The sequence below is a fragment of the Nonomuraea sp. 10N515B genome, from assembly GCF_052245915.1.
In the GTDB taxonomy this organism is placed as follows: Bacteria; Actinomycetota; Actinomycetes; order Streptosporangiales; family Streptosporangiaceae; genus Nonomuraea.
The window spans coordinates 55,767-113,437 of record NZ_JBQQBQ010000005.1; the positions used below are offsets into that span (position 1 = coordinate 55,767).

47 protein-coding genes (2 of these 47 cut by a window edge) are annotated in these 57,671 nt (G+C 68.8%); 27 read left to right on the plus strand and 20 right to left on the minus strand.

What is annotated here, in order from left to right:
- The 6 genes from ACTWQA_RS08715 to ACTWQA_RS08740 all read left to right on the plus strand — a co-directional run.
- Window positions 1-2,210: the 3' portion of a TIM-barrel domain-containing protein gene (locus ACTWQA_RS08715; protein ID WP_443158763.1), read on the plus strand. 76 nt of this gene lie to the left of the window's left edge; the window shows 2,210 of its 2,286 coding nt (coding positions 77-2,286); the start codon falls outside the window, past its left edge; it ends in the stop codon at window positions 2,208-2,210.
- A gap of 18 nt (window positions 2,211-2,228) precedes the next feature.
- Window positions 2,229-3,536, plus strand: coding sequence for an ABC transporter substrate-binding protein (locus ACTWQA_RS08720; protein ID WP_443158764.1), 1,308 nt, complete (start codon window positions 2,229-2,231; stop codon window positions 3,534-3,536).
- Window positions 3,537-4,400: a carbohydrate ABC transporter permease gene (locus ACTWQA_RS08725; protein ID WP_443158765.1), complete on the plus strand. Its 864-nt coding sequence runs from the start codon at window positions 3,537-3,539 to the stop codon at window positions 4,398-4,400. It abuts the gene before it with no gap.
- A complete protein-coding gene (locus tag ACTWQA_RS08730) occupies window positions 4,397-5,218 on the plus strand; it encodes a carbohydrate ABC transporter permease (RefSeq protein WP_305920202.1) in 822 nt (273 codons plus the stop codon). The genes ACTWQA_RS08725 and ACTWQA_RS08730 overlap by 4 nt, the downstream gene beginning before the upstream one ends.
- Before the next feature lie 12 nt (window positions 5,219-5,230).
- Window positions 5,231-8,113 (plus strand): glycoside hydrolase family 3 C-terminal domain-containing protein, encoded by a 2,883-nt coding sequence (locus tag ACTWQA_RS08735; RefSeq protein WP_443158766.1) that lies wholly within the window; start codon window positions 5,231-5,233, stop codon window positions 8,111-8,113.
- Window positions 8,114-8,226: 113 nt separating this feature from the next.
- Window positions 8,227-8,715 (plus strand): DoxX family protein, encoded by a 489-nt coding sequence (locus tag ACTWQA_RS08740; RefSeq protein ID WP_443158767.1) that lies wholly within the window; start codon window positions 8,227-8,229, stop codon window positions 8,713-8,715.
- Here the strand turns inward: ACTWQA_RS08740 and ACTWQA_RS08745 are convergent.
- Together ACTWQA_RS08745 and ACTWQA_RS08750 are read right to left on the minus strand one after the other, a co-directional pair.
- Complete coding sequence (locus tag ACTWQA_RS08745) at window positions 8,649-9,398, minus strand: glycoside hydrolase family 16 protein (protein WP_443158768.1); 750 nt, start codon at window positions 9,396-9,398, stop codon at window positions 8,649-8,651. The genes ACTWQA_RS08740 and ACTWQA_RS08745 overlap by 67 nt on opposite strands.
- Window positions 9,395-10,159 (minus strand): SDR family NAD(P)-dependent oxidoreductase, encoded by a 765-nt coding sequence (locus ACTWQA_RS08750; protein WP_443158769.1) that lies wholly within the window; start codon window positions 10,157-10,159, stop codon window positions 9,395-9,397. The genes ACTWQA_RS08745 and ACTWQA_RS08750 overlap by 4 nt, the downstream gene beginning before the upstream one ends.
- A gap of 188 nt (window positions 10,160-10,347) precedes the next feature.
- On the opposite strand from ACTWQA_RS08750, the gene ACTWQA_RS08755 reads away from it, so the two are divergent.
- The gene (locus ACTWQA_RS08755; RefSeq protein WP_443158770.1) at window positions 10,348-13,041 is read left to right on the plus strand and encodes a cellulose binding domain-containing protein; all 2,694 of its coding nucleotides are present in this window, start codon (window positions 10,348-10,350) and stop codon (window positions 13,039-13,041) included.
- 79 nt (window positions 13,042-13,120) lie between these two features.
- Here the strand turns inward: ACTWQA_RS08755 and ACTWQA_RS08760 are convergent, their stop codons facing one another.
- Both ACTWQA_RS08760 and ACTWQA_RS08765 read right to left on the minus strand, forming a co-directional pair.
- Window positions 13,121-14,473 (minus strand): MFS transporter, encoded by a 1,353-nt coding sequence (locus ACTWQA_RS08760; protein WP_443158771.1) that lies wholly within the window; start codon window positions 14,471-14,473, stop codon window positions 13,121-13,123.
- Window positions 14,474-14,511: 38 nt separating this feature from the next.
- On the minus strand, window positions 14,512-15,498 hold the full coding sequence (locus ACTWQA_RS08765; RefSeq protein ID WP_443158772.1) for an aldo/keto reductase: 987 nt from the start codon (window positions 15,496-15,498) through the stop codon (window positions 14,512-14,514).
- A gap of 425 nt (window positions 15,499-15,923) precedes the next feature.
- Here ACTWQA_RS08765 and ACTWQA_RS08770 point away from each other — a divergent pair, with 425 nt between their 5' ends.
- Together ACTWQA_RS08770 and ACTWQA_RS08775 are read left to right on the plus strand one after the other, a co-directional pair.
- Window positions 15,924-16,883: a GlxA family transcriptional regulator gene (locus ACTWQA_RS08770; protein ID WP_443158773.1), complete on the plus strand. Its 960-nt coding sequence runs from the start codon at window positions 15,924-15,926 to the stop codon at window positions 16,881-16,883.
- Window positions 16,852-17,454 carry a DJ-1/PfpI family protein gene (locus tag ACTWQA_RS08775; protein WP_443158774.1) on the plus strand — a complete coding sequence of 201 codons (603 nt, stop codon included), beginning with the start codon at window positions 16,852-16,854 and terminating at the stop codon, window positions 17,452-17,454. The genes ACTWQA_RS08770 and ACTWQA_RS08775 overlap by 32 nt, the downstream gene beginning before the upstream one ends.
- Here ACTWQA_RS08775 and ACTWQA_RS08780 read toward each other — a convergent pair.
- Complete coding sequence (locus tag ACTWQA_RS08780; protein WP_443158775.1) at window positions 17,451-18,560, minus strand: acetamidase/formamidase family protein; 1,110 nt, start codon at window positions 18,558-18,560, stop codon at window positions 17,451-17,453. The two genes, ACTWQA_RS08775 and ACTWQA_RS08780, sit on opposite strands and share 4 nt — an antisense overlap.
- 223 nt (window positions 18,561-18,783) lie before the next feature.
- Between ACTWQA_RS08780 and ACTWQA_RS08785 the strand changes: the two genes are divergently transcribed.
- Both ACTWQA_RS08785 and ACTWQA_RS08790 read left to right on the plus strand, forming a co-directional pair.
- Entirely contained in the window at window positions 18,784-19,911 is a 1,128-nt protein-coding gene (locus tag ACTWQA_RS08785; RefSeq protein ID WP_443158776.1) for a serine hydrolase domain-containing protein, read from the plus strand.
- 258 nt (window positions 19,912-20,169) lie between these two features.
- Window positions 20,170-21,324: a Fic family protein gene (locus tag ACTWQA_RS08790; RefSeq protein ID WP_443158777.1), complete on the plus strand. Its 1,155-nt coding sequence runs from the start codon at window positions 20,170-20,172 to the stop codon at window positions 21,322-21,324.
- Here ACTWQA_RS08790 and ACTWQA_RS08795 read toward each other — a convergent pair.
- Window positions 21,321-21,554 carry a hypothetical protein gene (locus tag ACTWQA_RS08795; RefSeq protein WP_443158778.1) on the minus strand — a complete coding sequence of 78 codons (234 nt, stop codon included), beginning with the start codon at window positions 21,552-21,554 and terminating at the stop codon, window positions 21,321-21,323. The two genes, ACTWQA_RS08790 and ACTWQA_RS08795, sit on opposite strands and share 4 nt — an antisense overlap.
- Window positions 21,551-21,970, minus strand: coding sequence for a hypothetical protein (locus ACTWQA_RS08800; RefSeq protein ID WP_443158779.1), 420 nt, complete (start codon window positions 21,968-21,970; stop codon window positions 21,551-21,553). Before ACTWQA_RS08800 ends, ACTWQA_RS08795 begins: the two co-directional genes overlap by 4 nt.
- 230 nt (window positions 21,971-22,200) lie before the next feature.
- Here ACTWQA_RS08800 and ACTWQA_RS08805 point away from each other — a divergent pair, with 230 nt between their 5' ends.
- The 6 genes from ACTWQA_RS08805 to ACTWQA_RS08830 all read left to right on the plus strand — a co-directional run bounded on the left by ACTWQA_RS08805 (window position 22,201) and on the right by ACTWQA_RS08830 (window position 26,020).
- The gene (locus tag ACTWQA_RS08805; RefSeq protein ID WP_443158780.1) at window positions 22,201-23,028 is read left to right on the plus strand and encodes a helix-turn-helix domain-containing protein; all 828 of its coding nucleotides are present in this window, start codon (window positions 22,201-22,203) and stop codon (window positions 23,026-23,028) included.
- Window positions 23,021-23,239 (plus strand): DUF397 domain-containing protein, encoded by a 219-nt coding sequence (locus ACTWQA_RS08810; protein WP_443158781.1) that lies wholly within the window; start codon window positions 23,021-23,023, stop codon window positions 23,237-23,239. The genes ACTWQA_RS08805 and ACTWQA_RS08810 overlap by 8 nt, the downstream gene beginning before the upstream one ends.
- A gap of 153 nt (window positions 23,240-23,392) precedes the next feature.
- Entirely contained in the window at window positions 23,393-23,638 is a 246-nt protein-coding gene (gene tgmA / locus ACTWQA_RS08815; protein ID WP_443158782.1) for a putative ATP-grasp-modified RiPP, read from the plus strand.
- A 22-nt stretch (window positions 23,639-23,660) separates the two neighbouring features.
- Window positions 23,661-24,629 carry an ATP-grasp ribosomal peptide maturase gene (tgmB, locus tag ACTWQA_RS08820; RefSeq protein ID WP_443158783.1) on the plus strand — a complete coding sequence of 323 codons (969 nt, stop codon included), beginning with the start codon at window positions 23,661-23,663 and terminating at the stop codon, window positions 24,627-24,629.
- A complete protein-coding gene (gene tgmC / locus ACTWQA_RS08825) occupies window positions 24,626-25,756 on the plus strand; it encodes an ATP-grasp peptide maturase system methyltransferase (protein WP_443158784.1) in 1,131 nt (376 codons plus the stop codon). The genes tgmB and tgmC overlap by 4 nt, the downstream gene beginning before the upstream one ends.
- 21 nt (window positions 25,757-25,777) lie before the next feature.
- A complete protein-coding gene (locus tag ACTWQA_RS08830) occupies window positions 25,778-26,020 on the plus strand; it encodes a helix-turn-helix domain-containing protein (RefSeq protein ID WP_443158785.1) in 243 nt (80 codons plus the stop codon).
- A gap of 273 nt (window positions 26,021-26,293) precedes the next feature.
- Here ACTWQA_RS08830 and ACTWQA_RS08835 read toward each other — a convergent pair whose 3' ends face one another.
- From ACTWQA_RS08835 to ACTWQA_RS08845, 3 genes are read right to left on the minus strand one after another with little or no spacing between them, the layout of a single operon-like run.
- Window positions 26,294-27,205 (minus strand): carbohydrate ABC transporter permease, encoded by a 912-nt coding sequence (locus tag ACTWQA_RS08835; protein WP_443158786.1) that lies wholly within the window; start codon window positions 27,203-27,205, stop codon window positions 26,294-26,296.
- Complete coding sequence (locus ACTWQA_RS08840; RefSeq protein ID WP_443158787.1) at window positions 27,202-28,176, minus strand: ABC transporter permease; 975 nt, start codon at window positions 28,174-28,176, stop codon at window positions 27,202-27,204. The genes ACTWQA_RS08835 and ACTWQA_RS08840 overlap by 4 nt, the downstream gene beginning before the upstream one ends.
- Before the next feature lie 10 nt (window positions 28,177-28,186).
- A complete protein-coding gene (locus tag ACTWQA_RS08845; RefSeq protein WP_443158788.1) occupies window positions 28,187-29,827 on the minus strand; it encodes an extracellular solute-binding protein in 1,641 nt (546 codons plus the stop codon).
- Window positions 29,828-30,002: 175 nt separating this feature from the next.
- Between ACTWQA_RS08845 and ACTWQA_RS08850 the strand changes: the two genes are divergently transcribed.
- The 3 genes from ACTWQA_RS08850 to ACTWQA_RS08860 all read left to right on the plus strand — a co-directional run bounded on the left by ACTWQA_RS08850 (window position 30,003) and on the right by ACTWQA_RS08860 (window position 35,085).
- Entirely contained in the window at window positions 30,003-31,214 is a 1,212-nt protein-coding gene (locus ACTWQA_RS08850; protein WP_443158789.1) for an ROK family protein, read from the plus strand.
- Between the two features lie 98 nt (window positions 31,215-31,312).
- Window positions 31,313-34,084, plus strand: coding sequence for a glycoside hydrolase family 3 C-terminal domain-containing protein (locus ACTWQA_RS08855; RefSeq protein ID WP_443158790.1), 2,772 nt, complete (start codon window positions 31,313-31,315; stop codon window positions 34,082-34,084).
- Entirely contained in the window at window positions 34,081-35,085 is a 1,005-nt protein-coding gene (locus tag ACTWQA_RS08860) for a LacI family DNA-binding transcriptional regulator (RefSeq protein ID WP_443158791.1), read from the plus strand. The genes ACTWQA_RS08855 and ACTWQA_RS08860 overlap by 4 nt, the downstream gene beginning before the upstream one ends.
- 5 nt (window positions 35,086-35,090) lie before the next feature.
- Here ACTWQA_RS08860 and ACTWQA_RS08865 read toward each other — a convergent pair whose 3' ends face one another.
- A complete protein-coding gene (locus ACTWQA_RS08865) occupies window positions 35,091-35,660 on the minus strand; it encodes a putative glycolipid-binding domain-containing protein (RefSeq protein WP_443158792.1) in 570 nt (189 codons plus the stop codon).
- A 30-nt stretch (window positions 35,661-35,690) separates the two neighbouring features.
- Window positions 35,691-36,293, minus strand: a complete 603-nt coding sequence (locus tag ACTWQA_RS08870) for a CGNR zinc finger domain-containing protein (protein WP_443158793.1) — start codon at window positions 36,291-36,293, stop codon at window positions 35,691-35,693.
- 32 nt (window positions 36,294-36,325) lie between these two features.
- Between ACTWQA_RS08870 and ACTWQA_RS08875 the strand changes: the two genes are divergently transcribed.
- Window positions 36,326-37,192: an SCO6745 family protein gene (locus ACTWQA_RS08875; RefSeq protein ID WP_443158794.1), complete on the plus strand. Its 867-nt coding sequence runs from the start codon at window positions 36,326-36,328 to the stop codon at window positions 37,190-37,192.
- Entirely contained in the window at window positions 37,189-37,704 is a 516-nt protein-coding gene (locus ACTWQA_RS08880; RefSeq protein WP_443158795.1) for a GNAT family N-acetyltransferase, read from the plus strand. The genes ACTWQA_RS08875 and ACTWQA_RS08880 overlap by 4 nt, the downstream gene beginning before the upstream one ends.
- On the opposite strand, the gene ACTWQA_RS08885 is transcribed toward ACTWQA_RS08880, so the two are convergent.
- Window positions 37,705-38,235, minus strand: coding sequence for a GNAT family N-acetyltransferase (locus tag ACTWQA_RS08885; RefSeq protein WP_443158796.1), 531 nt, complete (start codon window positions 38,233-38,235; stop codon window positions 37,705-37,707).
- Between the two features lie 71 nt (window positions 38,236-38,306).
- On the opposite strand from ACTWQA_RS08885, the gene ACTWQA_RS08890 reads away from it, so the two are divergent.
- A complete protein-coding gene (locus ACTWQA_RS08890) occupies window positions 38,307-38,699 on the plus strand; it encodes a hypothetical protein (RefSeq protein WP_443158797.1) in 393 nt (130 codons plus the stop codon).
- 64 nt (window positions 38,700-38,763) lie between these two features.
- On the opposite strand, the gene ACTWQA_RS08895 is transcribed toward ACTWQA_RS08890, so the two are convergent.
- The 3 genes from ACTWQA_RS08895 to ACTWQA_RS08905 form a co-directional block, all read right to left on the minus strand.
- On the minus strand, window positions 38,764-40,131 hold the full coding sequence (locus tag ACTWQA_RS08895; protein ID WP_443158798.1) for a hypothetical protein: 1,368 nt from the start codon (window positions 40,129-40,131) through the stop codon (window positions 38,764-38,766).
- 170 nt (window positions 40,132-40,301) lie between these two features.
- Window positions 40,302-42,050 (minus strand): acetyl/propionyl/methylcrotonyl-CoA carboxylase subunit alpha, encoded by a 1,749-nt coding sequence (locus ACTWQA_RS08900; protein WP_443158799.1) that lies wholly within the window; start codon window positions 42,048-42,050, stop codon window positions 40,302-40,304.
- Window positions 42,051-42,074: 24 nt separating this feature from the next.
- A complete protein-coding gene (locus tag ACTWQA_RS08905) occupies window positions 42,075-42,794 on the minus strand; it encodes an SDR family NAD(P)-dependent oxidoreductase (protein WP_443158800.1) in 720 nt (239 codons plus the stop codon).
- Window positions 42,795-42,920: 126 nt separating this feature from the next.
- On the opposite strand from ACTWQA_RS08905, the gene ACTWQA_RS08910 reads away from it, so the two are divergent.
- The 3 genes from ACTWQA_RS08910 to ACTWQA_RS08920 all read left to right on the plus strand — a co-directional run bounded on the left by ACTWQA_RS08910 (window position 42,921) and on the right by ACTWQA_RS08920 (window position 46,817).
- Window positions 42,921-43,193 carry a WXG100 family type VII secretion target gene (locus ACTWQA_RS08910; RefSeq protein WP_305920234.1) on the plus strand — a complete coding sequence of 91 codons (273 nt, stop codon included), beginning with the start codon at window positions 42,921-42,923 and terminating at the stop codon, window positions 43,191-43,193.
- Window positions 43,194-43,285: 92 nt separating this feature from the next.
- Window positions 43,286-44,425 (plus strand): S8 family serine peptidase, encoded by a 1,140-nt coding sequence (locus tag ACTWQA_RS08915; protein WP_443158801.1) that lies wholly within the window; start codon window positions 43,286-43,288, stop codon window positions 44,423-44,425.
- A 127-nt stretch (window positions 44,426-44,552) separates the two neighbouring features.
- The gene (locus ACTWQA_RS08920; protein WP_443158802.1) at window positions 44,553-46,817 is read left to right on the plus strand and encodes a protein kinase domain-containing protein; all 2,265 of its coding nucleotides are present in this window, start codon (window positions 44,553-44,555) and stop codon (window positions 46,815-46,817) included.
- A gap of 38 nt (window positions 46,818-46,855) precedes the next feature.
- Here the strand turns inward: ACTWQA_RS08920 and ACTWQA_RS08925 are convergent, their stop codons facing one another.
- The 3 genes from ACTWQA_RS08925 to eccCa are packed head-to-tail and all read right to left on the minus strand — an operon-like array spanning window position 46,856 to window position 52,258.
- Window positions 46,856-47,950 carry a WXG100 family type VII secretion target gene (locus tag ACTWQA_RS08925; protein ID WP_443158803.1) on the minus strand — a complete coding sequence of 365 codons (1,095 nt, stop codon included), beginning with the start codon at window positions 47,948-47,950 and terminating at the stop codon, window positions 46,856-46,858.
- The gene (locus ACTWQA_RS08930; protein WP_327585505.1) at window positions 47,947-48,279 is read right to left on the minus strand and encodes a hypothetical protein; all 333 of its coding nucleotides are present in this window, start codon (window positions 48,277-48,279) and stop codon (window positions 47,947-47,949) included. The genes ACTWQA_RS08925 and ACTWQA_RS08930 overlap by 4 nt, the downstream gene beginning before the upstream one ends.
- A complete protein-coding gene (gene eccCa / locus ACTWQA_RS08935; RefSeq protein WP_443158804.1) occupies window positions 48,266-52,258 on the minus strand; it encodes a type VII secretion protein EccCa in 3,993 nt (1,330 codons plus the stop codon). Before eccCa ends, ACTWQA_RS08930 begins: the two co-directional genes overlap by 14 nt.
- Before the next feature lie 126 nt (window positions 52,259-52,384).
- On the opposite strand from eccCa, the gene eccD reads away from it, so the two are divergent.
- A complete protein-coding gene (gene eccD, locus ACTWQA_RS08940; RefSeq protein ID WP_443158805.1) occupies window positions 52,385-53,848 on the plus strand; it encodes a type VII secretion integral membrane protein EccD in 1,464 nt (487 codons plus the stop codon).
- Window positions 53,849-53,860: 12 nt separating this feature from the next.
- Here the strand turns inward: eccD and ACTWQA_RS08945 are convergent, their stop codons facing one another.
- On the minus strand, window positions 53,861-57,671 hold the 3' portion of the coding sequence (locus tag ACTWQA_RS08945) for a WXG100-like domain-containing protein (RefSeq protein ID WP_443158806.1). Its footprint extends 2,402 nt past the window's final position; only the last 3,811 of its 6,213 coding nucleotides appear in the window; the start codon falls outside the window, past its right edge; its stop codon occupies window positions 53,861-53,863.

Here is a 57,671-nt window from a genome sequence, read left to right on the forward strand (position 1 = left end):
GCGAGGGTGGCCTGTCGGCGGTGGCCGCGGCCGAGCTGGTCGCGGCCGATGGCGCCGAGGTGATGCTGAAGGCGGTCACGACGGCGGAGGAGACGCTGGTCGTGCAGGTTGGTGTGGCCGGCGAGGGTGTGATCCGGGTGCGGTTGTCGGAGGACGCGGCCGCCAGGCCGAGGTCGGAAGGCGCCATCTCACTGGTGACCCCCGGCACGTACTCAGGGGCCCGTGCCGGGGTCACTCCAGGTGAGCCGATCGTGATCGATGCGGGATCCCTGAGAGCCGAGATCAGCCTCGCGCCGTGGCATCTGCGCTTCACCGACGCCTCCGGGGCCACGCTGCTGGAGCAGGACCGCGGGCACACCGACATCAGCGGACGGCTGCGTACGCTCCCGTTCGGCCGATCGAGCGCCGGCGGGGCGTCCGTGGCGTTCCACGAGAGCTTCGCCGCCGCGCCCGACGAGGCGTTCGCCGGGTTCGGGGAGTCGTTCACGCGGCTGGACAAGCGCGGCCAGCGGCCGCTCATGTGGAACTTCGACGCGTTCGGCGCCGAGTCGCAGCGGGCCTACAAGAACGTCCCCCTGTACGTGTCGAGCCGCGGCTACGGCGTGCTGGTCGACAGCGGCGCGCCCACCGAGTTCGACGTGTGCCAGTCCACCCACAGCGTCGTGCAGATCCTGGTGCCCGACGACGTCATGGACTATTACGTGATCGCGGGGCCCACCCCGTCCGACGTTCTGGACCGTTACGACCGGCTGACGTGCCGCCCGTCGCTGCCGCCGAAGTGGGCGTTCGGGACGTGGATCTCGTCCGGGTTCTGCGTCGACAGCCAGGAGCGGGTGCTGGCCAGGGCGCGCACGATCAGGGAGCGCGGCATCCCGTGCGATGTGCTGCACCTGGACACCTACTGGCAGAGCGACGGGCACTGGTCGGACCTGCAGTGGGATCCCGTCAACTTCCCGCAGCCGGAGCAGATGCTGGACGAGCTTCATGAGATGGGGTTCAAGGTCTGTCTGTGGATGAATCCCTATATTTCCCATCTCAGCCCGGCCTTCGAGGAGGCGGCTCGCGCCGGATATTTCCTGAAGAAGGACGATGGGGAGGTGTACGTCGCCGACTGCTGGCACGGTTCCTTCCCCGCCTGCGGGATCGTCGACTTCACCAATCCGGCGGCGGCCGGCTGGTTCAAGGGGCTGTTGAGAGATCTGCTGCGGCAGGGCGTGGACGCGTTCAAGACGGACTTCGCCGAGGGCGTGCCCGCGGACGCCGTCGCGTACAACGGGATGAGCGGGACGGACCTGCACAACGTCTACACGCTGCTCTTCAACGACGTGGTCGCCGACGTCACCCGCGAGGTCAACGGGCACGGGCTGGTGTGGGCGCGCTCGTCGTACCTGGGCGGGCAGCGGCACAGCGCCCAGTGGAACGGCGACACCTACACCAGCTACGCCGCCATGGGCAGCACGATCAGAGGCGGGCTCGCGCACGGCCTGTCCGGGGTGCCGTTCTGGAGCCACGACGCGGGCGGGTTCACCGGCCGGCCGTCGGACGATCTGTACGTCCGCTGGACCCAGTTCGGTGCCCTGTCGCCGCTGGTGCGGCTGCACGGCACGACCACTCGCGAGCCGTGGGAGTTCCCGGCCGTCGAGGACCTGGCCGTGCAGGCGCTGAAGCTGCGTTACCGGCTGATGCCGTACATCTATTCGGCGGCCGTCGAGGCCGCGCGCACCGGCGCGCCCATGATGCGGGCGCTCTGCGTGGACTACCCGGACGACCCCGTGGCCTGGCAGGCCGACCTGGAGTACCTGTTCGGCCGCGACCTGCTGGTCGCGCCCATGGTAGCGCCCGAAGGCGTCAGGCAGGTGTACCTGCCGCACGGCCTGTGGGTCGACTACTGGACGGGTGAGGTGCTGGAAGGCACCCGTTACGTCCAGGTCAGCAAGCCGCTCGACCAGATCCCCCTGTTCGTCCGCCATGGCGCGTTGATACCGGTCTCCGAGCAAGGAGACACGATCGACGTGCCGCAAGAGATCACCCTCGTCGCCTTCGGGGGCGGCGACAGCACCACCGAGATCCACGACGAAGACGGCGTGACGGTCGCCGTCGCCACCAGGGACGGCGATGAACTGCGTGTCGCCGTCACCGGCCCGAAGCGTGTCACCGCGGTGGAGATCGCCCCGGTGGCCGGAGCTCCCGCGCGGGCCGTCCTTTCGTAACACCCCCCTGGAGGGATCATGCGCAAACTCAGAGGCGCGGCGGCGCTGGCCGCTGCGGTCCTGGTCCTGACGGCCTGCGGCTCCGGCGGCACCGAGAGTCCCCCGACGGCGCAGGGCACCGAGCCCCGCGTGCTGAAGCTCTGGCACTACGAGTCGAAAGACAGCGCCATGGCCAAGGCGTGGGCGGAGGCCATCAAGAAGTTCGAGGCGTCGCACCCGAACGTGACCGTCAAGTTCGAGGAGAAGGGCTTCGAGCAGATCCAGAAGACGGCGAGCATGGTGCTCAACTCCGATGAGGCGCCCGACATCATGGAGTACAACAAGGGCAACGCCACCGCCGGCCTGCTGTCCAAGCAGGGCCTGCTCACCGACCTGACCGAGGAGGCCACCAAGCGCGGCTGGGACAAGCTGCTGCCCGGCGGCCTGCAGACCACCGCCAAATACGACGACCGCGGCGTCATGGGCGCCGGCAACTGGTTCGGCGTGCCGAACTATGGCGAGTTCGTGATGGTCTATTACAACAAGGACCTGTTCGACAAGCACAAGGTCAAGGTCCCCACCACGTTCGAGGAGTTCACCGCCGGGCTGGACACGTTCGTCAAGGCCGGCGTGACGCCCATCTCGAACGCCGGCGCCGAATACCCGGCGCAGCAGATCCTCTACCAGCTCGCGCTCACCAAGGCGCAGAAGCCGTGGCTCGATGCGTTCCAGTCCTACAAGGGCAAGGTCGACTTCCACGGTCCCGAGTTCACCTACGGCGCGGACACGTTCGCCGACTGGGTGAAGAAGGGTTACATCGCCAAGAACTCGGCCGGGCTCAAGGCCGAGGACATGGGCGTGGCGTTCATGAACGGCAAGTTCCCCATCATGATCAGCGGCAGTTGGTGGTACGGCCGCGTGGCCTCCACGATCAAGGATTTCGAGTGGGGTCACTTCCTGTTCCCCGGCGCCACCATGTCGCCGGGTTCGAGCGGAAACCTGTGGGTGGTCCCCGAGAAGTCGAAGAACAAGGACCTGGCCTACGACTTCATCGACATCACGATGAGCAAGGAGATCCAGAACCTGCTGGGTAACTCGGGCGGCGTCCCCGTGGCCGCCGACCCGGCCGCGATCACCGACGCCAAGAGCAAGGAGCTCATCGAGTCCTTCAACAAGCTGACGACCGCCGACGGCCTGGCCTTCTACCCCGACTGGCCGGCGCCCGGCTACTACGACGTGCTGGTGGCCGGGGTCCAGGAGCTCATCAACGGCAGCAAGGCCCCCTCCGCGGTGCTGGACGAGATCGCCAAGCCGTACGAGGACAACCTCGCCGACATTGGTAACTAGATGAGAGTACGTACGAGGGGGTACTGGCTCTACCTCGCCCCCAGCCTGCTGCTCTTCCTGGGCGTGATCGTCGTCCCGTTCCTCATGAACGTGGGCGCGAGCTTCACCCGCTGGTCCGGGGTGGGGACGCCCAGGTGGATCGGGTTCGACAACTACACCAGGCTGCTGCAGGACGAGCGGTTCTGGCAGTCGTTCCAGCACAACGTGGCGCTGATCGTGGCCATGGCCATCGTGCCGACCGCGATCGGCCTCGTGCTGGCGGCCGCGTTGTTCGACTACATCGGCAAGCGGTTCGGGGCGCGTACGGCCTCGTCGCTGCGTGCGATGTACTACCTGCCGCAGGTCCTGCCGGTGGCGGTGGCCGGCGTGGTGTGGGGCTGGATGCTGCACCCGTCGTACGGTGCGGTCAACCAGATCTTCGGGCTGGAGCTCGATTGGCTCGGCGATCCCGACCTGGCCCTCGCCACGGTCATGGCGGTCATGGTCTGGTTCCAGCTCGGCTACCCGGTCGTGATCTTCATGGCCGGGCTGCAGCGGGTGGACCCGGCCTACTACGAGGCGGCCGAGATCGACGGGGCCTCGTGGTGGCGCAAGTTCTGGCACATCACGATCCCGCAGATCCGGCCGGAGATCTTCGTGGTGCTGCTGACGTGCACGATCGCCGCGCTGAAGGTGTTCGGGCCGATCTTCGTGCTGACGCGGGGCGGGCCGGGGAACGCCACCATGGTCCCCTCGTACTTCTCGTACCTGAATTTCTTCCAGAAGAGCAACGTCGGGTACGGCTCCGCGATCGCCACGGTGCTGGCGTTGATCATCATCGTGGTGACGTTCCTGTTCCTGCGAGTCCAGGAGCGTGAGCAATGAGGGGCCCAGGACGGTGGGCGGTGCTGTTCGCGCTGGTCGTGCTGGCGGTCGTGATGGTGTTCCCGTTCGCGATCGTGGCGATGAACGCGGTCAAGTCGCCGGCCGAGTACAGCACACAAGGGCCGCTCAGCCTGCCTGACGGGCTCTATCTCCAGGGCATCATCGACTTCTGGAACCGGGTCGACTTCGGCACGAAGCTCTGGAACAGCTTCATCATCAGCGCCTCCGTGGCGGTGCTGGCCGTCGTGCTGTCGGTGCTCAACGCGTACGCGCTGGGCATCGGCAGGGTGAAGGGCCGGTTGTCCATCCTCGTACTGTTCCTGGTGGCCAACACGCTGCCGCAGGAGGCGCTGGCCTACCCGCTCTACTACCTGTCCAAGGCGGTCGGGCTCTACGACACGCAATTGGCCGTGATCATCGTCATGACCGTGATCCAGGCGGCGTTCGGCACGTACCTGCTGAGCGCGGTCCTGGGGCAGTTCCCGAAGGAGATCCTCGAGGCCGCGGCGATCGACGGCGCGGGGCGGCTGCGATCGCTGCTGCGGATCGTGGTGCCGATCAGCAGGCCCACCATCAACGTCCTGCTGATCTTCTTCTTCATCTGGACCTGGAACGAGTTCTTCCTCCCGCTGATCTTCCTGATCTCGAACGACACCCAGACAGTGCCCGTCGCGCTCGCCGTCCTACAGGGCGAGAAGTTCATGGACGCCACCATGTCCAGCGCTTCGGCCCTGCTCGGCGTCGTGCCGGCGATCGCCTTCTTCCTGATCTTCCAGCGCACGCTGACCCGAGGTGTGACGGTCGGCGCCATCAAATGATGGAGACCCTTTATGCGTTCAAGAATCCCGTTGTTAGCGACCCTCACCCTGGCGGCCTCGTTGCTCGCCGTGCCGCCCGCCCAGGCGGTGGACTACCCCTTCCAGAACCCGAGCCTGCCGCTGGAGCAGCGGGTGAACGACCTGCTCGGCCGGCTCACGCTGGATGAGAAGCTGAGCCTGCTGCACCAGTCGCAGGCGGCGATCCCCCGGCTGGGCATCGCCTACCACAAGAACGGCACCGAGGCGCTGCACGGCGTCGCCTGGTCGAACCACCTCAACGACGGCTGGCGGCAGAAGTTCGCCAACGGCACGGTGTTCCCGCAGGCTGTGGGCCTGGCCAGCACCTGGGACCCGAAGCTGATGAAAAAGGTCGGCTCCGCGGTCGGCGACGAGGTGCGCGGCTTCAACGACGTCGACCCCATCCTGTGGGGTCTCCAGGTATGGGCGCCCGTGGTGGACCCGCTGCGTGACCCGCGGGCGGGCCGCAACGAGGAAGGATATTCGGAGGACCCGCTCCTGACCGGAGCCATGGCGACGGCCTACGGCAAGGGCCTGCAGGGCGACGATCCCTTCTACCTGAAGGCCGCGCCCGTGCTGAAGCACTACATGGGCTACAACAACGAGGCCAACCGCAGCCTCACCTCCTCCAACCTGACGCCGAAGCTCAAGCGCGAGTACTACGAGCAGGGCTTCAAGGCGCCGATCTCGGCGGACGCCGCCACCGGCGTCATGGCCTCGTACAACCTGGTCAACGGGCGGCCCGCGCACGTCAACCCCGACCTGAACACCGTGGTCAGGTCGTGGACGGACAAGACGCTCTACAACGTCAGCGACGCGTGGGGCCCGCATGCGCTCACCGACCTGCAGAGGTACTTCGACAACAAGCCCGAGGCGTTCGCGGGCGTGCTGAAGAGCGGGCAGGACAGCTTCACCATCGACGACAGCAACAGCGGGCCGCTGGTCACGAACCTCAAGGCCGCCCTCGACCAGGGCCGGATCGCCGAGGCCGACGTGGACAACGCGGTGCGCCACGTCCTGTCGATCCGGACCCGGCTGGGGCACTTCGACCCGGACGGCGGGCCGTACAAGAAGATCACCAAGGACGTGATCAACAGCCAGGAGCACCAGAAGCTCAACCGCGAGACCGCGGCCAAGGCCGCGGTGCTGCTCAAGAACTCCGGCGTGCTGCCGCTGGCCAAGCCCAAGTCCGCGGCCGTGGTCGGCCCGCTGTCGGCCAGGCTCTACCGCGACTGGTACTCCGGTCAGATGCCCTATCAGGTGACCCCGCTCGACGGGATCAAGGAGCGGGTGAGCGACGTCAGCACCGGCGAGGGCCTGGAGCGGATCGCGCTCAAGCACCTGGCCACCGGCAAGTACATCACCGCCACCGGCACGGGCGCCGACGACAACGCGGCGCTCATCGACACCGCGCCCACGGCGGCCTCCCAGTGGGACCTGACCGACTGGACCAGCGGCGTGTCCACGCTGCGCAACGCGGGCAACGGCAAACTGCTCGGCGGCGACTGGCGCTCGCTCGACACCGACGACGCCGAGCCCGACGGCTGGTTCGTGCAGCAGCAGTTCGCGATGGAGCGCCAGCCCGACGGCAGCTACCTGATCAGGTACGCCGGCTACGAGAACGTCGAGGGCTGGTACGGCCTGCCCGACCCGTACGTGACGGTGACCGCCGACGGCGCGCTCGCCCTCGCCCCGAAGGCCGAGGCGGCGAAGTTCGGCAAGGAGGTCGTCGCCGACGGCATCGCCGAGGCCGCCGCGCAGGCCGCCAAGGCCGAGGTCGCGGTCGTGGTGGTGGGCAGCCACCCGTTCGTGGCCGGGCGCGAGTTCCACGACCGCGACAACCTGCAGCTCGGCGACGGGCAGAAGCGGCTCATCGAGGCCGTGCGCAAGGCCAACCCGAAGACCGTCGTGGTCCTGGAGACCAGCTACCCGGTGATCGTGGATGCGCCGACCCTGCTGTGGACCACGCACGCGGGCGCCGAGACCGGCCGCGCGGTCGCGGACGTGATCTTCGGCGACGTCAACCCGGCCGGCCGGCTCACCCAGACCTGGCCCGCGTCGGACAACCTGCCGGACAAGCTGGACTACGACCTGACCAAGACCGGCATGACCTACCTGTACGGGAAGAGCAAGCCGCTCTACTCCTTCGGCCACGGGCTGAGCTACACCACGTTCGGCTACCAGGGCCTGGAGGTCCGGGGTGACAAGGTGAGCGTGAAGGTCACCAACACCGGCAAGGTCAAGGGCGACGAGGTCGTCCAGCTCTACACCCACCAGCGCGAGTCCCGCTTCAAGCAGCCGGTCAAGCAGCTGCGCGGCTTCGAGCGGATCACGCTGAACCCGGGCGAGACCCGTACCGTCTCCTTCACCCTGAAGAAGCAGGACCTGGCCGTCTGGGACCACACCAGGAACAAGTGGGTCGTCGAGAACGCCACCCACGACGTCCTCGTCGGCTCCGCCTCCGACCGGATCCGCCAGACGACCACCCTGCGCGTGTCCGGCGAGCGCGTCCCGGTCCGCGACCTGGCCAAGACGACCAGGGCGATGGACTTCGACGACTACTCGGGGATCTTCTTCGCCGACGAGACCAAGGTGAGCGGCGAGGTCGTCGAGGGCTCGGCGGGTGACTGGATCTCCTTCACCGGCGCTTCCTGGGGCACCCGCCTCACGGCCTCGGTGGCCTCGGTGAGCGGCGGCTCGGTCGAGGTGCGCAGCGGCTCGCCGACAGGCACGCTGCTGGGCACCCTCCAGGCGCCCGCCACCGGCGGGATCTACCAGTACGGCACGGCGAGCGCGACCGTGAAGGCGGGCACCGGGAGCCTCTACCTGGTGTTCAAGGGCGACCTGCGGATCAAGGACTTCGCTCTCGCCCGATGACGTTTCGTGGCGGCCATGAGCATGGTCGTGGCCGCCACGAAACCCCTTGCTTCTCTTGGATAGTGGTGTTATCTATTGTCTCAGATAGTTCCGCTATCCAAGGGGGGTTCGTGATGACTGTCGTCGTGCTGCTGGTTGCCACCCTGGTGTTCCGGCTGCTGGGGGTGCTGGGCGTGGGCCGCTTCACCACCTGGCGGATCAGCGCCGCCCACGGTCTTGCCGTCATGCTGTTCATGACGGCAAGCGCCCACTTCGTCCCGGCTGGTGTGACCTTCATGCCCAACCATGCCGACGTGGTCGCCATGATGCCACCGGTCGTGCCGTTCCCGGCTTTCATGGTCTACCTGGCCGGCGTGCTGGAGCTGGCCGGGGCCGTGGGCCTCGTGCTCGAAGGGACCCGCAAGGCCGCCGGGATCTGCCTGGCGCTGCTATTCGTCGCCATGTTGCCGGCGAACGTCTACGCCGCGGTGGCGGATGTGCCGTTCGCCGGTGAGGCGGCGTCGCCGCTGTGGCAGCGCGTCCCGGAGCAGGTGCTCTACATCGGGATCGCGTTGTGGGCCGCCCGGACGCGTACCCAGTCGACCGTGAACTCCTTCGGGTAGGAGCCGCCCGGCTGGAACTCGTAGATGTTGAGCATGAGCTGCATCGGATACGCCGGCGACTGGTTCACCGTCCTTACGTGGCGCCCGTCCACGGAGAAGGAGACGTGGCCGGGCGTCCAGTCGGCGGCGTACACGTGGAACTCGCGGGCGTCGATGGGCAGCGTCTCCACCGTGAAGTCGTCGGTGATCGCCGGATCGCCGAAGGGGTGCACGCCCATGCCGATCCGCGCACCGTTCGGCGTGACGTCGCGGCCGAAGATCTCCGCGACGCAGATCTCGGCGGAGCGCTCGGGCACGTCCTCGAAGCCGATCAACCAGAGTGCCACCATGCAGTTCGGGTCGTCGATCGCCTTCGCACGCATCTCGATCCGGCCGTACTTGGGGGTGTAGAGCCTGACCTCGGGGTGTTCCTCGCGGACCACCGCGCCGCGGCCGTGCTGTCCGACCCTGCTGCCGACGGGACCTGAGAAGAGACCTGTCTGGAGAGAGGACACCCGTAGGTCGCCCTCCCGTTCGGGGGACCACGGCGGCTGGTCCTCCTCGATCAGCAGGGTCAGATGGCCGTCCCCGAGCCGGTAGCGGGCCGCCGCGGCGGCGCGGGTGGTCCACTGCGGCAGGTAGTAGGGGATCCACTTCGTCTCGTCGAGGCGGTCCCCCTCGAAGGTGTCCTCGAAGTCGCTCACCGAACCGTCCACCCTCCGTCCACGACCAGCGTGTGCCCCGTCACGAGGGACGCGGCGGGGGAGACCAGGTAGAGCACGGCCCCGGCCACGTCCATGGGCTCGCCGATGCGGTGCAGCGCCGCGATCCGCTCGATCACGTCCGCCTCGAACGCCGGGTCGGACAGCGCCTCGGCGGTGCCCGGCGTACGGATGAACGTCGGCGCGACGTTGTTGACCGTGATCCCGTGCGGCCCCCACTCGACCGCGAGACAGCGCGTGAGGTGGGCGATCGCCGCCTTCGTCATGCAATAGATGGATTCGCCGGGCAGGGCGACCTCGCCGGCCTGGGAACCGACGTTGACGATCCTGCCGTGCCGCTGCCGGATCATGACCCGGCCCGCCGCCTGGGTGGCCAGGAAGGTGCCCTTGAGGTTGACCGCGAGCGTGCGGTCGAAGTCCTCCTCGGTGACGTCCTCCGCCGGGTTGCCGGGGGCGATGCCGGCGTTGTTGACCAGGATGTCGATCCTGCCGAACCGGTCCACGACGTCCTGCACCGCCTGGGCGATCTGCTCCGGGGTGGTCATGTCCATCTGGAGAGGCAGCGTGTCGCGCCCCATGCCGCTGATCTCGCCGGCCAGCCCGCCGTCGTCGCCGGCGTCCCGCAGACCGATGGCGACGTCTGCCCCGGCATGGGCCAGCGCCAACGAGATGGCCCGCCCGAGGCCCCGTGCCGCACCTGTGACCAGGGCGACCTTTCCGTCGACCCGAAACTCGGGAAACACTTGCCTTCACCCCTTAATTCGTTGTCTATCCAAACTATTGACCTCTGCCTCACCCGTGTGTGAGCCTTTTTGATGAGCTCATGCGCGAAGGCGCGGTGACGGTCAGGGTCCTGCAATCTGATCGTGCATGGCGGTCATCTGACGCCTTTGGAGCGCCTGTTGGCGTGCCTGGAAAGGGAGAGCCGCGCATGCGAAGAAGATTATTCGTCATGCTGACGACCGCCGCCGTCCTGCTGGTGGTGGCTGTCGTGAGGATGTCGCCGGTCTCGGCCGTCACCTCGGATCCGTACGCGTACAAGAACGTCAGGATCGACGGTGGCGGTTTCGTACCGGGGATCATCTTCAACCAGACGGAGCGGAACCTCATCTACGCCCGCACCGACATCGGCGGGGCCTACCGCTGGAACCAGTCCACCAAGTCCTGGACCCCCTTGCTCGACTGGGTCGGCTGGGACAAGTGGGGCTACAACGGCGTGATCAGCCTCGCCACCGACCCCGTACAGACCAACCGCGTGTACGCCGCCGTCGGCATGTACACCAACAGCTGGGACCCGAACAACGGCGCGATCCTGCGCTCCACCGACAAGGGCGACACCTGGCAGGCCACGGTGCTGCCGTTCAAGCTCGGCGGCAACATGCCGGGCCGCGGCATGGGCGAGGCGCTGTCCGTCGACCCGAACGACAACCGGGTGCTCTACTTCGGCGCCCCCAACGGCAATGGCCTGTGGCGCAGCACCGACTACGGCGCGACCTGGGCCAAGGTGGCGAGCTTCCCCAACCCCGGCAACTACGCCCAGGACCCGAACGACTCCAACGGCTACCTGAGCCACAAGCCGGGCGTGGTCTGGGTGACCTACGACCCGCGCTCGTCCACTCAGGGCTCACCCACCAAGACCATCTACGTCGGCGTCGCCGACAAGGAGAACACCGTCTACCGCACCACGGACGGGGGCGCCACCTGGTCGCGGCTGGCCGGGCAGCCCACCGGCTACCTGGCGCACAAGGGCGTGCTCGACACTGAGAACGGCTACCTCTACATCGCCACGAGCGACACCGGCGGCCCGTACGACGGCGCCAAGGGCGACGTCTGGCGCTACGCCACCGCGACCGGCACCTGGACCCAGATCAGCCCCGTCCCGTCCTCCAGCAGCGACGACTACTTCGGCTACAGCGGCCTGACCATCGACAGGCAGAACCCGGGCACGATCATGGTGGCCACGCAGATCTCGTGGTGGCCTGACGTGATCTTCTTCCGCTCCACCGACTCCGGCGCCACGTGGACCCGCGTGTGGGACTGGACGTCGTACCCGAACCGCAGCTTCCGCTACAAGATGGACATCACGGAGAACCCGTGGCTGACGTTCGGCACGAACCCGCAGCCGCCCGAGGTCACGCCGAAGCTCGGCTGGATGACCGAGTCGCTGGAGATCGACCCGTTCGACTCCAACAGGATGATGTACGGCACCGGCGCCACGATCTACGGCACCGAGAACCTCACGCAATGGGACGTGTCAGGCGGCCAGTTCACCATCAAGCCCATGGCGAAGGGCCTGGAGGAGACGGCCGTCCTCGACCTGATCAGCCCGCCCAGCGGCGCACCACTGATCAGCGGCCTCGGTGACATCGGCGGCTTCCGCCACACCAACCTGGACGCCGTACCGCCGATGCTGTTCACCCAGCCGAACTTCACCTCCACCACCAGCCTCGACTACGCCGAGAAGTCGCCGTCCATCATGGTGCGGGCCGGCAACTTCACCGACGCCGACCGCCCGAACGACAGCCACGTGGCCTTCTCCACCGACGGCGGCGCGAACTGGTTCCAAGGCTCGGAGCCGGGCGGCGTCAACGAGGGCGGCACGGTGGCCGCCGCCGCCGACGGCTCCCGCTTCGTGTGGGCGCCTCGCGGGGTGACCCCCGTCTACTCGGTCGGCTACGGCAACTCCTGGCAGCAGGCCTCCGGCCTGCCCACCGACGCGGTCGTGGAGTCGGACCGGGTCAACCCGATGAAGTTCTACGGCCTCAGCGGCGGCCGCCTGTACGTCAGCACCAACGGCGGCGCCACCTTCACCGCCACCGCAGCCACCGGCCTGCCCACCAGCGGCAAGTTCAAGGCTGTCCCCGGCATCGAGGGTGACCTCTGGCTGGCCGGCGACGGCGGCCTGTGGCACTCCACCAACAGCGGCGCCGCCTTCACGAAGGTGTCCGGGATCACCAAGTCCGTGAACGTCGGCTTCGGCAAGGCCGCGCCCGGCGGGAACTACATGGCGATCTTCACGGTGGCCACGATCGACGGCGTCACCGGCCTGTACCGCTCGGACGACGCCGGCGGGAGCTGGGTGCGCATCAACGACGACAAGCACCAGTGGGGCAACATGGGCGAGGCGCTCACCGGCGATCCGCGCGTGTACGGCCGCGTCTACCTGGGCACCAACGGCCGCGGCATCATCTACGGCGACCGCACCGGCCCGCCGGTCACGGTCACCCCGACCGTCACCCCGACGGTGACCCCAACAGTCACGGTGACTCCTACGGTGACCCCGACCGTGACCCCGACCGTGACCCCGACCGTGACCCCGACGACGGGCACGGGCTGCACCGCCACCTACAAGCCCGGCAACCAGTGGCAGGGCGGTTTCCAGGCGGAGGTGTCGGTCCAGAACACCGGCTCCTCGGCGATCATCGGCTGGAAGGTCACCTGGACGTGGCCGGGTGACCAGAAGATCACCCAGCTCTGGAACGGCACCCCGACCCAGACGGGCGCCAGCGTGAGCGTGACGAACGCCAGTTACAACGGCAACCTCGGGGCGAACGCGTCCACGTCGTTCGGCTTCACCGCCAGCGGCGCCGCCACCTCGCCCACCGTCGCCTGCACACCGGCGTAACGACCGGGAGAGGCGCCCCCGCACGCGCGCGGGGGCGCCTCAGCAGCCTCGGCGATCGCCCGGCACGGCGTTCTGCCGCCTACGCGCTTTGCCGAGTCGAGCGGGCAAGCCTGGCCGCCGCCTCAACCTTCGCCGCGTCGCGTTCGGGGTCGACCAGAAAGGCGAACAGCGCTCCTCCCACGATGGCGACACCACCGGCCAGCATGAACACGGTGGCGTAGCCCTCGGCGAGCGTGCCCGCCGCTCGCGCCGTGTCGAGGATGTGACCCGTGATCAATGGCCCGGTGGCGGCCAGGAGACCGGCCACGGCCAATCCGGCCGACAGCACGCTCCGTTGCTGCCCCGGTGGCACTATCAGCACGAGAGCCGGATTGAGCACGGCATTGACGCTGATGGCCAGTCCATAGCCCAGCATCAGCAGGGCGAACGGCACCACCGGCCCGGAGACGAGCGGCAGGGCGGCGAGAAAGGCGCCGCCCAGCGCGAGTAGCACACCGCCCCACAGCCCGCGGGCGCGGCGGGCCGACATCCCCCTCCTGAGCATTCGGTCGCTCCATGCGCCGTACGCGTACAGGAACACCATGGCGGTGATACTCGGCACGCCGAACAGCGAGCCCGCGGCCACCGCAGAGAAGCCCAGGCTCACCTGGAAGTAGGACGGCAGCCAGGTGAGGACGACGATCGCGAGCATCGCCACCGCGGTGTACGCGGCCACGAAACCGGCGAACGTGCCCGTCAGCAGGATGGAGCGAAGCGGCGCACGCGATCCGGTTTCCGCGACGGTCTCGGCGGCCGCCGCCTGGCGATGTGGCCCCTCTCGCCCGATCAACAGCCAGCCCACGCCCCAGGCGAAGCCCAGGAGGGCGACGGCGAGGAATCCGGCCTCCCAGCTGAAGGCGGCGATGACGAAGGCCAGAGGTGGGGCGAAGAGGAGTTTGCCGAAGGAAGCTCCAGTCGTGAGCAATGCCGTGGGCAAGCCGCGCCGCTCGTTCGGCCACCAGGTGTAGGCGGTGGCGTACGCCGCCGGTGCCGCAGGGCCCTCGGCCGCGCCGAGCATGAACCGCGTCGCCAGGAGCAGCGTGCCGGAGGCGGCGAAGACGATCGGCAACTGGAGCAGTGACCAGATGACGACGACCGTGAAGAGGGTGACTTTGACGGGCAGCCGGTCGGCTACCAGGGCGTACAGGAGTGCCGAGAGCGGACCGAGCAGGCCCGCGGCGCTGCTGATGGCGCCGAACTCGGCTGCCGAGAGCCCGAGATCGGTCATGGCCGGCTGGGCGACGAGCCCGAGGATGGCCTTGTCCAGATAAGAGATCAGCATGACGCCGAGCAGCATCACCGTCATGCTCCAGGCCGGCACCGGCCGAGGATTGGTCGCTGTGATCGGCACGGTGATCGGCTCGCGCTGCGGCAGGACATGCTCGCTCACCATGAAGGGCTCCTCTCAGGGCTCCGAGCGCCGCGGCCGGCTCAGCCGTTGACGAAGGTGAGGCTGGTCGCGTCGTAGCGGGTGCCCGCGACCTGCTCGGGCGGGGCGGCGGCCTCGATGGCGGCGAGGTCTTCGGTGGACAGCTCAACGTCCAGGGCCGCGAGGTTCTCCTCCAGGTACCGCTGCCGCCGGGTGCCGGGGATCGGCACCACGTCGTCGCCCCGGTGCTGGACCCAGGCCAGGGCGAGCTGGCCCGCGGTGACGCCCTTCGCCGCGGCCAGCTCGTTCAGCTTCGCGACGATCGCCAGGTTCCGTTCGAGGTTGCCGTCGGCGAAACGCGGCTGGCTGCGCCGCATGTCGGTCTCCGCCAGCCCTTCGACCGAGCTGTACCGGCCGGTCAGGAAGCCGCGCCCGAGCGGGGAGAACGGGACCAGGCCGATGCCAAGATCGCGACAGACCGGGGCGATCTCCGCCTCCAGGTCGCGGGTCCACAGCGACCACTCGCTCTGCAGCGCGGCGATCGGGTGCACCGCGTGCGCCCGCCGGATGGTTCGCGCGCCGGCCTCGGACAGCCCGAGGTGGCGGACCTTCCCGGCCCGCACCAGCTCGGCCATGGCGCCGACGGTCTCCTCGATCGGCACCTGCGGATCGACCCGGTGCTGGTAGTAGAGGTCGATGTGGTCGACCCCGAGCCGGCGCAGCGACGCCTCGCATGCCTGCTGCACGTAGGCGGCGTCGCCGCGGATCCGGGTGGGCTCACCCAGGCGGTTGGCGAACCCGAACTTCGTGGCCAGCACCACCTCGTCGCGGCGCCCAGCGATGGCCCGTCCGATCAGTTGCTCGTTGTGCCCGGCGCCGTAGAAGTCGGAGGTGTCCAGAAAGGTCACGCCGAGGTCGAGGGCGTGGCGCAGCGTGGCGATCGACTGCACGTCGTCGGCGGCGCCGTAGGCGTGGCTCATGCCCATGCACCCCAGGCCCTGCGCGGAGACCGCCAGTTCGCCTAGGTGCCGGGTGGGGACGTCGGTCATGCTGCTGCCTCCTGGTCTCGGAACCGTCCGCCCAGACGCTAGGGGTTGGAGCGCGCTCCAAGTCAACCGGGCGCGAACGTCATCACCGGCCGCTTTGTGGCGCAGGCGCGTTGTCCGGGCAGGCTCGGCGTCACGCTCGATCGTCCTGTTGGCGGGGCGGATCAGCAGCGCATCTGTGAAGAGGCTCACCTCGACCGCGCGACCCACATATTCGAGAGGAACGGCTGATGTCGGCACACAACAGGTGGAAGTCGATTAGGGCAGCTCGGCTGTGCGAAGACGTACGGTACGTGGCCATGCCTCAGCCGCCGCCGTGTCCTCCCAGAGAGTGACCCACGCCGGCCTGCACTCCCGCGCTTCCGATGGCACGATCCGTGGGCTAGTGGTCGTTGACGCCATTGCTCGGGCGGCCAGAGGGTGGAGGTGTGCAACAGCGCCGCATCGTCTTCGTGATCTTCGACGGGTTCCAGTCCCTCGACCTAGTGGGCCCGCTCGAGGTGTTCCAGCACGCGGGCGGCTACCTCTGCCAGATCGTGGCCCCCCGCCCGGGCCCGGTGCGGGCCTGGAGCGGCCTCCCGGTGCACGCAGAACATGGCGTCACGGATCTCGACCCCACGGGCGTCGACACCCTCGTGGTGGCCGGTGGGACCGGAGTCGACCAAGCCCGGCACGATCCCATGCTGATCGCCTGGATCAGGGCGGCCGCCGCCGGGGCCCGCCGCGTCACCTCGGTGTGCAGTGGCGTGTTCCTGCTGGCCGCCGCGGGCCTGGTCGGCGGGCGGCGGGTCACGACCCACTGGGCTCGCGCGCGCCAGCTCGCCGAGGAGCATCCTGGCGTGCGGGTCGACACCGACCCGATCTTCATCAGGGACGGGAACGTGTGGTCGTCGGCCGGGGTGACCGCCGGCATGGATCTGGCACTCGCCCTGGTGGAGGACGACCTGGGCCAGGACGTCGCGCTGCGGGTGGCCCGCTACATGGTGTTGTTCCTCCGCAGGCCCGGGGACCAGTCCCAGTTCAGCGTGGCGTTGTGGTCGGCGCAGCCGTCCAGCGACCCCATCCGCGCGGCGGTGGCCGCCGTCCACGCCGATCCAGGCGGCCGGCACGGCATCGCCGACCTGGCGGCGCAGGCCGGGCTGAGCCCGCGTCACCTGCAGCGCCGCTTCACCGCCGAACTGGGCGTGCCGCCCGGCGCCTACGTCGAGCGCGTACGGATGGAGGCGGCGCAGCGCCCGCCGGTGCGGCTTCGGCACCGCCGAGACGCTGCGCAAGACCTTCCACCGGCACTTGGGGGTCGCGCCATCCGACTATCGCGACCGTTTCCGTTCCACCATCAGAAAGTGAGAATTACCCGTGACCACCTATGGACTGTTGATCTTCGATGAGGCAGAGGAACTGGACTTCGTGGGTCCCTGGGAGGTGTTCACCTGCTCGTCGCAGGTGCGGGGCGGCGCCGACACGGCGGTCCTCGTTGCCGAACGGCCCGATCCGGTGCGCTGCGCCAAGGGCATGCGGGTCCTGCCCGATCACACCCTTGACGACCACCCGCCGCTGGACGTGCTGCTGGTGCCGGGCGGCCGGGGCGCACGCGAGGTCCAGGTGCACAACGAGGTGGTGAAGGGCTGGATCGCCAAGACCGCCGCGCATGCCACGTGGGTCAGCAGCGTGTGCACCGGCGCGCTGCTCGTGCACGCCGCCGGGCCGGGGCGCGGGCACCGCATGGCCACGCACTGGGCCTTCGAGGGCGCGCTGGAGGCGCGGGGCGAGGTCACGGTCGTCCGCGACGCGCGCTACGTCGTGGACGGGAACCTCGTCAGCAGCCAGGGCGTGTCGGCCGGGATCGACAGCGCGTTGTGGCTGATCGGACGGCTGCACGGGCGCGAACACGCCCGCGCGGTGCGCCGCCACCTCCAGTACGACCCCGCGCCCCCGTACCTGGCGGACGAGCCGAGCTAGTCGGCGAAGATGTCCTCGGGCAGGAACGCCGACACCAGGAAACTCGGCACGTCGACCAGCTGGCTGACCTTGAGGTCGACGGCGACGCTGCAGAGCGCGTACGCCTGCTGCGCGCTCCACCCCCGCTCCCCGAGATGGTCGATCATCTCGAGCAGCGCGTTACGTGCCGCCAGCGTCGCGTCCTCGGCCGCCACCTGCCCGTCCCGGCTCACCGACATCCCTGTGGTGGCGTAGAACCTGCGGGGCGCCGCGTACTCGGCGCTCACCCAGTAGTCGGTACGGGAGAACCGCGGCCCCCTGATCCCCTTCTCGGCCGCCTCCCCGGCGTGCACCGCGAAGCGAACCCGCAGCGTGGCGTTCATCTCGATGGCGGTCCCACAGGCCTCGCAGTCGCCCTGCGCGAAGTGCGCGTCCCCCGCCGAGAACAGCGCCCCCGGCGTGTCCACCGGCACGTACAGCCGGGTGCCCGCCCCGAGCTGCTTGATGTCCACGTTCCCAGCCTGCTCCCGCGGCGGGATCGTCCGCAGCCCCGCGGCACCGGCCTCTGCGGGCACCGCGCCGCCGGGCGACGGCGGCAGCACGAACCCGCCCCGCTCCAGCGCCGCCTGCTCACGAGCCGTGATCCTCGCCAGTGACGCGTGCCCGGGCGACAGGCCGATCGTGCCCATGAACGGCGCCGCCGGGATGCGTACGCCGGGCAGGTCGTCAGACGCCGCCCACCCGTCACCGAGCCGCCATCGCACCATGAACGGCTCGGGGAACACGTCCCGCAGGAACCCGAAGCCGGGGACCTGCACGGTGTATCCATAGGAGTCGGGGACGATCTCGAGGATCTCGATCTCCAGCAGGTCACCCGGCTGGGCACCCTCGACGTAGACCGGGCCGGTGAGCGGGTGGACGACGTCGAGGTCCGGCGCCTCGACTGTCTTCAGCGTCGCGTCCGGCCCCATCTGGCCGTCGAACGCGTCCCGCGTCTCCAAAATCACCTCATCGCCCGGCTCGCACCGCACGACGGGCGGGATGTCCGGATGCCAGCGGTTGTGCCCGGTCCCGGGCTCGTCGCGGAGGGGGAGGGCGGGATTGATGCGGATCTCATGTACGGCCATGGCGACCCCTTGCGTGACATGTGTGAGCGTCACGCTCTGCCCGTCGATCCCGCCTGTCAAGCCCGGGACCGGGTCCGCAAGCCGTCGGGAACTGGGCCCACAGAACTCAGGTCCTTTAGCAACTTGAGTTGACTAAGTTGAAATTAGTCAACTATGGTTGCTTACGGCTCGGGCGCGCGCCGTCGCCATGAATTCCGTACGCCACCCGAAAGGATTCGTTCTCATGCGGGCCATCACCACCCGTGTAGCCCTCGGCCTGCTCATCGCCGCGGGAACGCTTACCGCGAGCCCCGCGGCCGCCACCCCCACCGACCCACAGACCCGACGTGTGCTGGACCAGGCCGTCACGGCAGGAGGCATCCCAGGCATCCTCGCCGAGATACGCCAGGGCGGGCGTCGCTGGTTCCACACCGCCGGCGTGGCCGACACCGAGACCGGGCGAAAGCGCCAGGCTGGGCACCGGTTCCGGATCGGCAGCGCCACCAAGGCATTCGTGGCCACCGTGATGCTCCAACTCGTGGCCGAAGGCAAGATGGACCTCGCCGACCCCGTCGACAAGTGGCTGCCCGGCCTGGTCCGCGGCAACGGCCACGACGGAGCCGCGATCAGCATCCGGCAACTGCTCAACCACACCAGCGGCATCTTCGATTACCTGCAGGACCAGGAAGCGGTCAACCGTCACCCCGCACCCACCCCGCGGCAACTGGTCGAGGTCGCGATGGCCCACCCGCCCGCCTTCCAGCCTGGCCAGGGCTGGCAGTACTCACAGACCAACTACGCCCTGATCGGCATGATCATCGAGCGGGCGACCGGCGGCACTCTGACGGACGAGATCTCCAAGCGGATCACCCGTCCCCTCGAGCTGACCGGCACCTACCTCCCGCGCGGCGCCGACACCAAGATCCGGGGACCGCACTCACGGCACTACTCCAAGCTCCACCTGCCCGACCCCAACGCCAAGATCTACGACCTGACCGAGCTCAACCCGTCACCGTTCTGGGCCGCCGGCGGCATGATCTCCACAGTCGGAGACCTCAACCGCTTCTTCGGCGCCCTCCTGAGCGGCCGCCTCCTCCCGCCCAAGGTCCAGCGGGAGATGTTCATCACGGTCCCGACCAAGGACTGGGTCCCCAATGCGGCCTACGGCCTGGGGGTCTCCTCGGTGAAACTTTCGTGCCGGAGGACGGTCTGGGGGATGGGCGGCGCCATCTTCGGCTCGTGGTCGTACGCCTACGGCAGCCGTGACGGCAGGCACCTGGTGGCGATCAACGTCAACGCCGACTGGGCCGGCGGCCCGTGGAAGGACCCCATCGGGATCTTCACAGACGCCTTGGAAGCGGAGTACTGCTGATGGCAGTCGGGCCGCCGCGGGGCCGTTTCCTTTCATGAAGACCCCGGCAATGAAAGGATACGGATTATCCTTTCATTCAGACGGCCTAAGTGAAAGGATAATCCGGTGGCCGGATACGTTGAGGCGACGTGGCCCGCGGCGTGGGATGCTCCGAGCAAGAGGGATAGGCGTGGCGGCAGATACCACGCCTACCTGCCAGATCCTCTCGCCGGTGGCAGTCACGTCATCGCCCCTGACGTAGCCAGGGAAGCGTCCCGGGTGGAAGGCCTCGTCAGGCGGCTTACGGCGCATCCGGCTGGTGACGGTGTCGACGGGCTGGCTCGCTTTCTACTCAGGTCCGAGGCCATAGCTTCCTCGCGCATCGAGGGCCTGCAGGCTTCGCCTCAGCAAGTCGCCCTTGCCGAGCTCGCCGCCCACGAGATCGGGGTGACGAGGGGGTTCACGGCGACGGCCGCGCTGGTCGCCAACAATGTGACGGCGCTTCGGCGGGCCGTCACCGAACTCGTCTCAGCTGCGGTGCTCTCCACGGAGGACGTCGTCGCACTGCACACGGTGCTGCTTCCCGACGAGAAGCACCTCGGGCTGCGTGAGGTGCAGAACTGGGTGGGAGGCAGCGACTGGCATCCGCTGGACGCAGAGTTCGTCCCGCCCCCGCCCGAGCATGTCCGCCCGCTGATGGACGATCTCGTGTCGTACGCGAACAGCGCTGTACATGCACCGCTCATCCAGGCCGCTCTGGTGCATGCGCAGTTCGAAACCATTCACCCTTTCACGGATGGCAACGGCAGGGTCGGCCGAGCGTTGATCCACACGGTGCTAGGACGGCGAGGGCTGACGCCCAGCGCGATACTCCCCATCAGCTTGGTGCTGCTGACGCGCTCCGATGAGTACGTGGCCGGCCTCACGGCGTACCGGCACATCGGAGAAGGGGGATCGCCGGAGGCGCAGGAGGGTGTCAACGAGTGGCTGCGTGTCTTTCTCGAGGCGAGCGCAACGGCTGCTGAGCAGGCGGAGAGGTTTGCCGACGAGTTGCATGAGTTGCACGATGAATGGTTGCAACGGCATCGCGACTACCGGGAGGCACAAGGATTGCGACCGATGCCCCGAGCCGATTCGGCGGTAGCGCGCCTCCTCAATCTCCTGCCTGCCGCGCCGCTCGTCACCGCCCGAACCGTGCAGTGCCTGCTGTCCGTTACGCATCCTGCCGCGCGGCAGGCACTGGAGGAACTCGCGGGAGCCGGAATTCTTCATGCCAAGCAGATGGAGAGAAATACCAAGGGATACCTCGCATGGGACATCTTCGATCTCCTGACACTGACGGAACGTCGGCTGGCCAGTACGAGATGGAATACGCGCGAAAGTTCCACCCAAACGAGTGGTTTCGGCTCGTCCTCAACGGTGACGCCTGTTTAGCCCGGGTTGATCGGCTTCCGGCTTTCGGATAGCGAGGCTTGCAACGCTTCCTCGGCGGCGATCCTTTCCGCCAGCTCGACAAGGGTCCGCGCAAGGAGGCCGTAGGACAAGCCTTGGTCGTACTGGTCTTGGGTGTACTTCGCGCGCCGCGTGGCAGCGCAGCCACCACACCACGTCTCGATCACCCACGTGTGGCCGTACTCGGCGCTCAGCTCGTCGACGGTGGTCATGGCATAGCCGGAAGGAAGCCGGGAATCAAGGCGGCGGCTTTCGCCGGATGGCCTGAGGGGATTATGTAACGCTTGTCTGGCTTCACCTCGTTTTCCTCGCCGACTTGTGCGATGTCAACGATGTACGCCTTCGACCGTACGGAAATGCCGATCGTGGCGACTCGCCGGCCTTGAGGGCCGAACACTAGAAGCTCTGGGGCGTACCGGTCCAACGTCCAGTCCGAGGGGCGGTGATAGCCGCCGGATTGCAGCGTGATCTTGAGCCATCCGACTGCGCGCGCGTGCATGCCGCGATCAACCAGCAGAGCCCGAAGCCTGGCCAGGATCTTGTCATGCTCGGCTGCCGTCTTGTCGGAGATGCGCTCATGGGCACCTGTCGTTTCGGCCATCCGCTCCAGCAGTTCATAAGTTTGCATGTCACCAGCCCTGATCGCTCTGGACAGCGGCCCGCGTCGCAACAGGGTCAGAGTTGCCCTGTTCTGCACTACTGGACTGCCGTCGTTTGTGTCCCGAGAGGTATTCCAAGAATGCTCTTGACTGGCTACCTTCGGGGGCAGGAGAGCAGCAACTCATCCGAACAATGCTGTTGTGAGGTCTGTTGCTACTGCTCGCAACTCCTGCTACCCCGCCCAAAAGGAGAGCCGAAATGCCAGCCAAGTCGGATCTGCCCCCCGCCCTATCCCCAGAGGTTGCCTTTGGCCGCGAGCTGCGTAGATTGCGCAACGCTCAGGGCTGGTCGCTGGACGCTTTCGGGGCCAGGGTCGGCTATTCGGGGACGATGGTTGGCTACTTCGAGCGGGCGAAGCGGCCGGTGCCAGAAGCGTTCGTCACCAGCGCTGAGGAGGTTCTAGGGCTCAACGGCGAGTTGGTGGCTCTCTGGAAGGAGATCAACCCGAAGATCGCACCGAAGTGGTTCCGCCAGTGGCCGAAGATTGAGGCGGCGGCGATCATGATCCGTAGCTGGGAACCGCTCATCGTGCCGGGTCTGCTCCAGACTGCCGGCTACGCTCGCGCCGTGTTGCGCGGTGTGCCAGGCGCGACCGATGAGGAGGTAGATCAGGCGCTTGAGGCGCGGCTTCAGCGGCAAACCATCTTCAACGGGCCGTCGTCTCCGATCTTCGCGGCCGTGATGGACGAGGGCGTTTTGCATCGTCCTATTGGCGGCAAGAAGATCATGCGCGAACAGCTTGAACACCTCGCAACCTTGATGGATCACCCCAAGATCACTCTTCAGGTGGTGCCGCTTGAGGCAGGCGCAACTACTGGGCTGCTGGGCGGGTTCGCCATCGCTCAGCTTCCCGAAGCGCGGGACTGGGCTTACCTGGAGTCCGCTAGCAACGGCCGAGTAACCGATCGTTTGGACGAGATTCAGGGCATTAGCCTGAGATACGACACGATCCGCGCATGGGCGCACCCCCTACATGTGACCAAGGACGTGATTCGCGAGATGCAAGCGAGGTATGAGGATGAGTGAGGGCCTGTCCGACGAACTGGCCCGCGCCGAGTGGCGCAAGGCCAAGGCGTCGGGTGCGAACAACGGCAACTGCCTGGAGGTTGCCTCCCTGTCTGACGGACGTGTGGGCATCCGCGACACGGAGGCACCTGGCCAGGCCCCGTTCGTCGTCAGAGGCTCCGTGTGGGCAGCCTTCATAGACGGCGCAAAAAAGGGCGAATTCGACTTCTAGAATGTCGCAAAGCCCTCGATGTTGCATTACATCAGGGGCTTTACTGCTTCTGCGTTCCTGTTTGTTTCGCCACAAACAACGGCCACATGTGGCCTTCATTGTCGGGTGAATCTAGCGTCAGGTTGAGACGAGTTCCCTACGTGGAGGCTTCAAATGACCTTGACGCAAGATCATCCCGCGCGGCCATGGGGTTTGGGTCGAATGACCCAGCCATCCCCAGCGTGCCCGACAGCGTACGCGACCATCGAGTTCGACCCCGAGACGCAGCTCACGCAGTTCTATGACGCCGGCGGCGCGATCGTGGACATGCAGCGCGGAACGGTAACCGTGTCGGATGAAAACAGCGGCTCGGACGGCTCCGGTAGCGGCCAGCAGGTCGCGGACGATTCCAACGACTGACATGCCGCCAACGCCACAAACCGTGTTGGTTGTCACGTCATTGATTGACGAGACAGCCAACATGGTTATTAGAGCCTTGCGCGAGCGCCAGGTACAGGTAGCCCGAGTTGATCCTGCCGACATCGGTACAGCGTTGACATTCAGCGCCCATATCGGCAACGGTCGTGACTCATGGGGCGGCCGGCTTCGCACGCCGAGCCGTGACGTCGCCATAGAGGAGATCGGCGCGGCGTACTATCGTCGCCCCAGCCCTTGGCGCAGCAACGCCGCTGGCGAACAGGCCCGAAGGTTCGCAATCACCGAGGCACGTCATGGGCTCAGGGGGCTGCTGAGGACCCTGCCGAACTGCCGTTACGTCAACCATCCCGCCGCGACCGAAAGGGCAGACTTCAAGGTCGCGCAGTTGGAGGTGGCTGCCCGAGTAGGGATGAAGATTCCGAAGACGCTGGTCACCAACGATCTCGAAGCAGCCCGGAAATTCGCCCTTGAGCACGAACAAGTCATCTACAAGTCCTTCCGGGGAGTCCCGGCCGCCACAGACGGCCGCGTGGGCGCGATTTGGACACAGCGGATAAGTCTTGACGAGTTGGACGAATCACTGTCCATGACCGCACACATGTTTCAGGAGGAAATATCAAAGACCGCTGACGCGAGGGTGACTGTGGTTGGCCGCAAGGTATTTGCGAGCAGAATAACCACCCCAGACAGCTCGCTTGACTGGCGGTGCGGAGATTGGAACGCACTCGTTCATGAGTCCATCAACGTGCCGGAAGCGATCACAAAGGCCCTATACGCCTACCTCGACTTCTTCGGCCTTGTATTCGGATGTTTCGACTTCACCCTGGAAGAAGGCGGAGCGGATCGCCATCAATCCTCGGAAATGTGGACATTCATCGAATGCAACCCGAACGGGCAATGGGGATGGCTGCCGGACTTCGATGCGATAGCGCACGCCTTCGCTGACGTACTACTGGAAGGATGGTGGCCATGAGCGACACGGCCTCAAGGCTCCGCCTCGAACTGGCGGAGAAAATAGGATCGGCCCGCTGGCGAAAGGCGCTTGACTTGGTGCCTCGCGAGCGGTTCCTAGGGGAGGCCGTATACCAGTGCGATAAGACCCGCGGCGACCTGTGGGCGCCTCTCCGGCGTGCCAACATGCCCGAGGACGAATGGCTTGCCCTGGCCTATGCCGACGAGACATGGGTGACACAGGTAGCGGGGGTAATGGCCGAAGGCGCTACGGGGACCGTGACCGGGCAGCCCGGGTCATCGTCCACCCTCCCGAGCCTGGTCATTCGGATGCTTGAAGCCGCCGAGATCGAAGAAGGGGACAAGGTTCTAGAGATCGGCACGGGCACGGGCTACTCAACGACGCTGATGTGTCAGCGGCTCGGAAATGAAGCGGTCACCTCGATCGAGTATGACTCGGTAGTCGCTGCTCGTGCCCGTGATGCGATCATCGGAGCAGGCTACGCCCCCACGCTGGCGGTGGGCGACGGGTTGTACGGGTGCGAAGAGAACGCTCCTTATGACCGGCTCATAGCCACCTGCTCGGTTCGCACGATCCCTCACGCTTGGATGCAACAGGTCCGTGCGGGTGGGACCATCACGGTCCCGATATGGGGCTGGATGGGCGGCGTGGCGTTCGCTCACCTCCGCATGGCTGGGGACGGCACCGCGACCGGTCCTTTCCTCGAAGACAGCCTGTACTTTATGACCGCGCGCTCGCACCTGCCTCCTCCGCGCCCTCCGCTGGTTAGAGGCATTGGGGACGCGCGCAAGACCAGAATCGACCCGTCGATCCTTCAGGGCGGAGCGGCCCGGTGGGTCGCCCAGCTCGCCGTTCCACAAGCGCAAGTTTCTTGGGGCGCAGACGCCACGTTCCTGGTCGATGTCGGCACGGGTTCACGGGCTGAAGCTCAGGCAGATCCGGCAGGCGGATGGAGGGTGTTGCAGCACGGTCGGGTCAGGCTGTGGGATGCGGTGGAAGAAGCCATTGAGACGTGGCAGGAAGCCGGGCAGCCTCACCAATCCGGCTTCGGGCTCACCGTGACGCCTGAGGGGCAATCGGTATGGCTCGGCACGCCTGACGGGCCTACCTGGGAGCTTCCCGCTTAGCGCCCGCAGAACGGCTTACACGTGGTCGAACATCCCGAGTACGCGCAGGCGGGGCTGGATCTGCGGCTGGGCGACATGGTGCGGGCGCGGCGGATCGAGTTGGGCCTGTCTCAGGCTGAGGTGGCGCAGCGTGCGCAGATCAGCCAGCCCGCTCTGTCCCGGATCGAGGGCGGCGGTGGTGTGCCGACGCTTGCCATGCTGGATCGGCTGGCCCGGGCAATGGGTACGACGTTCACCATCACCGTTGGACAGGATGCGGCCTGAAACCCGGCTTGGTTCATACGCCAGCGAACGGGGGACAAGGTGCGGAGGATGGTTGTCCTGTGGTGAAGATTCGGCAGGTTCACCGGCTTGCCGGCGCAGGCCGGGATGAGCACGCCCGAGCGTCAGCGAGGACAGCTCAGGGCGGGTTCTCGCCAGCCCACCGGGTAATCGGGCAAGGGGTGGGTGCTTTTCGGGGGTCGAAGGGGGCGGAGCCCCCTGGGAGGCGCTGTCTGGAATCCCGTGCGCGAAGCGCCTCCCGCGAAGGCCTTGCAGTTAGCCCTTGATGGCCCCCACGATCACGCCCTTGGTGAAGTGGCGTTGGACGAAGGGGTAGATGATCAAGGCGGGTATGACGGCGATCACGACGATCGCCATCTTGATCGCCAAGGTCGGGGGTGCGTCGCCCGTCACCCCCGCCGTAGCCGCCGGCAGCGGGTTCGAGTCCACCACGTACTGCCGCAGGATCAGCGCCAGGGGCCATTTACGCGTGTCGTCGATGTACAGCATCGCGTTGAACCAGGCGTTCCAGTAGCCCACCGCGTAGAACATCGCCACAACGGCCGTGACCGCCTTCGACATGGGCAACACGATGCGCCACAGGATGCGGAACTCCCCGGCCCCGTCGATGCGGGCGCTGTCCAGGACCTCCCCGGGGATGTTCATGAAGAACGAGCGCAGCACCACCACGTTGAACGCGGAGACGGCGGTCGGGAGGATCAGCGACCAGTAGCTGTCCTTCAGGCCGAGGCCGCTCACCATCAAGTAGACCGGGATGATCCCCGGGAAGAAGACGAACATCAGCAGGACGCTGAACAGCAGCGGCCGGTGCAGGAACGAGCCGGGGCGCGACAGCGAGTACGCCCCCAGGATGCTCACCGCGGTGCTGATCAGCGTCCCCACGAGGGTCACTCCGGTGCTGACCAGCACGGCCCTGCTGACCACGGTGTCGGAGAAGATCTGCCGGTATGCCTCGAACGTGATCCCCTCCGGCACCAGCACCAGCCCGCCGGCGCGGTTGACCGTGGCGGCCGAGCTGAGGCTGGTCAGGACGATCGTGTAGAGGGGGCCGAGCACGGCCAGGACGATCACGGTCACCAGCGTGCCCTTGCCCGCCTGGCCGACCGGCGAACGCCGCTCCTCCCAGGGGGCCAGCTTCGACGGTTTCCTGGACGTCAGAGCTGTCATGATCGCGAATACACCCCTCGCTCGCCCATCGCGTGCGCGACCCGGTTGGCCGCCACGATCAGCAGCAGCCCGACCAGGCCCTTGAACAACCCGGCCGCCGCCCCGTACCCGAGGTCACCGGTACGCAGGCCGGACCAGTAGACGAACGTGTCGAACACTTCGGACACCTCGCTGCCGACGGCGCTGCGTTGCAGCATGAACTGCTCGAACCCGACGTTCAGCGCGTCGCCCAGGCGCAGGATCAGCAGCAGCACGATCACCGGACGGAGCCCGGGCAGCGTGATGTGCCACATGCGCCGCCATCTGCGGGCGCCGTCCACGGCGGCGGCCTCGTACAGGTTGGGGTCGATGGTGCTCAGCGCGGCCAGGAAGATGATCGCGCCCCAGCCGGCGTCCTTCCAGATGGTCTGGCTGGTGATGAGCAGGATGAACGTGTCGGAGTTCGTCATCCAGTCGACACCCTCGTAACCGCGCTCGCGCAGCAGCTGCGCGAGCAGGCCGGCCCCGCCGAACATCTGCTGGAAGATGGCCACGACCAGCACCCAGGAGAAGAAGAACGGCATGTAGACCACGCCCTGCACGAACGCCCTCAGCCTGGCCGAGACGATGCTGTTGAGCAGGAGCGCCAGCATGATCGGCACGGGGAAGTAGAAGACGAGCTGGAAGGCCGTGATCGACAGCGTGTTCAGCATCGCGCGCAGGAACTGGGGGTCCTGGAAGAGCAGCGCGAAGTTGGTGAAGCCGATGATCGGGCTGCCGGTGATGCCGCCGGTGTAGGGGTTGTAGTCCTGGAAGGCGATGACGTTGCCGAGCGCCGGGATCCACCAGAAGCCGAGGACCACCAGGAGCATCGGCAGGTTCATCACCAACAGCGGCCAGTCCCTGCGCAGCTTGGCCTGCCAGGTCAGTTTCACCTGTTCAGTGGGGGCCGTGCCAGGCTTGACCGGCCGCTTGGCCGTGACTACCCCCATGACGTGTTCCTCACAGCCTGCCGTTCTCCCGCGCGACCTTCATGTAGAACTCGCGTGCCTCGTTGCCGCCGCCGTTCTGCCACTCCTTGACGATCTTCGCCCACTCGGAGACCGGCCGCTTGCCGCGGAAGATCTCCTGCATCTTGTCCTCGGTGGGCTGCGCAAGCCCCGCCATCTTGGAGGGCACTTCCACCCGGATGCCCACGAACGGGTCGTTGTCCAGGATCTTCGACGCCTGCGTCTGCCAGTCGTACAGGGCTTGGACGAGGCCCTCGTACTGGCTCTTCTCGTTGGCCGGCGGCCGGCCCGACAGGAACATGTACGTGGGCGCGACCTCCTTGCGCCCCAGTGCGGTCTGCTCGATCTTGCCGTCCTTGACGTTGTAGTGCTTGCCCTCGACGCCGTTGAAGACCAGGTCGTACTCCTGCGTGCCGTACGGTGCCGACGTCCAGTTGGACAGCGCGAGCAGCTCGCGGGTGCGGGCGTCGCCGAGGCCCTTTTTGATGAAGACGAACATGCCGGCGGGCTCGTTGCGCCACATGATCGTCTTGCCGCCGGGCTTGGCCGGGTAGGGGACGACGGCCTGCATGTTGAACTTGGGGTTGTCGGCCTGGAAGCGGCCGAGGTTCTCGTGCCAGGCGCCCAGCCCGTCCCGGTAGATGATCATCTGGCCGCTACCGAAGACGCCCTTCATGTCGGCGTCCTTGTTGGCCACGAGGTCCGGATGCATGTAGCCGGCCTCGAAGAGCTTGACCATGAACTCGATGTGAGCGGCCCACTCGGGGGTCTCGTACTTGTACTCGAGCGTGCCGTCGCTCTTCTTGCGCCACTCGCGCGGCGCGCCGAAGGCCCGCTGCATCTCCTGCTCCATGCCGCCGCCGAAGGCCCACCGCTTCTTCTTCGCGTCGGTGATGGCCTTGCCGAGCACGAGCAGGTCGTCGCCGCTCTTGGGGTGCTGCAGGCCCAGCTCCTCCATGATGTCCTGGCGGACGAAGGTGGCGAACGGGAACGGCTCGTTCTGCCAGGGGATGCCCTGCAGCATGCCGCCGAAGACACCGTACTGCCAGGCCGCGGTGTCGTAGTTGGCCAGCAGGGGGAACTCCTTGGCCTTGTCCCCGGCCAGGTAGGGCCCCAGATCGGCGAAGAGCTTGTTGGCCGCCTCGGTGAAGTGGCCGATCTTGATGAGCTCCCAGCCCGGGACCATGGTCATCTCGGGTACGTCGCCGCTGGCCAGGAGGGTGGACAGCTTCTGCCCGTAGGTGTTGCCGTCCGAGATGTTGAAGCGGACGGTGCCGCCCAGGCGCTCGTTCATGTACTCGTAGTAGGAGTTGTCGCCCAGTCCAGGCGGCACGGTCCCCCACAGCGGCGTCATCGCGGTCACTTCCTTGCCGCTGGTCAGCGGCTTGGTGGTGACAGCCTGCACCATGTTGGCCGGGCGCGTCAGGAAGCCGGGGGCGACGAACTCGCTGCCGGGCAGGTCCGGCTTGAGCCCCGGGATCTCGAACGGGATCCGGGTCGGGACCAGGCTCTTGAGCTTGTCGGCCGCCACGGCGGTGCCCTTGGAGGTCGCTTTCTTCTCGGCGCAGCCCGCCACCAGAACGCTTGCGCCTACCAGGCCGAGGAACCCGCGGCGAGTCGTGTTGGTCGCCATGGATCTCTCCCTTCTCCGAGTGGGGGATGGCCTACTAAAATTAGTTGGTATTGCGACCAAACAAATTAGTAGAGTGTTGTCCTGACCACAAGGGATCGCTACGGTCACAGGTTGGTGAAGGAGGCCCGGGAATGCGGCATGCTGGGGTCGTCTCTTGGCGGGAACGGGGCTGATATTGATCACTTCTACGACCGGCCCGCAGCCGGCCGACTTCGCCGACGTACGGGCCACCAACCTAGCGGTCGTGCTGCGGTTCGTCCGCGAGCACGCCCCCTGCTCGCGTGCCGACATCGCGGCCTCCACCGGCCTCAACAAGGCCACCGTGTCGAGCCTGGTCGCCGACCTCATCGACCGACGGCTGGTCCGCGAGACCGGCCTGACGGAAAACCGCGTGGGCAGGCCGGCCACGATGCTCGTCCTGGACGGCTCGCCGTACGCCGCCATCGGGGTCGAGATCAACGTCGACCACGTGTCGGCCGTGGCCACCGACCTCGCCGGGGAGCGGCTGCTGACCTGGCGGCGCTCGTTCTCGGCCGGCGACTCGGTCAACCAGGGCGTGGCCAGCGTCGGGGCGATCATCCGGCGGGTGGTCAACCGCATGGCCAAGGAGGAGCGTCAGGTGCTCGGCCTGGCCGTGGCCGTGCCGGGGCTGGTCGACGTGCAGGGCACCGTACGCCTGGCGCCCAACCTCGGCTGGCGGGACGCCGACATCGGCGGGGACCTGGCCAAGGCGCTGCGCGATCCCGGCTTCCCCATCCAGGTGGACAACGACGCCAACCTCGCGGCCCTGGCCGAGCAGCGTTGGGGCGCCCATGCCGGCGCCTCCGACCTGGTCTACCTGACCGGCGAGATCGGTGTGGGCGCGGGCATCATCCTCGACGGGCGGCTGCGCCGCGGCGGCCTCGGCTACAGCGGCGAGATCGGCCACGTGCAGCTCGACCCGGAGGGCCCCGAGTGTCACTGTGGCCGACGCGGCTGCCTGGAGGCCATGGCGGGGATCGGCGCCGTGCTGCGTAAGATTCCCTCACCCGCCGAGATCCAGATCGAGATCGAGGAGTCGGTGCGCCTGGCCCGCTCTGGCGACCCCGGCACCCTGGCCGCGCTGGATTCGGTCGGCCGGAGCCTGGGCCGAGGTGTGTCCATTCTGGCCAACCTGCTCAACCCTGAGGTGGTGATCCTCGGTGGTTACTACGTGCCGCTCGCACCCTGGTTGTTGCCCGCGGTTCACGACGAGCTGAGCGACCGCGTCATCGCCGCCGAAGCCGGAGGATGCCAGGTTGTGGCCTCGACGCTGGACCACGACGCGGCCGCGCTCGGTGGCGCGGCAAGGGTCCTGGATTCCATAGATTCGGGAAGATTGCCCGGGGGATTGTCGCGAATCCCTTGACCTCGGTCATCGGGAAGTGCACCCTTCAGTCAACCCACCGAAATGTCCGCGTAACTTCCCCAGGCCGGTCGTCGAAGCGCTTCGACACTCTCAGAGGGATGACCATGCACGAACCCCCCTTCCGCGACCCGTCGGTCCCCCTGGCCGATCGGATCGACGACCTGGTGCGCCGGCTCACGCTCGAGGAGAAGGTCGGGCTGCTGCACCAGTACCAGGCGCCGGTCGAGCGGCTGGGCCTCGGCGCGTTCCGCACCGGCACCGAGGCGCTGCACGGCCTGGCCTGGCTGGGCCCGGCCACCGTGTTCCCCCAGGCCGTCGGGCTGGCCTCGACCTGGGACCTCGATCTCGTGAGACGAGTCGGCGAGGCCACGAGTGACGAGGTACTGGCCTTCCACCACAAGGATCCGGCCGGGGCGGGGCTCAACGTGTGGGCGCCCGTGGTCAACCCGCTGCGTGACCCGCGCTGGGGGCGCAACGAGGAGGGCTACTCCGAAGATCCATGGCTGACTGGAGTCATGGCGACCGCCTACGCGCGCGGACTGCGTGGGAGCGCTCCCGAAATGCTCAAGACCGCCCCCACGCTCAAACACTTCCTCGCCTACAACAACGAGACCGACCGCTGCACGACCTCGAGCAGCATGCCGCCGCGGGTGCTGCACGAGCATGAGCTGCCCGCGTTCCGGCCGGCCATCGAGCAAGGTGCGGCCGTGGCCGTCATGCCCTCCTACAACCTGGTCAACGGCCGCCCCGCCCACCTCAGCCCGCTGATCAACAGTGTGCTGCGGGAGTGGGCGCCGGATGAGCTGCTGGTCGTCAGCGACGCGTACGCGCCGGGCAACCTCACCTCGCTGCAGGGCTACCACGACACGCTGCCGGAGGCGTACGCGCACGCGGTCAAGGCCGGGCTGGACAGCTTCACCCAGGACGATGACCGCAGCCAGGCCACGCTCGGGCATCTCCGGGAGGCGTTGGAGCAGGGCCTGCTGGCCGAGGAGGACGTCGACGCGGCCGTGCGGCACGCGTTGTCGATCCGGCTCAGGCTCGGCGAATTCGACCCGGCGACGCCGTACGACGACATCACCGACAGCGTGGTCAACTGCCCCGAGCACCAGGCTCTGGCCAGGGAGGCGGCGCGGCGCTCGTTCGTGTTGCTGAAGAACGAGGGCCTGCTGCCGCTGGCGGACGTGACCAGGATCGCGGTGATCGGGCAGCTCGGCGACACGCTCATGGAGGACTGGTACAGCGGCACCCTGCCCTACGCCGTGACTGCCCGCGCCGGGCTGGCCGAGCGGTGCGAGACGATCTTCTGCGAGGCCGTGGACCGGGTGACGCTGACCGCCGACGCCGGCCCGGTCGTCGCCGACCCCGCCGGCGGGCCGCTGCAGATCAAGGCGGCCGAGGCCGGCGCGTTCGACCTGTTCGACTGGGGCGGCGGCGCGTACGCGCTGCGCTCCGTGACGACCGGCCGGTTCGTGTCCGTGGAGGCCGGAACGCTGGTGAACGACCAGCCGGGACCGAACGGGTGGGAGGTGCGCGAGACCTTCCGGACGGAGGAGCGGCCCCGCGGCACGCTCGCGCTGCGCCACATCTCGACCGGCTGCTACGTCGGCGCAGGCGAGGACGGGGTGCTGCGCCTGGTCGACGATGCCGACCAGGCCGCGTGGCTGGCCATGGAGGTGGTCAGGAGCGGCACCGAGCAGGCCGCGCGGCTCGCCGCGGACGCCGACGTGGCGGTCGTGGTGGTCGGCGACCACCCGCTGGTGAACGGCCGCGAGACCGAGGACCGCATGACGCTGGCCCTCGCCTCCGCCCAGGACGCCGTGGTCGCCGCCGTGCGCAAGGCCAATCCCCGTACCGTCCTGGTCATCACCAGCGGCTACCCGCTCACGTGGACCGACGACGAGGTCCCCGCCGTGCTCTGGTCGGCCCACGGCGGTCAGGAGTACGGTCACGCCCTGGCCGAGGTGCTGTTCGGCGACGCCGACCCGGAGGGCCGGCTCACCCAGACGTGGTACCGCTCCGAGCAGGAGCTCCCCGACCTGCTCGACTACGACATCATCGCCTCGGACGCCACATACCTGTACTTCCGCGGCACCCCGCTGCACCCCTTCGGCCACGGCCTCAGCTACACCACCTTCGAGTACGCAGACCTGCGCGTGCGGATCGCGGACGGCGTGCTCACCGCCGAGGTCACGGTGACGAACACGGGGGACCGGCCGGGGGTCGAGGTCGTCCAGTTCTACACCCACCAGCAACGCTCCCGCGTCAAGCAGCCGCTGCGCCGCCTGCGCGGCTTCGAGAAGGCCCGCCTCGCGCCCGGCGAGAGCCGCACCGTCACCCTCACCCTGCCGGTGCCGGAGCTGGCCTTCTGGGACGTGACCAGGGACAGGTTCGTGGTGGAGAGCGCGCCGCACCAGCTCATGGTCGGCCGCAGCGCCACCGACCTGCGCCTGAGCGCCCGCTTCGAGGTCGAAGGGGAGATCATCCCGCCCCAGTCCGGGGTGTTGCGCGCGGCCGGCCACGACGAGTACGACGCGATCACGTTCGTGGACGAGACCAAGGCGGACGGCGACGCGGTGCGCTCGGACGCGGAAGGTGCCTGGATCCTCTTCAGGCAGGTGGACCTGACCGGCGCCACGACCTGCGTGGCCACGGCCGGCAGCGCCGAAGGAGGCATGATCACGATCCGCCGCGGCGACCCCCTCTACGGCCAGGCCGTGGCGACCGTCCCGGTGCCCAGGACGGACCGGTACGACTATCACGCCATCACGGCACCCCTTGCCACCGCCGACGGGGTGCACGATCTTTATGTGGTGTTCGAGAACGACGGCGTGACGCTGGTCCAGCTCGACTTCGGAGCCGGGGCTTGAGCCGGCGCACGGTCACGATCTCCGAGGTCGCCAAGCACGCGGGCGTGGCCGTCAGCACGGTCTCGTATGTGCTCAGCGGCAAGCGGACGATCTCGGCCGACACCAGGCGGCGGGTGCTCGACAGCATCAGCGCGCTCGGCTACCACCCCAACGCCGGAGCTCGGGCCCTGGCCAGCAAGCGCTCCAACGTGATCGCGCTGGTGCTGCCGCTGCGGGCGGGCATGCACGTGCCCGTGCTGATGCGCTTCGCCAGCGCCGTCGTCACGGCCGCCCGCCGCTTCGACCACGACGTGCTGCTGCTGACCGCCGACGAGGGCACCGCCGGCATCCGCCGGGTGGCCGCGAGCGCGCTGGTGGACGCCCTGGTCCTCATGGACGTGGAACTGGACGACCGCCGGGTGCCACTGCTGCGCGAGCTGGCCGAGCCGAGCGTGCTCATCGGCTTCCCCGCCCAGCCGGCCGGGCTGACCTGCGTCGACCTCGACTTCGCGGCCGCCGGGACCCGCTGCGTGGAGCATCTGGCCGAGCGCGGTCACGAGGAGATCGCCCTGCTCGGAGCCCCTTCCGTGGTGTACGACCGGGGCACGGGCTTCGCCACCCGCACCCGCGAGGGCTTCGAGGCCGCCATGGCCGACCATGGGCTCAAGGGGGTGGCGCTGCCCTGCGAGGAGACGTTCGACGAGGTCTACGAGACCGTACGCGACCTGCTCCTCGACCGTCCGAGCCTGTCCGGCCTGGTCGTGCACAACGAGGCCGCGGTCGGGCACGTGCTGGCGGCGCTGCGCCAGCTGGAGCGGCGGGTGCCGTACGACGTGGCCGTGGTGGCGATCTGCCCCGACGACGTGGCGGAGCGGGCCAGCCCGCCCCTGACCTCTGTGCTGATCCCGGCCGAAGAGGTCGGCAGGGAGGCGGTCCGCCTGGTCATGGACAAGCTCGAGGGCCGTACGGTGCCCGAGTCCACCCTCCTCGCCCCGCTGCTGGCCATCCGCAGCAGCACCTGACGGCCCTACAGGGCCCGTACGGCGATGCCGGGATAGTCCAGGACGAAACCGGCCTCGTCGTAGACGAGGCGGCAGGAGAAGCCGTCGGCCGGCGAGACGTAGTCGTAGCTGTCGTCGTCGACCCGGACGTACTGCTGTTCCAGCCGCTCGACGGCCAGGTCCAGGGAACGGACGTAGGCGGCGGGGGCTCCGGAGCCCGCGCCGACGGCCAGGCGCATGCGGTGCACGGGGAACGCGTTGGTCATCGCCGACGACTCCAGGTCGACGTCGAGGCAGCCGTCCAGGTGCGGGGCGGGGACGCCGTCGACCAGCCAATGGCCGTCCGCGTCACTCTCCAGCGTGGTGCGCCGGGACCCGGTGACCCACCGTCCCGTGACCTCGGCGCGTCTCGTGATCCACCGCGAGTCGACGTCGATGGCGTAGCCGACGATCCAGGTCCGGCCCGCTTCGACGCCCGTCGTACAACCCTCGATGCGATGCCAGTCGCCCAGCGGGCGGAAGTAGACCACCTCGAAGCCCGTTTGCACGTCGGCGTGCCGCCAGGCGGCGGTCTTCGGCGGAGGTGCGAAGGTCACTCCACCGATCCTGCCCGGGCGGCGGGTGTCTCATGCTCTCCGTCTGGCACGGTAGGCGCTGGCTTTGGCGCGGTTCTGGCAGGACAGGTCGCAGAAGCGGCGGGAAGCGTTGCGCGTGGTGTCGAAGAAGACCAGAGCACATTTGCCGGCCTGGCAGGCGCCGAGGCGGACGGACTGGCCGACGCCGATGACCATGGCCAACGCCGTGCCCATGTCCGCGGCCCAGGCGTCCACCAGACCCGCATCCGCCCGGTGGAAGGCCAGCACCGGGGGCCGGTCAGGATGGCCGTGCAGGTTGGCGACGGCCTTGTGGCGGATCAGGAGATCGTTGAGCTGCTCCACGACGGCGAGGATGCGATCGCCCGCGCCGAAGATCGGGCGTAGCTGACCGGCGACTTCCGCCAACCGGTCGGCGTCGGCGGCCGTGAGCGCGCTGGGCGGGCGACCGGCCGCGGCCAGCTCGGCGATGATCGCGGCGCGCCGTTGCTCCCCGGACTGCGGCGGCGTGACGGGCCTGCCATGTGCCGTGGTGACGGCCAGGCAGTTCACCAGGAGGACCGCCAGCTCGACCCGCCCTCCGACATAACTGTCTATTTCTGGTTGACCAGTGATGCGCCATGGATCTATCGTCACTGGCATAGTTTATATAGACAGTGAGGTGTGTGATGAGTTTCGGACCGCTCGCCCGGCAGATGTGGCATCAGATCGAGCCGGTGCACGCGACGCTCTACTTCAGCCCTGAGGCCTTCGAGGAGGCGGCGGCCCTCGGCTACGACGTCGCCTCACGCTGGCCGAGTTACTTCGCCTGGCGAACGGCGCCGCTCGGCGCCGCCGGCTCGAGGCTGGCCGCCGCCACCTACTACAGTTTCAGCCCTGCGATGATCGCCGACCATGTGCCCGCCATCTGGGCCACCGCGACGCCCCGGCAGGTGCTCGACGCCCGCCTGCGCGCGATGGACCGGACGATCCACGCGTTGCCCGGCGACCTGGCCGACCTGAAAGAGGCGGCTGAGCTGGCCGTCAGGGCCGCGGAGAGCATCCAGGTGGCCCATCGGCCGCTGGCCGCGGCCAATCTCGACCTGCCCTGGCCGGACGAGCCGCATCTGGCCCTGTGGCAGGCGTACACGGTGCTGCGCGAACATCGCGGCGACGGACACCTGACCGCGCTGCAGGCCGCCGGCCTGGACGCCTGCGAGGCCCTGGTCTCCTTCGCCTCCGTCGGGGCCGCGCCGGTCGCCAACTTCGCCGGACGGGGCTGGAGCCCCGAGGAATGGGCGGCCGCACGGGAACGACTCGCCGGTCGCGGCCTCATCGATGCCGAAGGATCGGCCACCGCGGCCGGGCAGGCCCTGCGCGACCAGGTCGAGCGGCTCACCGACGACCTGGCCGTCGAGCCGTGGCGAGCCCTCGGCGAGGCGAAGGCCGAGCGCCTGGCCGAGCTCAACCGGCCACTGCTCGGCGCGGTCTTCGAATCAGGCCTGCTGCCCGCGATAAGCACCCTGGGCATCGGCAAGGTACGGGTACCCGCATGAAGCTCGAACGACTCGCCGGGCCGGAGGCACTCGCCCACACCGCCCAACTGGTCGACATCTACCGCGCCGCGTTCAGCGGCCCCCCTTGGTATGAGGACGGGTACGGCGCAGCCGCCTTCGCCGAGCGCCTGACCGCGGACGTACGCCGCCCCGGCTTCGCGGCGGTTCTGGCCGGCCACGACGGTGTGCCCGCGGGACTGGGCACGGCATGGCCGACCCAGAGCCCCTTTCCCACGGGGCGCGCCTACGATCGGGTACGCGCGGAACTCGGCGACGAGGTGGAAACGCGCCTGGTCGGGACACTCGAGATCGACGAGCTGGCGGTGAGCCCGCACGCACGCGGCCACGGACTGGCGGGACGCATCCTCGACCTGCTGTGCGATGGCGCCGACGCCTGCTGGCTGCTCACCGCCCCGGCGGCGGTCGATGCGATCAGGCTCTACGAAAAGCTGGGCTGGCAGCGCCTGACCAGGCCGGAGGCCGGCATCGTGGTATTCACCCGCTCCACCTGATCAGGCCATTTCCGCGGTGATGGCCCAGCGCTCGTGGTCGCGCCACGCGCCGTCGATGAACTGGAAATTGGGGGAGTAGCCCTCGCGGTGGAACCCGACCCGCTTGATCAGGTTGAGCGAGGCGGTGTTGGAGGGCTGGATGTTCGCCTCCAAGCGGTGCAGCGCGAACTCGCCGAAGGCGTACTCGACGAGCAGTCGCAGGCCCTCGGTCATGTAGCCGCGGCCCGTCGTGGCCGCGTAGGCGTTGTAACCGAGGGTCCCGGCTTGATGGGTTCCCCGGACGATGTTGTTGATGTTGGCCCGCCCGGCGATCGCACCGGTGTCGAGACGGCAGATCAGGAACCCGTCGTGCGCGGGTCCGATGAAGCGCTCGATGTAGGCGTCGAAGGCCTCAGGTGTGGTGATGGGCGGGCCGGGCATCCACGGTGCGAGGAACTCCGCGCTCTCCCTGTTCAGGGCCAGGAACTCGGAGCGGTCCCGCCGGGAGACACGGCGGATGCCGACGTGGCTGCCGTGGGCCAGGTAGGTCATTCACGTGATCTTACGCCTGGCGAATTGCGCGGGTGATGGTCGGATTTCGCCGTGATTGCGATACTCGCTTCATGGATGAGGTGCTCCCCGCGACGCTGCAGCCCGTGCTCAGGGACCTCTACGCGACCTGCCGGGTACGCCCCACCGTCCGGTTCGCCGACGTGCGGAGTTGGGAGGAGCGGTTCCTTTGGCTGCACGCCCCGGACGGAAGCGGGCAGGGGATCCGCCTCCACGGCGATGGCGACGCTGCCTCTCAAACAGCGGACTTCGCTGATCAGGTTCAGGAGTGGGCGGTCGAAGCTCTGTGGCAGGAGGGTTTGCCGGCGGTGTGGCCGCACTGTCCGATGCATCCCGACACGCACCCGCTGAGCGCCGCAGTCGTCCAGGACAGCGCCGTGTGGTTGTGCCCCCACACCAAGAAGCTCATCGCCTCCATCGGGCGGCTCCAGGAGCAGGAAGGCTGAGCAACAAGAAGCGCTCCCCCGCGGGACCGGTCGTCCCAGGGAGAGCGCTTCTGGAAATGCTTGCTTACCAGTCGCCGCCGAAGTCTCCGCCTCCGAAGTCTCCGCCGCCGCCGAAGTCGCCCCAGCCGCCGCCGTCGCCACCGCCGAAGTCTCCGGCTCCGGCGTCAGCGGCACCCTCGGCATAACCGGCGCCGTAGCCGCCCATGCCCCAGCCGCCGCTCAGCATGCTGCCCATCATGGTGCCGATGAACATGCCGGTCATGATGTCGCCGAAGCCGCCGTAGTAGCCGTAGGCGTACGGCTGGTAGGCCGGGCCCGCGTCGTAGTAGGGCCGGCGCTGGCCGTCGACCATGACCTCGCGCATCTGCGGGTCGAAGCCGCGCTCCACGGCCTCGGCGTCCGCGCGGCAGGCGGGCACGTCGCGGACCGCGCCGCCGGGCGGGGCCCAGCGCACGTCACGGGCCGACGGGCCGTGCTGCGGGTTGAAGAAGCAGGGGGCGCGCCGCTCGGGGACCGGCTCGTCGTTGACCTTGGCCTTGACCACGGCGAGCGCGTAGCGGCCGTCCTCGAGGGTCTGGGTGACCTCGCGGACCTGGTCGACACGCTGGATGGTGGCCAGCTGGGTCTTGGCCTTCTCGTAGGAGTCGAGTGCCGTCTGCCACTCGTCGATGTGCTTGCCGCCCTCGCCGGAGAGGGTGACGTCGGCGTCGACGGCGGTGATCTCCTCGCCGAGCTTGGTGACGTCCTCGTCCACGGTCTGCTTGACCGCGGCCAGGTCCTTGGCCTCCCGGATGGCGCGCTTCTTCTTCTTGTTGCTGGAGTAGAGGAAGTAACCGCCACCGCCGACCAGGGCCAGCACGCCCAGGCCGATCAGCGCGGCGGTGCCGCCGGCGCCCGGGTTGGCCTGGCTGCCGCTGTCGAGCGCCGTGCGCGTCTTGCCCGCGACGGCGGCGTCGACCCGGTTGGTGAAGTCCTTCATGCCATCGACGACGTCGGAGTTGGCGGTGACGGCGCGCTGCGCCAGCTCACCCGCGAGGCCGCTCCGGCGGATGGCGCTCGAAGCGGCGAACAACGTCTGGCCGTCGAGCACCGCGATGGTGGCGCGGGGGCGGCCCGCGTCGGCCAGCGCGGTGTTGAGCGAGGTCATGAACGGTGCAATGGTCGAGTTGTCCACTGTGCCGTCGGGGAGTGCCACAGCATAGATCTTGCTGTCCGCCCCCTTCAGCGCGTCACTGATCTCACTCTGCTGGTCCGACGTCAAGGGCGAGCCGGACACCACGTATAGCGGGTTGTTCTTCCAGTTGGACACCACCGACTGAGCGTCAGGGGGAGCCGCCGCCGCGTTGGCGGCAGGGGACAGCGCAAGAACGACGAATAGACCGGTGATCAGAGCCGCGATCGCGGCCCCTGCTCGGCGCAGCGAATGGGTCATTGGCAGCAAGCCTCCTTCGCCCTTGAGGACGAATGGGCGGTCGGCAAAGTTCCTCACTGCGCACGTTACCCGCCGGAAAGCGCGGAGGCGCACACCCTCGACGAAGATCCTGGGGCTGCGAATTCTCTTACTCGCCCCATTGACATCGAGTAAACGTCATGTGCGATCTGCTACGAGTCCTTGATCTCGCAGATCACCGCGCCTGACGTCACGGTCTGGCCCACGGCCGCCGTGAGACCGGTGATCGTGCCGGATTTGTGCGCGGCCAGCGGCTGCTCCATCTTCATGGCCTCCAGCACCACGACCGTGTCGCCTTCGGTCACCGTGTCCCCGTCGGCGGCCACGACCTTGACGATCGTGCCCTGCATCGGGCTCACCAGCGAGTCGCCGCCCGCCGCCGGCTTCTTCGCCGTGCCGCCGCCGCGCCGGTGCGGCGCCTTGTTCGCCGCAGGCGTAGCGGTGGAGGTGCCGAGGCCTGCGGGCAGGACCACTTCCAGGCGTTTGCCGCCGACCTCGACCGTCACTGTCTCGCGCGACGGGGCCTCGGCCACGGCCACGTCCTCGGCGTACGGCGGAATCGTGTTGTCCCACTCGGTCTCGATCCAGCGCGTGTGGATGGAGAACGGCGCCGAGGTGAAGGCCGGGTCGGTGACGATCGCCCGGTGGAACGGCAGCACCGTCGGCATTCCGGAGATCTCGAACTCGGCCAGCGCCCGCCGCGACCGCTCCAGCGCCTCCTGCCGGGTGCGCCCGGTCACGATCAGCTTGGCCACCAGCGAGTCGAAGGCGCCCGGCACCGTCTCGCCCTGCTCGTAGCCGGTGTCCAGGCGCACGCCTGGACCGGAGGGGGCGCGCCAGCCGGTGATGGTGCCGGGGGCGGGCAGGAAGCCTCGTCCCGCGTCCTCGGCGTTGATCCGGAACTCGAGGGAATGGCCGCGCAGGGCCGGGTCGTCGTAGCCCAGCGGCTCGCCGTCGGCGATGCGGAACATCTCCCTTACGAGGTCGATGCCGGAGACCTCCTCGGTCACCGGGTGCTCGACCTGCAGGCGGGTGTTGACCTCCAGGAAGGAGACCGTGCCGTCCTGGCCGACGAGGAACTCGCAGGTCCCTGCCCCGACATATCCGGCTTCGCGCAGGATGGCCTTGGAGCTGTCGCGCAGCAGCCGCTCCTGCTCGGCCGACAGGAACGGCGCGGGCGCCTCCTCGACCAGCTTCTGATGGCGGCGCTGCAGCGAGCAGTCGCGGGTGGAGACCACGACCACGGCACCGTGCGCGTCGGCCAGGCACTGGGTCTCCACGTGGCGGGGCCGGTCCAGATAACGCTCCACGAAGCACTCACCCCGGCCGAAGGCCGACACCGCCTCGCGCACCGCGCTGTCGTACAGGTCGGGGATCTCCTCCAGCGTCCTGGCGACCTTCAGCCCGCGCCCGCCGCCGCCGTACGCGGCCTTGATCGCGATCGGCAGCCCGTGCTCCTCGGCGAACGCCACCACCTCGTCGACCCCGGACACCGGGTCCTTGGTGCCCGCGACCAGCGGCGCGCCGACCTTCTGCGCGATGTGCCTGGCCTGCACCTTGTCCCCGAGGGCGGCGATCGCGGCCGGGGGCGGTCCGATCCAGATCAGGCCCGCGTCCATGACGGCCTGGGCGAAGGCGGCGTTCTCGGCCAGGAATCCGTATCCGGGATGCACGGCGTCGGCACCGGAGCGGGCGGCCACGTCCAGCAGTTTGGCGATGTCGAGGTAGGTCTCCGCAGGGGACTGCCCGGCCAGTGCGTACGCCTCGTCGGCCACCCTGACGTGCAGTGCGTCGAGGTCCTGGTCGGCGTAGACGGCCACGCTCGCGATACCGGCGTCCTTGCACGCGCGGGCCACCCGTACGGCGATCTCGCCACGGTTGGCGATCAGAACCTTCCGCACCGATGTCCGTCCTTCCTGTGAGAGTCAGCGGCCCAGGTAAGCGCCGCCATTGACATGGAGCACCTGCCCGGTGACGTGCCCTGCTCCCGCGGAGGCCAGGTACAGAACGGTATCCGCGACGTCGGACGGGGTGCCAGGGCGGCCGTTGCGCGTGTTCTCCACACGAGCTCTGATGCCCTGCTGGGTGAGGCGGCCGCGGAAGAACTCGGTGTCCAGCACCAGGCCGGGGGAGACGACGTTCGCGGTAATGCCCCTGGGGCCCAGCTCGGCGGCCACGTCGGCGGTCCAGGACTCGATGGCGGCTTTGGCGGCGCCGTACGAGCCGGAGCCGGTGCCGCGGGCGGCGATCGAGCCGAGCGAGACGATCCTGCCGCCGTCGTTCATCCGCGGCGCCAGCGCGGCCGTGACGAGCACGGCGGACATCAGGTTGGCGTTGAGGTTGGCCCACCACGCCTCGGCCACGTCCGTCAGGTCGTCCGACTGCCTGCGGTCCAGGTTGGTGTTTCCGCCGGCGTTGTTGACCAGCACGTCCACCCGCGACGGCAGGCTGTCGAGCGCGTCCTTGACGGCGACGGGGCTCGCGGCGTCGAAGGCCATGTAGGCCGCCCCCAGGCGTTCGGCGGCTTCCTTCAGCACCTGCTCGCGGCGGCCGGTGATCGTGACGTGGTCGCCCAGCGAGGCGAACGCCGCGGCGATCGCGTATCCGATCCCGGTGCCGCCGCCGGTCACCACAACCTCGCGCATGTCCGGACAGCTCCCGTCAAATCCCGAATCTTCCTCTGGAAGACCATAGCCGCTCGGTATAACCACGACGACGCCCGGTGCACCCCCTTTAGTGTGATGGCGCTTTCACACGGTCAGGAGGTATGCATGAGCCAGAGTATGCTCGGCGGCGATCCCGCAGAAATGCAGCAGATGGCGACCCAGTTCACGCAGCAGTCGGAGGCGGTCCGCACCACGATGACCGCGCTCGACCGTGAGGCCGCCAAGGTCGGCACGGCGTGGACGGGCCCCGGAGCCCAGCGTTTCCAGCAGGCCTGGCAGAACTACCGCACGGCTTTTCAGCGGATGACCGAGGAGCTACAGGAGGCCTCTCGCGTCATCGGCACCTACCGGCAGAACATCGAGTCTGCCACGAAGTGAGCAACGGAACGGGGCCCTGGCGTCGCGCCGCTGGGGCTTCATTCCGTTGAACCGGGCCAGGGACCGAATCGGGCAAGCTACGCTTTTTCGCCATGATTGGTCGCGCCTTCCTGGCGAGCCTCCTTGCCCTGCAAGTCCCGCTGGCGCCCGCGGCCGCCCGTGAGGCCTGCGATCCGCCCCGGGGGGTCATGCAGAGCGGTGAGTCCTGGGCGCAGAAAAGGCTGGACCCCAAACGGGTCTGGTCGCTGTCCACGGGCGCGGGCGTGCGCGTGGCGATCATCGATAGCGGCGTCGACCTGCAGCATCCGCAGATCCGCCTGGCGGGCAGAGCCGATCTCACCGGCACCGGCTACCGCGACTGCCTGGGGCACGGGACCGCGGTGGCGGGCATCATCGGCGCCCAGTACATGCAGGGCGTGCTCTTCTACGGCATGGCGCCGGGCGCGCGGCTGCTGTCGTACAAGCAGACGAACGCCGAGCGGTCCGACGGTCTCGACCTGCTGGTCAGGGCCATCAAGTCCGCCGCCGACCAGGGGTCCAAGGTCATCAACGTGTCGATCGCGACGAGCGACCAGCCCGCGCTCAAGGCGGCCGTGGAGTACGCGCTCGCCAAGGACGTGGTCATCGTGGCCGCCGCGGGCAACGTCAAGGACGAGGACGGCACCCCCTTGCCCGACTACCCGGCGTCCTACGAGGGCGTCCTGGCCGTGGGCGCGGCCGGGCCGAACGGCCTCCTGTCCGAATTCTCCAACCCCAAGTCGTCTGTCGCCGTGCTCGGCCCAGGCCAGGGTGTCACCTCGACCTGGCCGGGGGGCTCCTATTACAAGGACCTCAGGGGGACCAGCTACGCGGCCCCGTACGTGTCCGGGGTCGCGGCGCTCGTCCGTGCCCGCTTCCCCACTCTGGACCAGGCTCAGGTCCGGCAGCGCATCATCGCGACGGCCGACGGCGCCACCGGCGTGGGAAAGGGGGCCGGGATGGTCAACCCCATGCAGGCGGTCAGCGCGGTCCTTCCCTTCGAGCCCGCCGGCGCTCCCGTGGTCGCCCCGCCACCGGCCAGCCCGCTCCCGCCGGGCACCGTGGCCAAGGCGCCGCCCGTGGACCGGGACGCGATCGACCTCGCCCTGATCATCGCCGGGTCGGCGCTGGGGCTGGCGCTGCTCGTGGCGGTCGCCCGCGTCATGATCCCCATGGGGCGGCGCAGGGGATGGCGGCCCGGGCGGGCGGAGTGACCGGCCTCACAGCGTCTGCAAGGAAACGGGACTGTGAATTGTCGGATAGATCAGTAAACCTCTGATGCTTATGTGACAGATCTGGTTCAATGTGACGAGATCATGCTTTGCTGTGAAAGGTCTGGTCATGAACCCTTTGCGCCCCGGTGATCCAGAGCGGATCGGCGAGTACGCCATCGTCGGTCTCCTGGGAGAGGGGCCGCGGGGCGAGGTGTTCCTCGGACGGGAATCCGAGGACGCGCCTATCGTCGCCATCAAGCTGCTCCCGGCCGAGCCCCAGCCCGGCCCGGACGCGCTGGGCACCTACCTGGGCGCCAAGCGGATCTCGAGTTCCTACGTGGCCAGAGTGCTGGACACGGGGTTGCTGGAGGAACGTCCGTACGTCGTCCGCGAATACGTCGAGGGCAAGAGCCTGGCCCAGGTGGTGGCCGACGACGGGCCGCTGAGCGGGGACGCGCTCGAGCGGGTCGCGGTCGGGGTGCTGACCGCGCTGTCGGCCGTACACCTCGCGGGGCTGTCGCACAGATCGCTCACGCCGCACAATGTGATCCTCGGCGCCGACGGCCCGAGAGTGACCGACGCCGCGCTCGGCGAGCCCGTGGGCGAGGTCGCCTTCCAGGCTCCCGAGCAGGTCGCCGGCCTGCAGTACGGCCCGTACGCGGACGTGTTCGCGTGGGCCGCGACGATCGTGTTCGCGGGCTCGGGCACGCCGCCGTTCGACGGGCGGGAGGCGGTGCTGAACGCCGAGCCTGAGGTGGGCATCGAGGCCGAGCCGATGCGCAGGGTGCTGCTGTCCGCGCTGGCCAAGGAGGTCGGGCGGCGGCCGACCACGTACAGCGCGCTCATGCAGGTGCTCGGTGACACGAGCGCGGCGCGGCCGCCGGCCGGGCCGGAGGCGGTGATCGAAGGCGTTCCCGTCCAGGGTCCGCCCACGTTCAGCGAGGGTGCTCCGCCGATCCACATCCCGCTGGCGCAGGGCCCGGTCCAGGGCCCGCCGCCGCAGGTGCCACTCCAAGGCCCGCCGGTGCAGGGCCCGCCGCTGCAAGTGCCGCTGCAAGTGCCGCTCCAAGGCCCGCCGCCGGAGGGCCCGCCGGTGCAGGGCCCGCTGCAGGGTCCGCCGCCGCAGGGTGTGCCAGTGCAGGGTGTGCCCGTGCAGGGGCCACCGCCCGTGTCAGGGCCGCCCGTTCAGGGGCCGCTCGCGCCAGGGCAGCTGCCCGTGCAAGGCCCGCCCGTGGAAGGGCCGCCGCTTCAAGGCCCGATGCCCGTGCAGGGCATGGCCGTGCCGCCCCCGGTGCCGCAGCAGCCGCAGGCGCCCATGTGGGGCCCGCCGGAGCCGGACCCGCAGCCGCCGCACCAGATCAGGCTGGAGGCGATGCCCGCCAGGCCCGGTGCTCAGACGCCGCGCCGGGGTTTCCCCATGGCGCTGGTCGCCGGCGTCGGAGTGGTGGTGCTCCTGTCCGTCCTGGGCCTGTGGGGCGCCAACAGGTACGTGGAACTGCAGCCGATCAACCCGGCCTCCGCGGCCCAGGCCAACGCGGACCAGGTCCCGGTGCCCGCCGGCACGTCGGCGGCTCCGGTGCCGCAGGGCTCCTACCCCGTCGGCGGCGACCCGCAGCAGGCGCAGACCGACGTCCCGGTTCCGTGGGGCACTACGGGCACTCCTGACGATTCAGGCATCGGCCCGATGATCCTGCCGACCGACTCGGCCTCGCCCCCGGTGCCTGAGCTGACGACCATGCCCACGACGCCGGCCCCGGTCCCCACGCAGCCGATCCCGACCACGCAGCCCACCGCGACGAGTTCGGCCCCGGCGCGGGCGACGCCCACGAAGAAGCGCAAGAACTCGCCCACGGCCACCGTCACCAAGACAGTGGAGCCGAGCAAGACCCCGACCAAGGAGCCCACGCCGACCGAGGAGCCGGAGCCGACGCCGACCAAGACGACGGCCAAGCCGACCCCGACCAAGACGACCGCCAAGCCCACGCCGACCAAGACGACCGCCAAGCCGACGCCCACCAAGACGACGGCGAAGCCCACGCCGACCAAGACCACGCAGCCACCACCGGCCAAGAACCCCTACACGCCTCAGCAGGTGTGCGGGTCCGGCTTCTCCATCCAGCGTTCCAAGGCGTTCACCGGCGGCACCACGTTCCAGTTGTGGAACAACAGCACTGGCCAGAACTGCGTGGTCACCATGAAGTCTGCGGACGTGGGTAAGAAGACCCCGGTCAGCGCCACGCTGGACGTCCAGGGCGGCGGCTCGGACACCGACCAGGGCAACTACGAGTACTACGCGGGACCGGTCAAGCTGCCCGCGAAGGGCAAGTGCGTGAAGTTCTCCGGCAGCGTCGGCTCGCAGAGCACCAGCGTCGGCTGGGCCAACTGCGGCTGAGCCGCCCGCCAGGGCCCGGATGCCGGGCCCTGGCGCCGTCAGTAGCCGACGTAGTCCAGGCCGTTCTTGCTGTTGACCACGCCGGGCACGTTCGACACCGAGCCGTAGCGTGAGATCGCGTACCGCACACCCGCGATGATGTTGTCGACGGGATCGTAGATGTCGCCGTGCCCAGGCAGCTTGTGGGCGTTGAACGTGGGGTCGATGGTCTGCATGAGGCCCTTGGACGGCGTGCCGCGGTCCGCGTTCGAGTCCCAGTTGTTGATCGCGTGGGGGTTCCCGCCGGACTCATGCTGGATGATCATCCAGATGTCGTTGGCGTTCATCTTCGAGACCGGCACGCCCTGCCTGGCGAGGATCGCGATGGCCTCCTCGATCCACTCCTTGACCCGGCCCGTCGGCGCGGGCCCGCCGCCGGGCGGGGGAGGACCGCTCGGTCCGTACCCGGCGGAGCCGCCCGTCGAGCCGCCTGAGGAGCCGCTGTGGCTCTGGACAGACGTGCTGTCCCGGGTCTGGTAGCCGGGGTCACGCTGCCATTCGATCGTCCGGCCGGGCGCCGGCGTGAACTCCTCGAGCACCACGTCCGGGATCTGATGGAAGAGCAGCGCGCGTTCGTTCAGGAACCGGTTGATGTCGCCCTGGGCCTTGTGCACGGCGCTCTTCGCCTTGTTCAGCCACGGCCGGGCCTCGCCGAGCGCCTCGTTCGCCATCCTGCGCAGCTCCGGCTTCACGTCCTCCTCGGTCGCGTCGGAGTTGTGGGCGAAGTAGCGGGTCTCGTAGTTGCGGGCGTTGGTGTCCAGGTCCCTGCGGATGGCGGCGATCTCGGTCTGCGCCTCGCGCAGCGCGGTCGCGACGTCGTCCATCGAGGACGCGGAGCTGGACAGGGCCAGCTGCAGCTCTTCGGCGGCCCTGCCGTACTTGCGCATGTAGGTGTCGAACTGGTCGGCCGAGCGCCCCTTCCAGGCGTCGTCCACCACCTCGACCGCCGCCCCCAGTGCCCCGGCGAACTCGTTGAGGTCGCCGGACACGCTGCGCCACTGGCGGGCCAGTGAGGTGATCTTGTCCGGGTCGCCGGTCACCTTCCTGAGCATCTCGGTGAGCCGGGTGTATTCGGGCAGGCTGGAGATGCTCACGAGGTGCCCCGGTGCGCGGCGCGGATGTTCTCCTCGACGCTGCTCAGGCCGCGTTCGGTCCCGTCGAGCTTGCGGTAGGCCTGGTCCATCTCCCTGGCCACCGCCGTCCAGACGTTGTCCGCGGCCGTGGCCAGCAGGCCGGAGTCGGGCAGGTCGCCGAAGATCTCCTCGTTGACCGGGGTGCGGTTGTTGCGCAGGTTGCCGTGCTCGTCGTAGGCCTGCCGGCCCGGGTTGCGCTCGCGCAGGGTGTCCTCGTACTGGCCGGCTGCCTTGTTGATGGCCTCACGGCATCTGTCCAGCGCAGAGAGGTGAATGTCAAGATCCGCCACGTTCGCCTCCCGTCGGTTCGGCGTCCAGGTACGCGGTCTGCATCAGGCGTGCGCCGGATCGCCTGTCCACGAGGTAACCGCGCCCCTGCGGCAAGGTCTGGGGGCGCACGTTGCCGAAGAGGAAGCCTTCCTCCTTGCTGCCGGACATGAGCAGCGCCGGCGTGGCCATGTCCTTCATCCGCTGGATCACCGGGTCGAACATGGCGCGTCCCGCGCCGCCCATCTGGCGGGCCAGCACCAGGTGCAGACCGATGTCGCGGGCCTGCGGCAGCAGCTCGACGAGCGGCAGCAGCGGGTTGGACGAGGTCGCGACCAGGTCGTAGTCGTCGACGATGATGTACAGGTCCGAGCCCTGCCACCAGCTGCGATCGCGGAGCTGCTCGGATGTCAGGTTCGCCGGCGGCAGGCGGCTCAGCAGCGCGCCTCTGGCGTCGTTGATCAGCTCGGTGGCGGCTGTGCTGGAGGCCGCGTAGCCGATGCGGTGCTCGGTCGCCGCCGAGTCCAGCAGCGACCTGCGGTAGTCGATCACGATCATCATGGCCTGGCTGGGCTGCTTCCTGCCCACCAGCCCCTCGGCGATGAGGCGCAGCAGGTTCGACTTGCCGCTCTCGTTCTCGCCGAACACCACGAAGTGCGGGTCGGCGTCGAAGTCCAGCGCCACGGGCGACAGTGAGGCCTCGTCGATGCCGATCGGGATGCGATCGGGGTCGTCCGGCAGCGCGGAGACGGCCAGCACCGGGGGGAGCAGCCGGACCGGCGGCGCCGCCGGTCCGTGCCAGGAGTCGCGGACGGCCTGCACCAGGCCGCGGGCGCCGGCCGCCAGGTCCGCCGCGTTCTGCACGCCGTCGATCCTGGGCAGCGCGGACAGGAAGTGGAAGCCGTCCTTCGTCAACCCGCGCCCCGGCGCGGCCTCGGGCACGGCAAGCGCCTTCTTCCTGCTGACCTCCGACTCGTAGGCGTCGCCGAGCTTGAGCTCGATCTTGGTGCCGAGCAGGTCGCGGATGCTCGGCCGGAACTCCGACCACTTGTTGGTCGCCGCGACGAGGTGGATGCCGTAGCCGAGCCCGCGTGCCGCGATGTCGGTGATGGTCGGCTCCAGCGAGTCGAACTCCTGCCTGAGCGTCAGCCACCCGTCCACGACCAGGAACACGTCGCCCCAGCCGTCGCCCTCGATGGCGCCCTCCTGGCGCAGCCGCCGGTACGTCGTGATCGACTCGATGCCGTGCTCGCCGAAGTCCCGCTCGCGCTGCTCCAGGATCGCGCCGACCTCGGCCACTGTGCGGCGCACCCGCTCGGCGTCGAGCCGGCTGGCCACGCCGCCCACGTGCGGCAGCCCCTCCAGCGAGGCCAGCGCGCCGCCACCGAAGTCCAGGCAGTAGAACTGGACCTCGCGCGGCGTGTGCGTGAGCGCCATGCTCGCGACCAGCGTCCGCATCACGGTGCTCTTGCCGCTCTGCGTGCCGCCGGCCACGCCCACATGGCCCGCGCTGCCGGACACGTCCAGCCAGAAGGGGTCGCGCCGCTGCTCGAAGGGCTTGTCGACGATCCCGACGACCGCGTGCAGCTTGCCCCGGCCGGCCCAGCCCGCCGTGGTCAGGCCGTGCTCTTGCGTGACCGACAGCGGCGGCATGAGGTGGGCCAGGGTGGCCGACTCGGACAGCGGCGGCAGCCAGATGCGGTGGGCCGGCGGCCCGTGCCCGGCCAGCCGGCCGACCACGACGTCGAGCAGACTGCGCTGGTTGCCGCTCGCGGACTCGCCCTCCGGCTGCGGCGTGGTAGGGACAGGGCCGGTGATCTCGGGCAGCGGCATGTACGCGGGCCCGTACTCGACGACCTCGCGCAACGCCGTCTGGCCGTCCACGGCGACGGCCTGGGCCGGGTCCTCGTGGTGGGCGCCGGAGACGTAGGCGGCCTTGAACCTGGTCATGCCGGTGGTGTCGTACTTCAGATAGCCGTTGCCCGGCGAGGACGGCAGCTCGTAGGCGTCGGCCACGCCGAGCACGACCCGGCTCTCCATGGCGGAGAACGTGCGCAGGCCGATCCGGTACGACAGATGCGTGTCCAGACCGCGCAGCCGCCCCTCCTCCAGCCGCTGCGAGGCCAGCAGCAGGTGCACGCCGAGCGAGCGGCCCAGCCGGCCGATCATGACGAACAGATCGATGAACTCCGGCTTGGCGGCCAGCAGCTCGCTGAACTCGTCGAGCACGATGAACAACGTCGGCATCGGCTGCAGGTCCGCGCCCTGTTCGCGGGCCCGCTCGTAGTCGCGCAGCGAGGCGTAGTTGCCGGCCGCGCGCAGCAGCTCCTGCCTGCGCACCATCTCGCCGTGCAGCGCGTCGTGCATGCGGTCGACCAGGGGGAGCTCGTCCTCCAGGTTGGTGATCACGGCGGAGACGTGCGACAGCGTGTCCAGGCCGAGGAACGTCGCGCCACCCTTGAAGTCGACCAGGACGAAGTTGAGGATCTCGGACGAGTGGGTGATCGCGAGCCCGAGGACGAGCGTGCGCAGCAGCTCCGACTTGCCGGAGCCGGTCGCGCCGATGACCAGCCCGTGCGGGCCCATGCCACCCTGCGCCGACTCCTTGATGTCCAGCTCGACCACCCGGCCGTCGCCGCCCAGGCCGATCGGCACCCGGAACCTGTTGCGCCCGGCCCTGGGCTGCCAGGTGACGGCGGGCTGGAGCCTGCCGGGGTCGCCGACGCCGAGCAGGTCGGTCAGCGTGGTGTTGGTGCTCAGCAGGTCCTGCGACTCGCCGCCTGAGCCTGCCGAGGCCCGAAGGGGCGCGAGCTGCCTGGCCAGACCCTCGGCCCGGGCGTAGTCGAGCGTGTCGGGGTCGCCCAGCCGGTTCGTGGAGCGCTTGCCCGCGTGGTCAATCTTGACCATGTGGAATCCGTCGGGCCGGATCTCCAGCCTCAGCGTGGCGGACTCCTCGACCGGCCCGGTCGCGTCCGACAGGTCGATCACCGTGACGCCCTGGATGGCGTCCGTGCCGAGCTGGGAATCGTGCGGCACGTGCCCGCCGTCCACGATCACTATGTGGTACGGCAGCGCGTCCGTGCCCGGCCGGAACCTGGCTCGTTCCTTCAGCTCGTCGCCCACCAGCTGGTCGAGCTGCGCCAGGTTCTCGCCCATCAGCCGGACCTGCCCGGCCGCGTCCACCTCCTCGGGATGCAGGGCGTGCGGCAGCCACTTCACCCAGTCCCAGTGCGGCATCCACTCCCTGCTCGCGCACACGAGGATGCGCATGTCGTCGGGGGAGTGGAAGGTGGCAAGCTGGGCGATCATCGCCCTGACCAGGCCGCGGACGGCCCGGGGGTCGCCGCTGAGGCGGATCCGCGCGAAGGAGTTGAGCGCGACCGCGACCGGCAACCCCGACACCGTGGAGTGAGCCCTGACGAACCTGCGCAGCGCGCCCGCCGTCAACGCGTCGAGGTCCTCGACCGGCTTGGAGTCGGGCGGGATGAGCTGTACGGCGAGCTTCTGCACGCCCGTGCCCAGGCGTACGGTGCCGAAGTCGTCGTCGCGGGGCCGGCGCTCCCACAGCCGCGGCCCCATGGCCACCCACCACAGGGTGTCGGGGGCGGGGCCGCTCCACTCGAGGGCCTCGCGTTGCTGGACGGCGGCCTTGCGGACCCGCTTGCGGATCTGGGCGAGGTAGCGGAAGTAGTCCCGGCGCAGGCCGTTGAGCCGGTTCTTGCGCTCGCCGGCGTTGCGGCCGAACTGGCCGGCGGTCATGCCCAGCATGGAGATGGCGAACAGGCCGCTGGCCACGTACATGATCGGGCTGGCGTGGCCGCCCGCGGTGAACATCAAGCCCATCGCCGCCCCGCCGGCCAGCATCGGGACGTACATGAGGACGCCACCGAGCCCCGCGGGCTGGACCTCGGGGATCTCCGGCGGAGACTCCAGCAGGATCTCCCCGCGCGGAGGTTGGGGGCTCGGACGGCGCTCAGGACGCCGGACGACAACAATGCTCACTGACGGAACAACCCTCCTGTCACCTGAAACACTTTCTTACCAGACGCGCCATCCTTATATGTGGTCGTCCCTATATGTTCGCCATGTCGGTCGTGTCGTTTTAAGCCAGCCGGATCTGGAGTGGTCGTGACCTCGCTCGCCCATCCGCCCATGCAGCCCATGCAACCCATGCCGCCGGGGCCGCCGGTGCCGCAGGGTGCGCCGGGGCGGGCGCCGCAGGCGTCGCTGTGCCACGTCACGATCGTCGCCCCGCGCCGCCGGGTGGATCTGGCGCTGCCTGCCGACATCCCGCTGCCTCACGTGCTTCCAGGGCTGCTGCGCGCGGTCGGCGAGGCGGGCGGCGACGCGGCGAGCGCGCCCGGCTGGGTGCTCCAGCGGCTCGGCGGCCGGCCGTTCGACCTGGGACAGACGCTCGCCTCCCTCGGGGTGCTGGATGGGGAGCTCCTCTACCTGCGGCCCCGCGAATTCACGCTGCCGCCCGCGCTGTACGACGACGTGGCCGACGTCGTGGCCACCGGCGTGAAGCAGAGCACCGGCAAGTGGGAATCCCGCCACACCAAGGCCATGGGCACGGCCGCGGCGGCCATCCTGCTCGCGCTCGGCGCGCCCGCGCTGGTCCTGTCCGGCAGCGCGCCGCTGGGCGTGGCCGTCGTCGCGGGCATGCTCGCGCTGCTGCTGCTCGGCGTCAGCGCGGCCCTGTCCAGGGCGGTCGGCGACTCCTCGGCCGGCGCCCTCATCGGCTACGCCGCCCTGCCGTACGCCTTCCTGGCCGGCCTGTACGGCCTGGTCAGCGGCTCGACCCTGGCCGGGATCGGCGCCCCTCACCTGCTGGCGGCGCTCACCTGCACCGCACTGGTCGCCACGATCGGCGGCACCCTGGTCGCGGACGGGGTGGCGGGCTTCCTGGGCACGGCCATCGCGACGGTAGCGGGCGCGCTGGCCGCGGCCGTGGTCATGGTCTTCGGCGTGCCCGCCGCGGGCGTCGCCGCCATGACGGTCACGATCCTGATCTCGCTCAGCCCGCTGATCCCGTCCTTGTCGTTCAGGATCGCCCGGGTGCCGCTGCCCGCTCTGCCCACCAACGCCGAGGAACTGCGTGCGGACAACCAGCGGCTGGACAGCGACGCCGTGCTCGGCCGGACGGCCCAGGCCGGCCGGTACGCCACCGGCATGATCGTCGGGATCACGCTGACCGCCATCGGGGCGCTGGCCTACCTGATGACGACCGCCACCTGGATGGCGGTCTCCATGGCCATCGTGCTCTCCCTGGTGCTGCTGCTGCGCGCCCGCGTCTTCCATGGGCTCGGCCAGCGGCTCTGGCTGCTGAGCACGGGGCTGGCCGGGCTGGTGGGGGTGGCGATCGCGCTGGCCGCGGGCGCGGGGACGGTGGCCGCCGCGGCCGTGGTGATGGGGCTGCTCTGGCTGGCCATGCTGGTCGTCGGACTCGGGCTGTGGTTGCCGTCCGGGCGGCTGTCGCCGTTCTGGGCGCGTGCGGGTGAGGTGGTGGACGTCATCCTGCTCATCGCGCTCTTCCCGCTGGCGCTCGGCGTGCTCGACGTCTACACCTGGATCAGGGGCCTGTCCGGCTAGCCCGTCCGGAGGTCAGCGCCTGATGACCCCGGGATGCGCGGCGTCGAACTCGGCGAGCCCTTCAGGGGTGAGCCTCAGGTAGAGGCCCTTGTCGACGTCTATCACCAGAGGCCTGCCCTCGCCATAGAGCACGACGGAGATGTCCACTTCGAGGTACGTGTTCTCGTGCTGCTTCTCCAGGAAGTTGCGTTCGACGATGTCGGCGCTCCGCGACGCGGCCTCGTCCGCCGTCTTCGTGCTGCCGCCGATGCCGCCGAAGCCCAGGTTCCCTTCGCCGGTCGATCCATCGGACCCGCCCGCTCGGGCGGCCCGGCCCCGGCCTTGCTCCTGGCCGTGCCCTGTTGTGCTCATGGTCTGCGCGTAGACGCGTTGCTTGACCAGCGCGCTGGTGATCTCGCGGGCCCCGTTGACGTCGATCCCCACCTTGCCGACCCCTGGGATCTCGTAGTCATGCGCGAGCAACTGCTCGAGATGCGCGCGCATGGTCCTTTCCTTGGCGGCCTCGGCCAGGGACATGCCGGCGGGGCGAGAGAGCTCGAATCCGCCCGGCCGGTTGTCCAGCGAGGGCACCTCCTCCCGGAGCTTCGGCGGCACCGCGGCCACCGGCGCCCATTGCTCCACCATCGTGGCGGCCGGGAACGCGACCTGGCTGACGTCTCCCTTGGGGACGCCCCTCCCGAGCGTGGTGGTCATGGTGCTGGGCCCGGCCGGCTCCGCCCATCGCGGGTCCGCGGCGGCGACCGGCGTACGCGCCGTGACCGGGGTGCCTTGCGGGACCTCCATGGTGAGGTGTCCCGGGACCAAGACGCCGAGTTCGCCGTCCGTGACCGCTCTGGAAGTCGAGGTGACCCCGACATGTCTGTCGAAGAGCCGCACGGCCCCGTCACGTCCGGTCACCTCGCCCACCTTGAGCAGCATGCTGCGGGCCGCGCTCTGCATGGGTTCCAGGACAGGGCGGACCTGGGCGCGCTCGAGCGTGATCTCGTACGTGACCGGGTGCTTGAACTCCTGCGGGGCCTCCCGCGTCTGGTAACGGTTGATGTCTTTCCCATTCGTCCCGCGCGCGTCCACGGTGTGGGAGTCGCGGAAGGTCGCGTACCCCGCTTCGGCTCCCCTGAGCTGGCCGTCCGAAGACTCGGAGTAGCGTGCGAGCAACTCCCCGCCGTGGTCCGACCCCCGCTCACGCACGCTCAGGTCGCCGCTGAGGCGCTCGCTGCGGAGCATGAGGCCGGTGTCAGAACGCTCACCGACGTGCACCCCGTCGTCGATATCGGCCGTGACCCGGATACCCACGCGTTCGGTGACCCGGCCGTGTTCGTCTGTGACGAACAACCAGGAGGACACTCCGTTTCCGCGGAGCTCCCCCAATTTCGTGGCGAGCGTGTCCTGGCCGTAGTGGCCGCGCAGGTGCTCGGCCACCGGGTGGTTCGTGAACTCCTGGTCCGGGAAGAACAGTTTCTCGTCGCGAAGCTTCTCGAGGATCTTCGGGAGTACGGTCTGCGCGTCGAGATGCTGAACGGAGGCGGTGCTCATCGCCGCCTCGGGCGCGGAATAGGCGCGGGTCGTGTCCCCCGCCTGCTTGGCGGGCTCCACGCCCTCCGGGCCGTCCAGAGCGTGACGGCGTGCCACCTCGTCAGGAAGGACGAGGTCCATGATCTCGCCCACCCGGACGTAGGTGGTCGGGCCCCGTTCGACCGTTTCCCCGTCGGTTCTGGACGGCGTCACCTCCAGGACGAGGTCTCCGCGATACCAGTGCGAGGGGCTCCCGTCCGAGTAGGTGACCCGGGCGACGTCGCTGCCGCCCAGGTAGGAGCTTTCCTGGGTCATCCGCTTCGCGGCGCCGTGCAACCCCGCTCGCGCCACGACCTTTCGCTCGTTTCCTGTGGATTCCTCGTCCCCTCTCGGGTGACCCGACGTCTCACCGCCGTGCTCGCCGTCGCGGCCGAAGGTGACGCGCAGGCCGGTCCGGGCGTGCCCGCCCAGGGCCTGTCTGCTGCGCTCGCTGTCCGTCATCTTCGAGTTGCTGTTGGAGTAGATTTCGTGCTCTACCCCGGTCTCCGACTTGACGTGCTTCAACCCGGCCACGTCGGCCTTCACATGCACGTCGTGCCGCCATCCCCCTTGGTCGGACACGGTGTAGTGCAGGCCGTCGGGGTGAGATGTGATCATGGTTTCCATCTTGATCACGTCGGTGGCGGTCTCGAACACCATCGGCACGTCCAGCCGCTCCGCGGGCAGCGGCAGTCCCGCCCAGTCGGCGTGCGCCCTGGCCACCGTCTGAGCCAGGTCAGGCATGGCGCCCAGGCGGACGGTGGCGTGCAGTCGGTCGTCATGAGCCCATACGTCACCGGGCGGCCTGGTCGACGACTCGATACGACCCACATGCGCGACGTCCTGCGCGAGCACCGGCGTCTCCGGCAGGTGGGTATTCGGCAGGAGGATCTCCGCCTTGCTGCCGTGCACCTCCCATGACGTGTTCGTCACCTCTGTGCCGTTGCGCGAGACCCTCATCCTGACATCGAAGGAGAGATCCCGCGTGATGGTGAAGCCGCCGCTGGTCTCCGTGCGGTCGTACCTCGTGTGACCGGCGGAGAAGCCGACACTCTCCGCCTTTGTGCCGCTCCTGGTGACCGCCAGGTTCGCGGGGTCGATCTTGAGCCCTTCGTTCACCTCAAGGCGCGCGACGGCGCGCACCTCCGCACGGCCTCCGACGGAGGTCTCCCGCTGGCTGGTGTCGATCCGCGAGGTGATCCTGCGCTCGTTCACCGTCATGTCGGTCGAGCCGACCTCGTGCCGCCGGCCGAGAGTGCCCTCGGCCAGGATCTCGAAGGTGTAGCCGCCGATCGTCTTGTCGTACCTGATCCCGTGCAGGGCATGCGTCAGGTCGGCTTCCAGGGCCACGCCCCCGAAGCGGCTCTCGATGTCCCGTGCGACCTGGCGCCTGATCCCCGGCGGGAGGTCGGGCAGTGCCTGATCGACGGTCTGGCGGATCTCCGTGCTGAGGAGCGTCTCCGAGTGGACGCGGATGCCGCTGCCCAGTCCTGTCCCCCGCCCGGCGGCGAGTGTCTCCGGCTCCAGGGCGTGAGGGTCGTAGCCGCGGTTCGGGTGCTCGCCCCTGGCCGGGTATTCACCGACCGGTTCGCTGCGCACGAACTCCTCACGTACGTTGTCGATTTCCCGGTGGAGGTCGGCGAGTTTCTGCCGGATCTCGTTGAATTCCCCTCGCGGCCGGAGATCGTGGCCGAAGATGTCCTGCTCCATCCGGGGCGCGTCCCGAGCCGGCACGGTCAGCTCGGCCTTCACCTCCACCTCGAAGGTGCCCAGCTTCTCGGTCTCGACCTGCAGCCGCATGTGGGCGTCGTACATGGTGACGTCATCGAGCCTGGTCAGGACGGTGTGGTTGCCGTGTGCTCTGTTGGTGGTCGTCACATGGTCGGATCCGAAGCCGAACCCGCCGATGGCACGTCCGATGACCTCCGCCCTGTCGCCCAAGGTCAGGCCGATCTTGCCGCCCACGTGAACGTTGAGGCTCGCGCCCTGCCGATGTGTCGTCCCCTCGCTCTCGCGCCGCCCCATGTCGTCCCGGAACATCGTCTCGATCGGTGGCCGCCCGCTTCCGTCGATGGGCTCGATCCGGGTGATCCGGCTGGTGACCTCGATGGAGTCCTCCGCCGACCTCAGTGCGGAGCTCTTGTACCGGACCGCCTCGGAGCCGGCCCCGCTCGACAGCAACGACTGGCTGCGGTTCTTCATCCCCTGCTCGCTGAGCACGGTGGACGTGAGGTGCTCAACGATCCTGACCACCTCACCCGCGGGCACGCCC

Bases quoted from the DNA above. Each gene is read 5' to 3' on its own strand.
- ACTWQA_RS08720 (WP_443158764.1), top strand. From the start codon at position 2,229: ATGCGCAAACTCAGAGGCGCGGCGGCGCTGGCCGCTGCGGTCCTGGTC.
- ACTWQA_RS08725 (WP_443158765.1), top strand. From the start codon at position 3,537: ATGAGAGTACGTACGAGGGGGTACTGGCTCTACCTCGCCCCCAGCCTG.
- ACTWQA_RS08730 (WP_305920202.1), top strand. From the start codon at position 4,397: ATGAGGGGCCCAGGACGGTGGGCGGTGCTGTTCGCGCTGGTCGTGCTG.
- ACTWQA_RS08735 (WP_443158766.1), top strand. From the start codon at position 5,231: ATGCGTTCAAGAATCCCGTTGTTAGCGACCCTCACCCTGGCGGCCTCG.
- ACTWQA_RS08740 (WP_443158767.1), top strand. From the start codon at position 8,227: ATGACTGTCGTCGTGCTGCTGGTTGCCACCCTGGTGTTCCGGCTGCTG.
- ACTWQA_RS08755 (WP_443158770.1), top strand. From the start codon at position 10,348: ATGCGAAGAAGATTATTCGTCATGCTGACGACCGCCGCCGTCCTGCTG.
- ACTWQA_RS08760 (WP_443158771.1), bottom strand. From the start codon at position 14,473: ATGGTGAGCGAGCATGTCCTGCCGCAGCGCGAGCCGATCACCGTGCCG.
- ACTWQA_RS08765 (WP_443158772.1), bottom strand. From the start codon at position 15,498: ATGACCGACGTCCCCACCCGGCACCTAGGCGAACTGGCGGTCTCCGCG.
- ACTWQA_RS08780 (WP_443158775.1), bottom strand. From the start codon at position 18,560: ATGGCCGTACATGAGATCCGCATCAATCCCGCCCTCCCCCTCCGCGAC.
- ACTWQA_RS08785 (WP_443158776.1), top strand. From the start codon at position 18,784: ATGCGGGCCATCACCACCCGTGTAGCCCTCGGCCTGCTCATCGCCGCG.
- ACTWQA_RS08795 (WP_443158778.1), bottom strand. From the start codon at position 21,554: ATGACCACCGTCGACGAGCTGAGCGCCGAGTACGGCCACACGTGGGTG.
- ACTWQA_RS08800 (WP_443158779.1), bottom strand. From the start codon at position 21,970: ATGCAAACTTATGAACTGCTGGAGCGGATGGCCGAAACGACAGGTGCC.
- ACTWQA_RS08805 (WP_443158780.1), top strand. From the start codon at position 22,201: ATGCCAGCCAAGTCGGATCTGCCCCCCGCCCTATCCCCAGAGGTTGCC.
- ACTWQA_RS08810 (WP_443158781.1), top strand. From the start codon at position 23,021: ATGAGTGAGGGCCTGTCCGACGAACTGGCCCGCGCCGAGTGGCGCAAG.
- tgmA (WP_443158782.1), top strand. From the start codon at position 23,393: ATGACCTTGACGCAAGATCATCCCGCGCGGCCATGGGGTTTGGGTCGA.
- tgmC (WP_443158784.1), top strand. From the start codon at position 24,626: ATGAGCGACACGGCCTCAAGGCTCCGCCTCGAACTGGCGGAGAAAATA.
- ACTWQA_RS08835 (WP_443158786.1), bottom strand. From the start codon at position 27,205: ATGACAGCTCTGACGTCCAGGAAACCGTCGAAGCTGGCCCCCTGGGAG.
- ACTWQA_RS08840 (WP_443158787.1), bottom strand. From the start codon at position 28,176: ATGGGGGTAGTCACGGCCAAGCGGCCGGTCAAGCCTGGCACGGCCCCC.
- ACTWQA_RS08845 (WP_443158788.1), bottom strand. From the start codon at position 29,827: ATGGCGACCAACACGACTCGCCGCGGGTTCCTCGGCCTGGTAGGCGCA.
- ACTWQA_RS08855 (WP_443158790.1), top strand. From the start codon at position 31,313: ATGACCATGCACGAACCCCCCTTCCGCGACCCGTCGGTCCCCCTGGCC.
- ACTWQA_RS08875 (WP_443158794.1), top strand. From the start codon at position 36,326: ATGAGTTTCGGACCGCTCGCCCGGCAGATGTGGCATCAGATCGAGCCG.
- ACTWQA_RS08880 (WP_443158795.1), top strand. From the start codon at position 37,189: ATGAAGCTCGAACGACTCGCCGGGCCGGAGGCACTCGCCCACACCGCC.
- ACTWQA_RS08885 (WP_443158796.1), bottom strand. From the start codon at position 38,235: ATGACCTACCTGGCCCACGGCAGCCACGTCGGCATCCGCCGTGTCTCC.
- ACTWQA_RS08890 (WP_443158797.1), top strand. From the start codon at position 38,307: ATGGATGAGGTGCTCCCCGCGACGCTGCAGCCCGTGCTCAGGGACCTC.
- ACTWQA_RS08895 (WP_443158798.1), bottom strand. From the start codon at position 40,131: ATGACCCATTCGCTGCGCCGAGCAGGGGCCGCGATCGCGGCTCTGATC.
- ACTWQA_RS08905 (WP_443158800.1), bottom strand. From the start codon at position 42,794: ATGCGCGAGGTTGTGGTGACCGGCGGCGGCACCGGGATCGGATACGCG.
- ACTWQA_RS08910 (WP_305920234.1), top strand. From the start codon at position 42,921: ATGAGCCAGAGTATGCTCGGCGGCGATCCCGCAGAAATGCAGCAGATG.
- ACTWQA_RS08915 (WP_443158801.1), top strand. From the start codon at position 43,286: ATGATTGGTCGCGCCTTCCTGGCGAGCCTCCTTGCCCTGCAAGTCCCG.
- ACTWQA_RS08920 (WP_443158802.1), top strand. From the start codon at position 44,553: ATGAACCCTTTGCGCCCCGGTGATCCAGAGCGGATCGGCGAGTACGCC.